The sequence below is a fragment of the Ferroplasma acidiphilum genome, assembly GCF_002078355.1.
Classification (GTDB): domain Archaea; phylum Thermoplasmatota; class Thermoplasmata; order Thermoplasmatales; family Thermoplasmataceae; genus Ferroplasma; species Ferroplasma acidiphilum.
On record NZ_CP015363.1, the window covers coordinates 114982 to 172652 of the forward strand.

The window sequence follows — 57671 nt, forward strand, 5'->3', positions numbered from 1 at the left end:
CTTATTTTTACATTATCCGGTGTTCCGGAAATAGTAATAGAATATGATCTGTCCATACCGGCTATGCTTCTTAGCAACCCTTCCTTTGTTGCCTGGATAAGGGTTCCATTTGGATGTTTTCCTAGCTGGGTTTTAAACTTCTCATTCTGAAAATACTGCTCTACAACATTTGATAATTTATCCAGGTCTATGTTCTTTCCGTTAAATTCTCTGTCCTTTGTCTTCATAGTCCCTGATTGGAATATTTATATATAATCTTTTTTGAAAAAGATACGATATTGGATAACTAGAAACCGGATTTTAAACAATTTTATATTATGCGGGTCCGAAGGGATTTGAACCCTTGACCGATGGATTAAGAGTCCATCGCTCTACCTAGCTGAGCTACGGACCCAGTTAGTTAAATAAGGTTATAACAAAATACTATTTTAACTTTTTAAATATTTAGTTGACAATTTAAAAGTCCCTTAATCTAAATTTGTTGTTCAGCAGAATACCAGCAATTGCTACTATAATACCGATCAATATGAGGAATGTGGAAAAATCTGCAACATACCCGATATAAACCAGATATCCAGTCGGCCCGTATGTTATGGAAGTAGCCGGATGTGATCCTGTAAATTCTATGAAAGCATAACTTCCTTCAGTCATGTTCCTATACTCTTTTATGTTCCCGAAACTTGTATAGGTAGGGAGGCTTAAAGCGGATAAATCCGTGGTATTAGTAACATTTCCTATATCTTTAGATGGAACAAGTCCCGAACTGGTTACGGGGTTGGTAATAGATATTATAAAATGTTTGGAATCAACTGATATGTTCTTTGATATGTACTCATTTCCCTTAACTGTAAAATTATTTTCGCTAATTTTTGGTTTTTCCATGCCACTGTATACGTACATAGAAACACCAACTATCAACATCACCACGCCAAGTACAAGAATCCATTTTTTCATAAATATTTCTAATAGGGCTTTATAACTTAAATTTCATATTGGTTAATATATTCTACAAAATAGCTTAAATAATATATCTATTCCACATTGTTGCTCAAATATATCTCCCTGAATTGCGTAATAAAGTAAAGCAGTACTATGCTAAATACGAATAGTGTAAAGATAATAATCATTATAGGTATATCATGATTGACCTTGATTATAAGCAATCCACCTACAACTGCACCGAAGAACACACCAGCATGTTGCATTGAGGTATAAAATCCAAGGTTCCCACCGTAGCTGTTTTTCGGAGCCAATCTGGTTATAAGTGTTGGAAAAACTGTTTCACTAATTATATACCCGGAATAGAAGCCTGCAACACTTAAAGCGAAGTATGTAACATCAGTTACGTGCGTATTAAGGAAGAACAACGGCACGCTTATCAGTAACACAATGAGCGATACAAGTGAAAATAGCACTGTTTTATTTTTATCTGCCGGCCTTGCTATAGCAAGCCCTATTATACCAGCAATGAAAACTACAGGAATAAGGAATTCATAGAATCTACTAACAGGGAAATACTTCAATGAAAATACTGGAAGATAAAGATAAAACACAATCATATAAAAATAAATGAAAAAACTGATTATTGATATAACTGCCAATTTTGAATCTATGTGCGCCTTTATTTTAAACATTTTTTCCTTCTTTGTTTCTTTAACTTTCCATAGAGGGATAAAAGATATGGCACCTATGATAGCCGCTATAACAAAAATTGAAGAATAATTGAAAATAGTTGCAAGCAAAGGCCCTACTATAACCCCAAGCATAAATGATAACCCGATTGCAACTCCTATAATTGCATCTGATATGTTCCGCCTGTTTACAGGAACGCTTTCATGTACAAGGGCAATTCCTGCAGAACTTACTGCTCCTGCCCCCTCTACAAGCCTTCCCAGTATGAGGCCATAAATATTGATCGGATCAGCACATATAAGATTGCCTATAATAAATGTCGCAATTCCTATAGAGATAATTAACTTCCTGCCATACCTATCAGAAAGCCGCCCAAGGGAAGTCTGGAATAAAGCCATTGTGATGCCGTAAGCTCCTAGTGCTGTTCCAATTAATAAGTATGATCCTGTGAATTTTTCTCCATATAATGTAAATATAGGCAATACCATAAATAATCCCAGTGTTCTCAACCCAATTGTAACTGAAACGAGTGAAAGGATTCTAAATTGATTCTTATCAAAAGCGCGCATCATGTATCCACAAATAGCGCCATTTATTATATTATTTTGCATGCTATATTGTACTATATCATTAATTAAGTGCTATTTTTTGACAAAATATGACTATAATAATTTTATAAAAACTGTTTCATATTTGTTATCTAACAAATGGTAAGAAAAAATGAAAATCTTTAATAATTAGGTGGTTATGTTTGTTCGATGTTGCATGCAAATATTATACTCATTTAAATACGAAAATTGTTTTGCTTCAAAACTTATAAATGACTTTAAGATCAGAATCAAAATAGTTGAGCAGGAATTTCGCGACAAATATATCTATGAAACATTATCATTATATTCAGAATCTGAAGATATTCTCAAAAAAACAATTGATTACCTTGAAAACTATAAACATTCAGAAGATGTGACTATCGTAGAGAAAGGCGCCAATTTTGTAACGCTTAACGTTGTTGCTAAAAGCTGCCCGCTTGTCGAAGTTATGAAGAAAAAGTTAATGAATTCAGATAGTAAAATTAAACTTGAACGGATAGACTACTCCGGCAACCTATTCTGGGAATTAAATGTTAGCAATTACAATAAAATCAGGCATATTGACGATACCTTAAGGGAAATATACGATATAAAAGATAGTAATATAAAGACCTTCAATGGTAGGCGTATAAGCATTAAATCGGAGTATATTTTAAAAGAAGCATTCGAAAGGGGATATTTTGATGTTCCGAAAAAGATAGGATTAAAAGAGTTGTCATCTACGCTTGATATCCCACCAACTACGCTTGATTTATTATTAAGAAGGCAGTTAAGGCAGGTTATACAACAAACAATAAAATAAATTTATTTAAAAATACTTAGCTGGAATACTATTGAAAGAACAATCAATATTGTAAAAAACTGATGCATAGGAATTATAAATCCCGGCCTCGATGCTGATTTGTTTACCGATATGAAAACAATTATTCCCACTATAATCTGTACTCCTATTATTATTAAAGCAACGTTGTAAGTGAAGAAGAATAATATCAGGGTAAATAGGAATAACAATACCGCCAGCCCGTGTATAGTCCATATCCATTGTGCCCTTGTTTTAGGTATTTTGAAATACCCGATTGCTTTTTGATATCCACGCTCGCCTGTTGTCATTCCCCCCATGTAAATTACTGCAAAGAAAAAGTATAATGGAATGTTATGGATCACAAGATCCAGCACATTTCCAGCTACAGGATATATTATCAACAGGTAAGTTAATGCTGTTGAGTAGGCCAGTATGTCATGAAGGCCCTGAACAACTGATGGTGCTTTGCCAGCAAGGGTATACAATGTTGCCATCCCCAGGAGCGCTGTTAATACTACAAGAATTAGCCCTGTAATTTCCAGTGCCCCATGTATAAGCACAACCATAATCACAGCGTCAACCCCGAGCAATGTGGCCAGTATCCTATGCCATACTTCAGGGTCACCTGCCTTCGCTTTCAGAGGCATATCTTTGGTATATGGCCACTTTGTCCCGAGTGATAATCCATACCCATATCCCTCTACAGTTCCGCCAACTATAACTATTCCAAATGCAAGAATTACCTGAAATACAAAATAATAGTATAAAATCACATTCATTAAATTCACCTTTATTTTTTAAACCCCGAATTTTTCTTTACCATTACGATATCACTACTATAATCTTTATTTTTTCTCCCTGTTCCTAATCTCTCTCTAAGAAAATTTCTGACATCATAAAAGTATATATTGTCGTATGGGCATGCTCTCTTGCAATCTCCAGCTCCAACACATTTAACACTTTTAAACGACCCTTTCTCTATAAACTGGCCAGGCAAAGTAGATATTCCAACCTCACAGGAAGTGGCACATGCCTTTGTTTCACAGGTTCTGCAAACATTTTTGTCCTTTACTTTAAGTTTGAAGAAACCCAGTACACTGAAGAAACCAACCAGCGTACCTGTGGAGCACCACCCATACTTTCTGCATGGGCTCATACCCACAAACGGGATGGAAAAGAAGAATACATACCACAGAATATTCCATATAAAATAGGAATAAAACACGGATGGATCTATTCCATAAATGCTAAAACTAAGGCTCCCAGTTGCCGTATACATATATGAGAATAGGGATGCCAGGATAGCCCATATCCATGCCCCACTGGCTATAAACAGTATTGAATCGGTAAAATGGCTTGATCTCATTTTGCGGCTGGGTTTTGCTTCCCAGTTATACCTCCCCATTGCCTGCCCGAGTGTTCCACCATACATTACTGCTGATGGGCATAAGGTTGAACAATAGGACCTCCTGCCGAAAAGGAGGGCAAGGAATGCATATAATGCATATGAACCCAGAAGTGGTATAACAAGGTAAGGGTATAGTGCAGCCTGTGCTCCAGTATTGGCCCAGAATGGGAGTTTATTATAATATAGGGGGTTTAAAAAATTAGGCCCCACTGTCGTATAGAGAATATATGCTGTTATGGCAAAGGCCAGATTTATTTTCTTTCCTCTATCCTTTAAAACTCTCATCCGGGCTATAACAAGAGCTATCATTTCCGTTCCCATAATTATAAGAAATGTTGGTGAATCCGTTATGTAACCTATTATGTAAAGAATTTCAATAAATGTGGATACCGGTGTAAATTTATAAACACCACCCACCATTCCATAAAACATCAAAAAATTATAAGTCCCGGTAGATGCAGGCACAAATGGTGAAACAAACTCTCTTAAAACATCATGCGCATAAAAGCCCGCCACAGATACTCCATGAAATGATGGCAATGTGTCTATTGCCCTGAAAAATGGGAGGTAATTGTACGTTGCAAAATCCATTGAACCCGCCATAAACAATTCTGATACAAAGGATGCAACAAGCACAAAAAATATTAATCTGGCTGGTTTATTAATTATCTTTTTCCTTTTAATTACGACATTATTCTCTGTTTTTGTCACGTTAATAGATGGCGTTTTCACAGAAAACATACTGCTAAAGTAATACCACATGCCAAACAGTATTGCCACTGCAAAGAATATCCAGGCAAACCCGAAAGGTTTCAAGATTATAGTTCCGATGAAGGTGCCGATACCCATTAAGAGATAATCAATGAATATCATCTTAATATGATACGCATCATCTTTGGGTAAAATGAGTTTGTGTTTTGCTATGAACTCAAAAAATATAATCATAAATATTATCATGATAGCCGTTTCCCCAACACCTCCTATAAAGACGAATTTATCATTACCCAGAAGCGTTGGTGCGAAAAGATCCATGGTGAATATAGATATTGCAGCATATCTGTGCATACCCTTTGGCTTGTATACAAGGAAAAGGGCAAACATTTCTATACTCATTGGAACAATGAAATATATCGTGTTTATTCCATTGCTAAGTGCGCTTACAAAATCAAATGAATAGATAGCATGATAATAATCGAAATGTATTATAGTGGGGTTAAACAGGTAAAACAAGAACAGCCCCATCGAAACTTCATTCCATATAATTAAGCCAGTAAACGCTGTTGCATTTGCCTTTGTAAGGCCCTTTCTATCCAAACCTCCATGCATTACACCTACAAAAACTGCAACTATGGGCTGTGACATTAATATCATGCCAAACGTAAATGCCAGCCCCGTGTCCAGAAAATTGTGGACTGTGGTTATATAAAGCAGGAACGCATCCAGCATACTTGCCATCATGGCTGTGAAAATTCCTATTGCTGCGATTCTAAGAAACGATATATCATTCTTATGCTTGAGTATATATGAAAAGACAAAAATAATGTAAGTTACCATAAAAATAATTGTCATAATTCCAATCAAAAATATCGTATCAAACATGTGGCTGTGCATTAAGTGATTTTATTATTAATTAATTGTAGATATTATTCTATAATTAAACTTATCTTTATCAAGAAATATTCAAAGGATAAAATGAAGCGAGAAATAGTTGAAAGTCTAATAATTTCGGTTTTTACACTTTATCTGTTTATATACTCCGCGATTACGGGGGTATTTGTAGTTTATAATACAAGATTATATCCATCAATATACCAATTTCTTGCTTTTCTATTGCCTTATGTTGTACTTCCTCTTCTGGTTTTCTTCAGAAAAAACTCGGTGATTAACAGGATATATCTATATTTCTTATTTATAGGGCTATTTTCATTTATTGTACTCTTATTCACATACATAGTTTACCCGTTGATGGAGATAATGGTATTGCTTACAATAGCATTTTACACAGATATTATAGACAATTTATATTATAAGGAAAATAAGCCACTATTTTACCGTGGTGCAACATTTGTGCTTATCCTATTTGTAATGTTGCTGGTGTCCAGGTTCTTTGTCATATCTGTACCGGTTGAACCAACGAAAATAGTTGTTGATTCTATATACGCCGATTTCTCACATTCACAGGTGCCATTCCTATTCTATTATGGCATTATAATGAGGGTAAATTATATTGACTTTACAATGGGAATCCAATCAATTATTCTCTATTTGATATTAGCAGCGCTGTTAACCGAGAACTACTTCCTTATATTCAGTATAGTAAATATTAACGGCGGGATTTCGAGAAAAAAATCAAATGGAAGAAGAGGGGCAAGTGCAATGGTAACACCTGCAATAAGTGGTGCTGTATCTGCACTGAGTTGCCAGTGTGAAGGACTGACGGCAATATTGCCGACTATTGCTGCCGTTGTTGCCTCGGCCATTTCCACGGCATTGCTGTCAGAAAGTATATTATTGCTATTAATCAGCAACTTTATGCTTACGGTGTTTTTCAACCGGCGGGCAAGAGTTAAACTCATATCACACATTAAAGATCTTAGAAATAGTAATTATTTCCCTCTCCTTGCAATATTTTTTGTTATGTTAATTCCAATCATGGAGGTAATAGGAATATTCTATCACCTTCAATTAACTTCGTTAACATTCTTTTATGGAGTTAACATACTGATGTTTGTATCAGGTATATTTTTGATGTATGCTATTACAAAGATCGGGATGAAGCCATTTATCAAGACCGTTAAGATAAAGGCAATACTTGCGGCTATTGCCTCTATTTTGATGTTTATCTGGTTTATACCCCCGATAGCATATTTTGCATATACAAATTATTATTACTATTTTCTCATGAATATAATGGGTGTAATTTCAGGGCTTTTAACCTATCTGGTGTACTTTAACATAGCTAAATTTAAGGCCGCTTATATAGAGTTTAACTCTATGATGTTCAGTATGACTGCTCTTGTACTTTTCTACATATCCATAATATCACTTGATGATCTTTTCCCATTTTATGGTATAAAGCAACAGTTGTATTTTTCCGCTATCCTATGGGGAATAACACTTCCATTTATGTGGTTGAGTACAATTGAAACAATGTACAGGCATTCTATAGTTGATACACCAATATTGCAAAAAGCCCACCACCAGGGAAAAGCAATACATGCCGGTAAATAATTGTAATATTTTTAAAATTAACTAATTTTTATAAAATCATAATATTCCAAGAGATAATCAAAAAGATTTAAAAAGAGTTATTAAAATATAAAGGTAACTTGAATTTATTTCCTTAAAATAAATTCTTTTACGAAAATAGTCGCACCTATCGTAATCGCAGCACACATTCCCATTATAACCTCTAAAAAGAAAGTCTCGGTATTGGGATTATAAGCTGCCGGATGAAGAGTAATCATCGCTGTTAATATATCTGGTATCATAGTAATTTATTACATATACATATAAAATACTTATTAATGAATATATTCAACTATTCACTTCCAAACATGTCTCACCACATATGATAAGTTCCACAAATTATAAGGCTGGTGATTAGGTTAGGCACCTGTATTAAACTTGAAAATAATATCCTGGAAAAAAGATACGGAATATAATAGTCTCTTTATGCAATATAGTTTTGAAGTCTCTTATCATGTTCTATTCTGTATTCCCCGGAAAGGATGCAGTATTAATTTGGCAGTGTTTTATGTATTTTCAACCGAAATTATTTTCTATTGGCAAATATTTCTATGTTCATTGGAATACAAAAGGAAGATAAACTGGGCCAAAAAATTATCGCAAAAACTGGAATAAAAATCTCAATAATAACACTATAGTAATCTTATCTACCAATATTGACGCAAACTTTCACTATACTTATGATGGCTAGAATAAAAATCAACTTATGGTAATTAAGTATTCTACCGCTGTCTCATTTCAATTAAACCGGAACACCTGAGAAAATCATATTTGCCGTCTCTAATGTGATAATATATATCAAAACAGTACCTCACTAACTAAATTCTATAATAAATATTAAATATAATTAGTTTATACTTATACGGTGATAGACATAAAAATAGGTGGAGTTAAACTATTAGCTACAGGTATGGGGCTGTTACTAGGCGGATTCGGAACTGCTATACTTTCTATATATTCCCTTTTGCCATTCGCAGCTTATACTGCAATATTGGGTGTGGCAGTTTTTATCATAGGACTAGGAATTACAGCATTGGCATCAACTAAAATTTCTCTGAATGCCGGAAATGATAATAAAATAGATTAGATATTCATTCATTAATGATATATTTAAATTATAAATATATTTTACAATTACTTTTAAGTATAATACAAAATTATAGAAATACATGACAGTAAAATTAGAAAATCTTAATAAAAAATTATTCTCAATGCCCCTATTGGGAATGTTTGCGTTGTTGCTTGCATTCAATCCAGATTCAACGGGTTCCATTGTGTCCGGATTTTATGCTGATGGGTATGCAGTGGATTTATTCATGCTGGCTGTTGCTATTGCCTTTATTGCAGCTCTGATTATCTTGAAATTCAAGGGCAAGTTTAAATCCTAATTTGATGCACGGGACCATATAAAATTATGCCATGTATTTTATCGAACCAATATCTATTTTTGCCATATGTATCACTTTTATTGAAGTATTATAATCAAAGCATATAGTTATAGTTAACTTATATGTCTTATAACCTTTGCAAGTGAATTGTTCCATATTATATTTTAGAAGACCCCTATAACTTTTCCTTTTTAATTTTTCACTTTTTTGCTACCTTCTTTTCTGCCCTCACAACTTTTAGATTTTCTCATAAAATTAAACATTCCATATACCATCTGTGTTTATTGCATTGAACTCCACCTATCCTCTGTCTACATGCTTTGCATGTTCTATTGTGCAGTGGAATTCAACCATTGGAAGCATCATTTTAAATTCTTCGACTAGGAGCATAGCGTTTTCTCTCTACTAGTGGCGAATCTCTGTACTTTCCAGTTGTCTAGCCACCTGATTATTATGTATGGTATCTTAGCAGCACAATTAATAAGTCGTTTCTTTATATGATGATAATGTTATGATCCACTTCCAGGATACAAACAGTCTTATACTCGGCCTTCTGTTAGTTTGCCTGGATATGTATCGCGGTCCCTTTTACTTTCCAGGATACTAGCTTAACTTTCTTAAAAAAATTAACAGGTTAGGATTTGAACGTTATATCAACTCAATTTTAAGTTGCTTGTCGTTGTCAATATACATAATATAAATTGTCATAAAATCAAGTTATAATGTAACGGGATATTTGATAATAAAGAGTTTAATAGAAACAAAAATTTTTGCACAATCACCTGACATCTTTGATAGTTGCTTCCAAACCTTCCATGCCCGTATTTATTCCATAATCATGAATATTCTGATTTACATCTTGTAGTACTTTTTCTGGTGTGGCATTCCCATAATCAGGCTTAACTATATATCCATTCAAAAGGTATGCTCCGGATGGTCCAGTAATAAGGGTAACTGAGTTTATATGTGGTATACTGCTGATATTATCACTAGGCATACATGGCCCATTAACTATTGCCTCTGTAGTATATCCTTTTATTACGCTGTATACAGATGGAGGAACATCTGCCTTTAAAGCTTTTAAGCCAGCTTCAGGTGTAGTATTCTTTGATAAATTTTCTCCATAAAGATATACTGGAACTATGATGGTGTTTCTATGATCATATGTAACGCTATACGTATAGCTGGTATTAAAGATAAGCCCGGGAGTATTATTGTACTGGTAACCACTCATGGATTGAGTTTCAATGAATTTCCCAGTCATATTAAACCCGGTACTATTAAGGAAATCATACACGGCCCATGAACCTGCGTCCCCTGTAGGGCTTCCATCCCAGGTAATATAGTAAACAAACGTGCTGGTATTATCTTTAATCAGGTCGCTGTCTGAAACTTTACAATATTGTTCTAGTTCTATAGTTTCGTCATGAGCATCATAATGTTCCGCCCCATAAATAGCAAGAAATGCTATTACAACAAAAAATACGATAAAAAATGCCAGTAATTTTCTGTTATTTTTTCTCTCTTCGGTCATTTTGGATAATAAGTTTAATAAGATATTTAGATATTTTTATAGAACTGATGTGCGACAATATGAGTAACAAGAGAAGGGCGTACCTATTAACCAGACATGATTTCGCCACATTTTAAGGTGTGTTAGCGACCTCACACACCAAACCCTTTTAACAAATAAAGTTTCATCACGTTTATTCATTTAGAGCACCTTTATTTATGGGCAGGTATATAAAAAAGTACACAATTTAACATGTAATATATGTTAACCGATATTTGTATGCAAAAATAAAAATTTTTGAGTTTCACGGTGTGGTAATTTTTGAATTAAATAATTTACAGGATAACAATATGGAAAAACGCAATAAAGAAGTTCTGCAAATCGTAAGCAATCAAAATATACGCATAAATTATCCACGAAAATATTCTATAATTAGTCTTATATTGAACAGTGAAATAGTAAAGCCATGGAAGCTGAAAGTAACGACCAGATTTATGAAAGAAATAACAAAATATACAATTCAGTCAGAGGCTGGATTTTTACTACGAATCATAAACAAGTTGGACTGCTGTATATACTTACATCTTTGGTTTTCTTTATAGGTGGTGGAGTGCTGGCTCTTTTAATGAGGGTTCAGCTCGCTATACCCAGATATGATCTTGTGCACTATGGATTATTTTCAGGAAGATTCTTGGATGCGTTGCAGTATAACCAGCTTGTAACTATACATGGTTTGACGATGTTAATATGGTTTTTGGGGCCACTTGGATTCGGTTTTGGTATATATCTGGTCCCACTGGCTCTTGGCTCAAGGGATATGATATTCCCGAGGATTAATGCCCTTGGCTACTGGCTTTATCTGTTTAGCGGTATTCTCCTCTGGATAGGTTTCTTCCTGCCAGGAGGAAACCTTGATACCGGATGGACAGTGTATCAGCCATTATCATCTTTTAAATTCACACCGTACTTAGGGGCAGATACTGCAGCAGCCGCTGTGGTTGTAAGGAGCCTTGGGACAATAATTGCGTCGTCGGAGGTAATTGCCACGGTTTTCAAGGCAAGGGCCCGTGGCTTCAGATTAATGAATATGCCCCTATTTGTATGGGCAGTTCTATGGGTATCCATGATATCATGGTATGTGTTCCCTGAAATCGGCGCAATGTTCTTTACCCTCGTTGTATCTAATGTTCTTGGACTTAGTGGCTTCATATCCACTTATGGCGGTGCTTTGATGTGGGAAAACCTGTTCTGGTATTTCGGGCACCCGGAAGTGTATTTACTATTATTGCCAGGTACCGGAGCAATGTTCGATTATCTATCTAATCTTGGTCATAGGGCACCCTACCTGAAGAAATGGATGATAGCTGCCATGGGTGCAATTTCTGTCGATAGCGTAATGGTGTTCCTACACCACACATTCATGACTGGAATAGTATTTGCATGGTTAATGGCAACTAGTGTATTTACAGAGACAATCTCAATACCAACTGGAATGCTTATAGTGGGATTAATAGCAACGCTATTGGGAGCTAAGCATAAATTCCAGACACCCATACTATTTGCACTTGCGGCTTCAACATCCTTTATGATCGGCGGAATTACCGGTGTAACGCAATCTTCACTTGCAATTGACACAATTGTGCATGGAGATTACTACGTTGTAGCACATTTCCATTACTTCATGGTAGGAGTTGCTGTGATGGGATTAATGGGAAACCTGTATTATTACTTCCCTAAGTTCACTGGAAAAATGTATAGTGAAACATGGGGAAGAATACACTGGGCTATTGCATATATTGGAGTTAATGTACTCTATTTCCCGATGTTCTTCCTTTACGATTTGCCAAGGAGGGTATACACATATCCGGCTGGCTACGGATATACTATATTTAGCGAAATATCAACGGCGGGGGCATTTATTTTCGGTTTATCATTCCTGATAATGTTCGCGAATTTCGCCTATTCTATGAAAAAACATGCACCACTTACAGATCAGAATTCATATAAGGCTACAGCTGGATTTGTATGGTTCACATCAAATCCACCGAAATACTACAATTTCGATTACGAGCCATATGTCGGTGGAGAGGATCACAGAGATCTTCTACTGGATAAAAATAATCCGATAAAACCACCAAAGGTGGAACTTTCTACGAGGCCATTATTAATTGGAGTGGGAGTAGTTCTAGCATTCATCGGTGCAGCTGTTACTCTTATGGGATACAAGCCATACGCCTTTGGTCCTGCATATGCTTACCTTGGATATGGAATAATAGCATTTGCAGCAGCTATATTCCTGTGGGGCACCATAGGATGGATGTATGATGACTTCAAACTGAGATCACCGAATGTACCTCCTATGTACAAGAAAGAGCCTGTAATGAAAGGATTTAACAATACAAGGCTAGGTATGCTTATGTTTCTTGCAGGCAACATGATATGGATGGCGACTTTCTATGGGATGGTTGAATGGCTTAAATTGCAGTCCGCATCACCATATGTGGATGGCAATGATCCTACTACCTGGTTCTTCCCGACCATGGCAACAGTATACATAGTAATTTCCATAGTTGCAATAGGAATAGCAGCTTTGCTAGCATGGGGTTCTACATATGGAGCAATAAGAAAGGAACGCAATAAAAGCGCCAATTATATGACTGCAGGTGTTGTATTAGCAGTGATATCACTGATAACATCATTGCTTTCCCTAATAGTAATTAATTCGTATCCGGCATTAAGGTATGGTGCTGCAACGGCGAATAATCCTATAGCATCAATGTACTGGCTAATTTCCCTTATGGACCTGCTATTCTCTATAGGTGTGATAGCCGTGATGATAAATTACGTAGTACATCTAAAGAGGGGAAAGAAGATACTTTGGGGAAGAACCGCAACAAGGGCGGATGTCGTGATGTGGTTTGTTGCGTTTGTGTTCCTAACAGGTATCTTTACTACTATAGCTTTTGTGGTATGAGGTGAGAAAATATGGATAATTTAAATAAAGAACAAACAGAAAATGTAAATGTCAATAAAGCGCCATTGAAATATGGATATGAGGATATTGACATGGAAATAGGCGATGACGACCTTGAATATAACCAGGTAGGGATATTGAAAAATCCATATGCAGTGGCTATTATAGTAATAGCCATATGGTTTTCCCTCTGGCTGTTCCTACAGGTGTTCCTGGGGAGGTGGTTTAGTTGAAACCGATTCTGAAGGCGGCATTTGCTGTGTTGGCAATAGCTATAGTACTAATAGCTGCTATAGGTATTGTGACGGCTGAGTATCATCCGATGAACACAATAATGTCTGATCAGGGAGCAGTTTCGCACCGGGATATACCATATTACAACACAACAATCAATGGTACACATGTTGAAGTTGTGAACCTGTCACTTGCCGCATGGGGTCAGGGGAATGGGTATCCTAACGCCTACCCGTTTAACTTTAATGGGACTTCATACGGTGCGATGACCATTTATCTGCCTGCGAATGCCGATATTCATGCTAACATGACAAATTATGAGGTAAAACCACATACTTTGAAGTTTGAATTACCGTATAGTTCACAGTGGTCGACAGGTCCTATATGGGCACATACCAGTGTGCACGTCAAAAAAGTAATAGCCAGTACAGGAACAATAGATCCTATATGGTATGGTAATGTCGCACATTACAGATCAATATGGTGGAACGATACAGCGTCTGGCCATTACTGGGTAGTCTGTGGTTTAACTACCCACGCTGAAGCAGGCATGTATGCGTTTGTGATAGTTAGCAGTAGCGTTACTACTCCATACTATACTATAAAATGAGGTGGATAAGATGTTTGAAATATATAATATAATTCCAAGTGTGTATCATTTGATACCCAGGGGTTCCATTACGGGGGCCGAAATAACATCTATATTTCTGGCTTATGTATTACCAGGCATATTGATAGGAGGGGGTTTTGCCCTCTGGTATGTATATGTCTTTTTAAAAAGCTATAAGCCTAAAAATGCAGATGAATTTGAGAAGGAGAAATACAACAAAGATATGGATATGAGGCCGGGCAGGATTGAAAACCTTGAACGTGGCAATAAAACAATATTTAAAATATTCGTTTTATTTGTTGTGTTAATATTGCTGTCTTTACTGGTTTATGACCTACCGCCTGCATATGGTATCAGGGTCGCTGGCGCTGCACCATCCGCACCTACAGATAGCCACCATTATATGGATATCAATGTTGTAGGTTACCAGTGGCAGTGGGTGTTCATATACCCCAACGGAGCATCAAGCAGGCATTTCCTTGTACTTCCAGCTGATACGCCTATACAGTTTAATGTAACTAGTGTGGATGTGATGCATTCGTTTTACCTGATTAACGTAACTAAAGTGGATGCTTTCCCGGGTCATTACAACTATGTATGGTCTAATATTACATTGACCGGAGAATACCAATTTGAGTGTGTCGAACTCTGCGGTCTTGGACACGCTCATATGAGAGGACAGGCTTTCGTCCTTCCTAAAGCACAGTATGAAAGCTGGTTAAACACAACCAGGGGAGGCGAAATGGTAGAACAATTCCATGTCGGTACTTACTCTGAAAACTACGGACCCAACAACTATGATAATGGAACTGTAATAACTCCACCTTCAGCCGGTGCATAAATAAAATAAATTTATCTTTTAAAATTTTTAATAAACATTATTTATGGTGACTAATTATGAGCAAAATTACAAATTTCATGAAAATTACAAAGTTAGAAATTACGATTCTAATTGACTTAGTTGCCATTACAGCATTTATTCTGGTACCAGGCAGTTTTTCCCATCCTCTTATATTGTTTTTATTGATTTTGAGTGGGACTCTGGCATCGATGTCAGCCAGCATGTTCAATAATATTTATGATATGGATATAGATACCAAAATGAAGAGAACAAGGTCCCGGTCATCTACACTTAATCCCGGCACAAGAGGGCTTATCTTCAGTATAGCTGCTGCAATGATAGTTGTTTCTTTTGTTTTAAGCTCAGTATTTATTAACTTACTCACAGCGTTATTCATTTTTGGGGGTTTCCTTAGCTATGTTTTCCTGTATACAATATTTCTCAAGAGAAGAACTACATGGAACATAGTCATTGGCGGTATAGCGGGAGGTTTCCCAGCTCTGGCTGGATGGGCAGCGTTAACCAACTCTGTATCCTTTACATCTCTATTTCTTGCTTTCCTTGTATTTATGTGGACACCAACTCATTTCTGGAATCTATCAATTAACAATGTGGACGATTACAAAGCCAGCCACGTGCCAATGCTTCCAGCAATAGTTGGAATAAAGAAAACAGAATTCTGGATCGTTATAAATACCGTGATTCTAATATTTTATTCATTAATACCTCTACTTGTCCCATCAATAAAACTTGGCCTGCCATATATACCAATTGCTATCATAATGGATATAATTCTGTTATACTATGTTCTAAAGCCAGCTTTCAGGTTGTATGACAAAAAATATTTCAGAAAAGCTTTCGGTTTTTCCAATATGTATCTTATGATACTATTGCTGGTAATCATAATATATCCATTTATATAATTTAAATTAATAGCATTCTGGGGGTAATAATATTTGTCTAAAATTAATTTTGATTTTCCTGAAGGAATTATGATCATACCAAATACGGTTGTAAATGTATACGTTATAAAATACATGGGAACAGTTATACAGATAGATGCTGGAATTAAATCTGACGCTAATAAAGTCATCAATTTTTATAAGGATTCCGGCTTGAACCCCGACTACATTCTGATTACCGCGGTAGATTACATCCATGTAGGCGCACTAAGGGATATTTACGACGTATACAATCCGAAAATATACGTTCCAAAGAGGGAAATGGGGAGTATGAAAAATGGTCCTACGCTCAGGGGTATTCTTGAAGTAGAAGGCAAAGGGCTACAATTTGAAGGAATACAGCACGTTTATTCATATAACAAAATGGATATTGATTTTCTGGAAGTTATTGGAACTCCTGGTTATACCATGGATAATGTTTCAATTTATTTTCGTGATAAAAATTCACTATTTGTTGGGGACTCTATTATAATTAAAAGGAACAAAATAAAAATTGATAGCATGTTTACACAAAATATGCAGATGGCTAGATCGTCTCTTGATAAAATTAAAGAATTTTGCCCGGCAACCTTATTCCCATCACACGGGAATCCATACAGGTGTGAATAACCATCATTAAATATATTTTTATATTCAGTCTACCATAAGATATCTTTTCTATAATCCACTAAATCCATAGTGAACGTATAAATTAAATAACAAACTTAATAAATATTAATCTAATAACCTTTAGAATTTAACCATACACATTGGGCAATGCTAAATGCAACCCGTAATATTGCAATTTATTGGCAATATAGCAAGTGTAACGGTTGGTGATATAAAATGGCAACACCGCATCATTCCCGAAGGGGATCAATGGCGTACTATCCCAGAGTACGTGCTAAAAAAATTGGGGCTGAAATTCGTTCATGGCCAGAGATAGAGGGCAAATCGAAGATTCAGGCATTCGCTGGATATAAAGTAGGTATGACACACATACAGGTTACTGACTATAGAAAAACCAGTGTAACTGCTGGAAAAACAATTATGGTTCCTGTAACTGTGGTGGAAGTTCCTCCGATCAATGTCATAGCTATAAGATACTATGAAGATGGAGACAACGGGCTTCAGGTTTTCGCTGAGAAAAGAGCTGAACAAATAGAGAAAGAGGTATTCAAAAGGATTCCTGAAATTAAAAATAAAGAACCAAAAAATATTGAAATAAAGGACGTCGCTGATGTCCGCTTACTTGTGAATACAAATCCTCAACTTGTTACTGGAATTCCAACTAAAACCCCTGAGATATTTGAAGTTAGAATATCAGGTTCTACCATAGCAGACAGAATCAAACTGGCAGAAGAAAAATTAGGCAAAGAACTTCACTTTGATGATTTCAACTCTACCGGTTCTTTTGTCGACGTCATATCAGTTACAAAGGGAAAAGGTTTTCAGGGAGTAGTAAAAAGATTTGGAGTTAAACTTTTACCAAGGAGCAACAGAAAACACAGAAGGATGATCGGAACCCTTGGTCCATGGCATCCCGATTGGGTAAGAAACACTGTCCCACAAGCCGGGCAGGTTGGGTTACACCAAAGAACAATACATAATATCAGGATAATGAAAACTGCAACGAAAGAACAGGTAGACGAAATTAACGTCAAAGGTGGGTTCTTGAAGTACGGGCTTGTCAGAAATGATTACATACTTCTTTACGGCTCCATATCCGGGCCATCAAAACGGCTTATTAAAATGAGAGACCCCGCAAGGCAGGCTGTTCCAAATACGGACAAAGTCGATATTACATACATATCCAGAGAATCTAAGCAGGGTGATTAAAAATGAAAACTAACGTTTATTCTATTGAGGGAGAAGTTACAAAGGAAATAGAACTTCCACAGGTATTCGAGATAGAAACCAGGGAAGATTTGATACACAAGGCATTCAGGGCAATTTCGCTGTCTATGAGGCAACCTTACGGGTCTAGCCCATTGGCAGGAACAAGAAGAGTGGGCCACAATCTTGGACCTAACCATGGTATCTCAAGGATTCCAAGACTTGCAAGCGGGTCGAGGGGAGTTCTTCTGGCCAGCATGGTAGGTGGAAGAAGTGCCCTATCACCACGCAGTGATAAGGTTTTATATAAAAAGATCAACAAAAAGGAACGCAGGCTTGCTAAATTAAGTGCGATCGCCTTTACTGCAAATAAGGAACGCATACTGCAGAGAGGGCATAGAATTTCAGAGGAATCTATTGAAAAGTTAACGTTTCCTGTCGTAGTAGAAGATGATATTGAAAGTATTACAAAGGTTAAGGACGCAGTTCAGGTGTTATCAAATCTTGGTGTTTATGACGATGTATTAAGATCTAAGGACGGGAAGAAAATAAGGGCCGGACGTGGAAAAATGAGAAACAGAACATATAAGCAACCTAAAAGTTTACTTATTGTTGGTTCTTCTGTGGAGAGCTTAAGGGCTTTTGCTTCACTGCCAGGCGTTGATCTTGCTTCACTTAATAGCCTTAGCATAACCAAACTCGCACCTGGAGGAAATCCAGGGAGATTGACAATTTATACTGCATCCACAATTGAAAACCTTAGGGAGGTGAATTAAATGGATTATGTTATATCTCCGGTGGTTACAGAAAAGACCACATTGATGATGGAAAAAGAGAACAAACTCACTTTCATAGTTGACCGCAGAGGCAGAAAAAAAGATATAAAGAAGGAAATAGAAGAAAGATTTGACGTAAAAGTAATTGGATTAAATATCCTGATAACCAAAAAGGGTAAAAAGGCAATAGCTAAATTATCCGATGATTACTCCGCAGAGGAAATAGGCGGCAGAATAGGAATATTCTAAGGTGAATATAATGGGAAAACATATAGTAGCACAGAGGAGAGGACACGGTTCATTAACATACAGGAGCCCGAGTCACAGGCATCTTGCTGAAATTAAGCATCTTTCCAATGGAAATTACAGTATAGATGATATAATTCAGGCACCGGGTAGAAATGCACCGTTACTGTCACTTAAAAATGAACAGAATGAGATCAGTTATATGATAGCTTTCAACGGAGCTTTCAAGGGCCAGAAATTGTATGCAGGGGAGGTCGGCAATTCAAACAACGGCACTACCACAACACTATCAAAAATAGAAGATGGAACATATGTATACAATATAGAAAACCATCCCGGTGATGGCGGGAAGTTCTGCAGAACTGCAGGGTCTTCCGGACTGATAATAAGCCATGGCAATTCAGTTTCAATAAAATTACCATCTGGTAAAACCAGGGAGCTTAATCCAAATTGCAAGGCAACTGTCGGCGTGGTAGCTGGATCAGGAGCCAGGGATATACCAATATTAAAAGCTGGAAAGCATATAAAATATCTTCAAAGCAAGGCCAAAAGGCCGTATACCGTCAGGGGTGTAGCAATGAATGCAGTAAATCACCCACATGGTGGTGGAAATCACCAGCATGTTGGAGGTCCAAGCACTGTAGCAAGAGGATCACCACCAGGAGCAAAGGTTGGTAGATTATCACCAAAAAGGAGGGATAAGAAATGGTAGTTAGAAGACAGGTATCTGTAAAATCGATAAAGAGAAGATCACGAAAGGCTCAAAAAGCCATTACGGGAAGAGCTAGAGAGTTCTCCTACCGTGGAAAAACTATAGAAGAACTTGAGCAGATGGAACTTCCGGAGCTTCTGGAGTTGTTCCCTGCCCGTGTAAGAAGATCCTACAATAGGGAAATGAATCACGAGCAGCAGAAACTGTTTGATGATCTTCTCGGGGATAAGGAAACATTGAAAACACATGTGAGGGATGTAATAATCCTGCCACAATTTGTGGGAAAGAAAATAGAGCTATATAATGGCACATCCTATTTGAAATTTGAAATCAAGCCGGAAATGATAGGCCATTATCTAGGTGAGTTTGCGCCAACAAGAAAAGAGGTAAAGCATTCCGGTCCAGGAGTCGGAGCTACAAGGTCATCAAAATTCCTGCCACTGAAGTGATATTATGAAAGGATACAGTATTGATAAAATGCCGGAAAAGCATGCTAGAGCACAGGTTAAAGAGACCGATATATCTCTGAAGGATGCAGTTAACGTAGCCCATTTCATCAGAAATATGGATCTTGAGGCAGCAAAAAATGCCCTTAACCTTGTTGTTGAGAAGAAAATGGCTGTGCCCTATTTCAGGTACCTTGATTCCGTGTCACACAGGAAAGGCATAGGTCCTGGAAGATATCCTGTAAAGGCGGTCAAATCATTCCAGAAATTGCTTGATGATGTATCAGCAAATGCCGAATTTAAAGGCTTAACAGATGATTTAAAAATATTCCATATCTCCGCATCTAAGGGAAGGATGATTAAGAAATTCACTCCCAAAGCATACGGCAGGGCAGGTGCGAATTTCAAAGATCTGATCAATCTTGATATAGTCGTAATAGAAAATGAAAAGGAGTGATATGATGAAGGAGAAAAAATTTGTAAGTGACAATATTAAAAAACTGCTGGTTACTGAATACCTGCAATCAGAGAACGATAGTGCCGGTTTCGGTGGTATGGATATGAAGCGTACCCCTTTCGGAACCAATATAACGCTCTATGTTAACAGGCCAGGGCTTGTTATCGGCAGGCACGGATCTAAAATCAAGGCAATGACCAGCATTCTGGAGACCAAATATGGTTTAGAATCTCCCCAGATCGAGGTAAAGGAGGTAGAGAACGCTGATCTTAACCCGCAGGTTATTTCTAAAAAAATAGCACTTTCCCTTGAAAAGGGGTGGAATTACAGAAAAGCAGGAAATACCACATTGAGGAGAATAATTGATCAACACGCAAGGGGAGTATTAATCAGGATCGGTGGAAAGATATCTGGAGAGAGAGCAAGAACCCAGAAGTTTATGTATGGAGAAATTAAATATTCGGGTGAACCTGCAAGGGCTGGTGTCATAACCGGGTACTCAGTTGCAATGCTTAAAACCGGTGCCATAGGAATTTACGTAAGGCTGCTAAGGCAGGATTACCATTTACCGGATGAGATATCAATAAACACAGAAAGAAAAATACCAGTACCCGATAAAAAATCGATGCCAGAAGAAAGTAAAGAGGTAGAGGAAGATGGAACTAAAAGCTAAGGAATTAAGGGCAATGTCCGATGAGGAAATAAATGAGAAACTTAAGGCCTTAAAGGAATCCCTTTTGAAAGAGAGATCAGCTATAGCTATGGGTGGTGCTCCAGCAAGCCCGGGCACAATGCACTCTATAAAAAAGCAGATTGCAAGGATACTTACTGTTATGGAGGAAAAAAGAGAATGAAAGATAAAGATTTCACAGGAATGCCAAAAGAACTGCAACCATGGGAAGGATTTAACCGTGACAGTAAGCTTATTAAAATAAGTGTAGATAAAAGAAGGTATGGAAAGCTTGTAACTGTTATAGATGGTATTGATCCGAAAACAGAGAACATAAACGACATCGCAAAAACATTAAAAAAGAAAGCTGCCTCAGGCGGAACGGTCAAAGATGGTAGGAGTATTGAATTGCAGGGGGACCATCGCGATGTTATGAAAAAGGAACTGGAAAGCATGGGATTCAAGGTGCAGATGGCATGAATGCAAATGAAGTCTATTTAATGGAATTTATCGGCAAAAATATAACGGTAAAAAATTCACATAACATTAAAAATGTAGGCATTAAAGGCAAATTAATTGACGAAACAAAAAACATGATGTATATATGGAATGGGTCTAAAATATGCAGCATACAGAAATCAGGCACCATATTTGGAATCGAATTCAATGAAGGTGCACATTACGATATTAATGGAGATGCCATATTAATAAAGCCTGAAGATAGAACAAAGGAGAAAAGAAAAATATATAAAAAATTAAGGGGGTACGAATCAAGATGAATAATATAGGAATAGATGTGAAACCACCTGAAAAGGAATGCAATGATATTAATTGCCCATTTCACGGTGAACTTCCTGTCCATGGTCAAATACTGGAGGGCAAGGTTGTTTCAGTCAAAATGAAGCGTAGTGTTGTAATACGGAGGGAAGCCAAGGTATATGTTAAAAAATATGAGAGGTATATAACAAAATTTACCAAATACCATGCTCATCTTCCAGACTGTATAGACGTAAAAGTTGGTGACAGCGTTAAGGCTGCTGAATGCAGGAAACTGGCAAAAACCATAGATTTTGTGGTTATAGAAAGGGTGAACTAAATGAAGGGTATTTCAGGAAATGAATCAAGGGGGCTGCCTCTCGGGGCTGTTATTCCATGTGCTGATAATACAGGGGCTAAAATGATTAGCCTCATAGGGGTTAAAGATTTGCATACTGTGGCTAGAAGAATACCAGCTGCTGGTGTCGGTACCCTATTTATTGCCAGTGTTAGAAAAGGAACACCGGAAATGAGGGCAAAGGTCGTCTATGCAGTTGTTGTGAGGCAGAGAAGGCCATATAGAAGGGCAGATGGCAATATTATCGAGTTTGAAGATAATGCTGCTGTGCTTGTAACCCCGGAAGGGGAAGTAAGGGGATCAGAAATTAAAGGCCCTGTTGCCAGGGAAGCCGCAGAGAGATGGCCAAGAATTGCCGCAATTGCGTCAACTATAGTGTGAGGTATTATAATGTTAAATACAAAAATAAATGTGTCTCTGAATCGCGATCTGAAGAAGAAATATGGCATCCGCCGTTTCCCGGTCGTTAAAGGAGATATAGTAAAGATAGTATCAGGTTCAAGGAAAGGCGAGGGTGGCAAGGTTATAGGTGTCAGCCATAAAACTAAGAAGATAGCAATAGAGGGCATAACAATTGCCAAGGCCGATGGAAAACAGGTTGAGTATTATATTGACCACAGCAATCTTGTGGTCACCAAACTGGATCTTTCAATAGAAGGCAGATTTAACAAGATTAAAGAAATAACAGCCAGGAGAAACCTTCCAACGCCTGAACCAGAAAAACCGGCGGAGTCGGAAGCAACACCGGTAGAATCTGAGCCAGTTGATGTAGGAGAAAGCAGTGGCGAAACTATTGACCTTCCAGAAGATAACGGGGACGAACTTGAGGAAGATAATAGTGACACTGAAGAAACAGACGATATAAAAGAGGATGATGATAATGAAAACTAAAATAATGATGGCTTCGAGAAAACTGAAAATTCCAAGAAAAACAAATTTCTGGTCAGTTACTCCGACTCCAGCCACCCATAGCAAGGAGGATTCCATTCCGATGCTTATTGCTTTAAGGGATTACCTTAAACTCGGGGATAAGGAACGTGAAATTACCAGGATACTGAATAACAATATGGTAAAAGTCGATGGCAGGATAGTTAAAGATAGAAGATTTCCTGTTGGATTCATGGATGTTCTTTCAATAGATACACTGGAAAATGACTATATAATTGTTTATGACAGGAAGGGCAAACTTGTAATTCGCCAGAATGCCCCTGGCAACAAAGGATTGAAATTATTTAAAGTTGTTAAAAAAACTATTATAGGTACAGGGAAAATACAGCTTGGTTTCCATGATGGAAAAACAATAGTTACCGATAGAAAAGACATAAACACTTCCGATGTCCTATTAATGAAGATACCTGACCTTGAAATAGAAAATGTGCTGAAAATAGCTGAAGGAGATAAAGTGTTTATCACCGGTGGTTCACACGTTGGCGAACTTGCCACTATAAAATCTATCGAGGTAAAAAAATCATCAGTTAAGAATATGGTATATCTTAACGAGGGCTTTTCAACAATAAAAGATTATATGTTTGTCGTAGGCACGCCCAAGTATACCTTTAAAACACCGGAAATAGAGGTGATATCAAATGATGAGTAAAACAGATAACCCGATGAGGAAAATCGCCATAGACAAAGTAGTAATAAATATTGGTGTTGGTGCAGCCGGCGAGAGGCTTACAAAAGCAACCAAGGTTATAGAATTATTGACGGGCCATAAACCCGTGATTACAAGTGCTAAGAAAACAATAAGGGATTTCAACATAAGGAAAGGGCTCAACATAGGCGCAAAGGTCACCCTCAGGAAAGATGATGCTTATAAATTCCTGAAAGAAGCATTTTATGCGAAGGACTATAAAATTCCTGTGTACTCCTTTGATAAGCAGGGAAATGCCTATTTCGGGATAACAGATTATACAGATTTCAAAGGCATGAAATATGATCCGGATATAGGAATATTCGGAATGGATATCGCTATAATACTTAAACGGGCAGGCGGATACAGATTGCCACGCAGAAGGATTGCACCCAAGAGTATACCAAGAAGCATAGGAATATCAAAGGAAGAAACAATACAGTTTCTTGAGGAGAACTTCAACGCTCAGATTGTGAGGTAATATCAATGCAGGTAAAATTACAACCAAAAAAGAATTTCGGGCATTCTCAGGGATGCGTCAGATGTGGAAGGAAAAGAGGTCTGGTAAGAAGATATGGTATCAGAATGTGCAGGCAATGTTTCAGGGAAACGGCTGAGAAGATCGGTTTCCGTAAATACAGTTGAGGTGATATTAATGAAAAGTGATCCGTTAAATGATGTAATAAATACCATAAAGATGGCCTCGAGAATAGGTGAAAACGAGATAACCATAAGCCCCGCTTCGAGAATCATAGGGCGTGTCCTTAAAGTGATGCAGGATTACAACTACATAAAGAGCTTTGAGGTAATAGAAGAAGAAAGAGGTGGCAAATTCAGTGTTGTCCTTAGCGATACAATAAATAACTGTGGTGTAATAAAGCCAAGGCTATCTGTTACAAGATCTAGCATAGGAAGATATGAATCAAGATATCTACCCGCACAGGATTTCGGCATAATAATACTTACTACCACTAAGGGTGTTATGAGCCACCTTGAAGCCAGGAAATTTGGGATAGGTGGAAAATTGCTGGCCTATGTTTACTGAGAGGTGGAATGAATGGTAAATTGGAAAGATAAAATGGAATTAAAAATACCTGAAGGAATAAGTTTAGACATTGATGGCACTGTCATTAATGTTAAGGGAAAACTTGGGGAAGCCTCAAGGAATTTCAGGGATAAATACGTAAAGGTATACAAAAAGGAAAATTCAATAATAATAGCGGTTAGCAAGGAAAACAAGTTCACAAACGGAATCATAGGAACATGGTATTCCGAACTAAAACTTGTTTTTCACGGTGTGTCCAATGGGTTCAAATATGAAATGAAAATAGATTTCACCCATTTCCCTATGAGGGTTTCAGTACGTGGAAATGAACTGCACGTTGAAAACTTCCTGGGCGGGAAAGCCCCGAGAATTGCAAAGATCAAAAATTGCAAGGTATCGGTAAAGGGGGACCGTGTAATTATTGAAGGCATTGACAAGAGGGACATGGGGGATACAGCTGCTAATATAGAAAGAGCAACTTATATAAAACATTTCGATGCCCGTGTGTTCCAGGATGGAATATATCTGCTTAAGGGGGTGAATCCGGATGAGTTATAAGCCCTTATTAACTAAGGAACAGAAAGTACTATTAAAGAAAAAAAATGAAGTAAATAGAAGAAGAGTAGAATTCCACAGGCAGGAATGGTTCAGGTATAAGAAATTTGATGATTCATGGAGAAGACCGAGAGGAAAGCATTCAAAGCTCAGAACACATCTAGGGTACAGGTCTCCTGTAGTCGGCCCCGGGTATAGAACCCCGAGAGCTGTAAGGGGCCTTCATCCATCAGGATTCAGGGAAGTTCTTGTACACAATGTAAATGAACTGTCTAAAATAAATCCTGATCTGGAAGGTGCAAGAATTGCATCTTCTGTTGGATACAGAAAAAGAATAGATATAGAATCTGAAGCTGATAATCTCGGCATACACATATTTAATAGGGTGGTCAAATGAAAATGTCCAGCGTTAAGGAAATATCAGCAGATGAGCTTAAGGTTGGCATATCCAGAGTCTGGATAGATACAAATAATCTTGATAGGGTACTGGATGCAACATCCCGTGAGGATATAAAGAAACTGATAGGCCTTAATATAATACAGAGAAGGGATAAGAAGAACCATTCAAATCAGAGACTGAAGAAAAGAATAAACCAGCTAACCAAAGGCAGAAGAAGGGGTCCGGGTTCTGTCAGAGGAACAAAATATGCGAGATATCCAAGAAAGAGAAGATGGATAACAACCATAAGGGCTTTAAGAGATGAACTGAAAACCTTAAAAGAGAAAGAATCAATCGATAAAACAACATACCGCAAATATTACAGAACCATAAAGAGCGGGTCTTTCTCTTCAAGGGCACAGCTTGTTTCTCACCTTAAAACGGAATCATTGATAAAGGAGGATAAACATGAAAACGACACCAGTACTTAAAAGAAGAAATCTGGGCATAACAGACTACCAGAAACGATACAGATTATTAAAGTCAAACGTGACACGTGCAGTTGTAAGGCCAACAAATAAAGGACTCATGATTGAATTTGTTGATTACAGCCCTTCTGGAGACCTGGTAAAGGTTACTGTTACAGACAAGACACTGCAAAAGGAATACGGAGTATATGGCAATAACATTCAGGCTATGTACCTTGCCGGCTACCTTGCAGGCAAAAAGGCAGCAGAAAAGGGAATAGAATCAGCAATATTTGATACAGGAAGGTATAAATTTATACACGGAGGCCGATTAGCTGCAGCATTGAAGGGAATAGTTGATTCCGGGATAGAAATACCTGCCAGCGAGGATGTATTCCCTGACGAATCCAGGATAAATGGTGAACATCTCAAAAATAAGGTGGATATTTCAAAATACGTTAAAAAAGGTGAATAATTATGGATGAAGAATGGATTCCGAAGACGGAACTTGGAAGGCTGGTTGCAAATAACGAAATTCAGAGTATAGGAGATGCTTTACATACAAAGCTTCCACTTCAGGAATATCAAATAGTTGATTATCTAATTCCTGATCTGCAGGATGAGGTAATTAACATAGAGAGAGCCCAGAGGATGACTGACTCCGGGAGAAGAATGAATTACTCAATTACTGCAGTAGTAGGCAACGGAAATGGATATGTTGGTATCGGAAGGGGCAAGGCAAAGGAAGCTGCTCCAGCAATAAGAAAAGCAATTAACAATGCAAAAACAAATATCATAGAAATTAAAAGAGGGTGTGGATCATGGGAATGCGGATGTGGAAGGCCACATTCACTCCCATTTGAAATCATTGGAAAATCAGGTTCAGTTGTGGTTAAATTAAAGTCAGCCCCCCAGGGAGTCGGGCTTGCTGTCGGTGATGTAGTGAAAATTATACTTAAGATGGCAGGAATAGAAGATGCATGGGGATTCGCATCAGGCCACACAAAAACAACAGTAAATTATGCACTTGCAACATTTGATGCACTTAAGAAAACTGTATCGATGAAGATGAATTCGCAGATTAATCTAACAACGCCCATATACGTAGGAGGAATAGAACATGATAGCAATAATAAGAATTAGAGGAAGCACTGGCATAAAGCCATTTGCAGGGAAAACGGCTGAACTGCTGAACCTTAACAGGATTAACCATATGGTTCTGTTTCAAGAATCTGAAAGTTTAAACGGTATGTTGAACAGGGTCAAAGATTATGTAACATGGGGGGAGGTTGACACTGAAACCCTTGAGTTGCTTCTTAAGGAAAGGGTACTCCTTAATGGAAGGAAAAAATTGACGGAAGATTATCTAAAATCATCCGGTTACTCTTCTATAGAAGAGCTGGCAAAGGCTTTGTCAGAAAACAAAGTAAAGATAAAAGACCTTCCTGATGTAAAACCTGTAATAAGGCTCAATCCGCCAAAGGGCGGTTATGAAGCAATACAGAAGCCATTCCATCAGAATGGTTCTGCAGGTTACAGGGGCAGCAAGATTAATAACCTTATTAGGCGCATGATTGTTCCAGGGGTAGATTTAAATGGTAAGGACAAAAACTAAAAAATTAAGAGGAGGCCATTATGGCAGAGGCATGAAATCCGGAAGAGGAAAAGGAAAGCGTGGAGGAAGCGGTATGGCCGGGCTTGGCGGGCATAAGAAAATATGGCTGATCATTCACGACAAGAACCATTACGGTGTCCATGGATTTACAAGCCATTCAACTACATATGAAAATCCTATAACACTCAGACAGCTGAATGATAGGTATGAAGTGCTCAAAGCCAGCGGATATGTAGAAAATGACGTTATAGACCTGGAAAGTGCTGGATACACAAAATTACTAGCAAGCGGAAATTTTGAGATCAAATGCAAAATCAAAATTCCCAAGGCTACCGAAAAATCTATTAATAAGCTTTCCAATCATGGTATCACGATAGAACATGACTGAAATCCGTAGAAATAAGGGAGCGGCTATCCCAGTAATATTCATATTCGCTCTTTTTATTGTTGTATTTTATTATTTTTCTCATTATACAGGACTAAAGCTGTTCATACTGGGCTTGTTATCATCCCCATTATTTATTATTGCATACCTGTTATTGAGTTATAAAGGACCGAAGAAGAGCAGGCTATATGGGCTGGAAAATCTTACCGCAAAGTTGCCTGCAATTAAGAAGGCTAAGGGACACGTACCGTTTAAATATAAATTGATGTGGACTGCTGTAGTAGTGCTGATATATTTTGCACTAACGAATATCTACATATATGGATTAAACACATCGAAAACAGTGGATGTTTTTGCTTCATTCAGGGCAATATTCGCCGGTGCATCAGGTTCATTAATGGATCTTGGCATAGGCCCAATAGTCACAGCCAGTATAGTAATGCAGCTTTTCGCCGGAGCAAAAATATTTAACCTGGATCTGAGTGATTCCAGTGATAAGGCTATTTATCAGGGTTTCCAGAAACTTCTGGTAATAATAATGATATTTGTTGAAGCTATACCCCAGGCCTTTGGATTTCTGGTACCTGATGCAGGGCTTGTCTCAAACATAGCCCATGTTGTTCCTGGATACGGTGAGTTTCTGGCACAATCAATAATTATATTGCAGCTATTCTTTGGATCATACCTTGTATTTCTGATGGATGAAGTAGTATCAAAATACGGTATAGGTTCTGGAATTTCGCTCTTTATAGCAGCAGGTGTGTCACAGCAGTTGTTTACCGGCACATTTAACTGGATTCCATCAACTATAACTTCTCCATTATCATTATCTAATCCTCCTGCCGGAGCAATACCAAAGGCACTTTACCTGTTTATCAATGCTCCCGGTTCATATCTAACAAATACAGGAATGGAGCAGATTCTTTTCGCACAGCCAAATCCTATGATTGCACTGGTTGGAACCCTGCTTATATTCTTTGTGGTTGCATTCTTCCAGAGTAGCAAGATAGAATTGCCTATAGCGCATGAACGGGTGCGGGGAGCACGGGGACGGTATCCTTTGCAGCTTTTATATGCATCTAACATACCGGTAATACTTGCGACTGCCCTGCTGGCAAATATCTCAATGTGGACACTTCTGTTCTGGGATAGTCCGGTCTTGAGTAAAATTCCTATACTGGGGCATAGCCATCTCTTAGGTTCGTATGCAAGTGCTGCGCAGATCTCTACGTTGGGAATATCCAGCACAACTCCCACCGGAGGTCTCGCGTATTATCTGTATACGCCTAACGGCTTATCGGACTGGTTGTTCCCCATATTGCAACCATCTGTATCTCAAAGCGTGTTATTGGGTCACACGCCTGTGGAGGAATTAATACATATTGTGGTATTTATGGTGTTCCTGGTCGGATTCAGTATACTCTTCGCAAAATTCTGGATTGAAACAACCAACATGGGTCCAGATGCAGTTGCGAAACAGATACGGTCCAGTGGCATGCAGATACCGGGTTTCAGAAGAGACCCCCGTATAATGGCAAAGGTGCTTAGCAAATATATACCAGCCATAACCATATTCAGTGGTGCTATAGTTGGTATCCTTGCGGGGGCTGCAGACCTTATCGGGACGGTAGGTGATACCAGTGGAACCGGCTTGCTTCTGGCCGTGGGAATAGTAATCCAGTTCTATGAAGCAATGGGAAGGGAACAGCTTATGGAAATGCATCCTCTGATAAGACAGTTCTTCAATGGTGGATAAAAATGAGAGTAGTTATTTCAGGAATACCGGGTGTAGGAAAATCTACAATACTTGATATGGTTTCAAAGAAGTCTATGTACGAAATTATCAATTTCGGGTCACTTATGTTTGACATGGCCAGAGACCTTGATCTGGTCAAATCCAGAGATGATATAAGAAGGCTCGATGTGGATACTCAGAGAAATCTTCAGAAAAAAACATCCAACCAGCTGGGAAAGATGGATAATATCATTATCGACACACACATGTCAATAAAATCTCCTGCAGGTTACCTTCCGGGGTTGCCAGCATGGGTTCTTAATGAACTGATGGTGTCGTCATACTTTCTCATTGAATCAACTCCTGCAGAAATTAAGCGGCGCCGTGACAATGATTCCACAAGAAGCAGGGATGAAGATACTATCAATGACATAGAAGAACACCAGCAGGTTAACAGGTATTATGCCGCAGCATATTCTGTATACTCTGGGGCCACAATAAAGTATATATACAATCCAGACAATCATCCAGAGATAGCAGCAGAGGCTATTTTGAGAGGTTTATAATATGCAACAGGGAAATAATAGGCCAGCACAGAATCCGCAGATGACTAAGTTCATGATGATAGAGTTTGTTTTCATGTTCGCAGGTCTCGGGTTAATATTCATTATCAGTGATCCATCAATAAGAAATCCTCTGGGGCACTACCTTAATTATGTTTTTATGCCATTATTAGGTTTTAATTACGAACTGCCGATTTTGACTTTAATGCTTACCGGAATAGTTCTGGGTCTTATATCTTCAATACCAAGGTATTTCTTCACTGATTGGCTGAAAATGGGAAAAACACAGATGATTAGTAAGGCATACCAGAAAGCTATGAGGGAAGCGTACAGGTCTGGAGATCGTGCAAGGCAGCAGAAATTACAGAAATTGTCAATGCAGAGGCAGATGGACCAGGCTGCACTTTCAATGAATACAATGAAACCACTTATGGTCACAGAAATATTCTTTTTCCTGATATTTATATGGCTATACGTCTTTATGCTTACAATACACTACCAGTATGTTTCAATGCCCTGGGATTTAAATCTTAACATAGTTACATCAAAAATATATATTATGCCACTGTGGATGGCACTATACACACTTGGAAACCTTGCTGTAGGATACTTCGTTACCAGTATTATGAAATTTGTGGACTTTACATACAAACTAAGAAAATTGGATGATGACTCAGCGCGTTCACTATGATAATAACAATTAGCGGGGAATCAGGGTCAGGCAAAACTACAGTTGGCAAATTGCTGGCTTCCAGTTTAAATTATAAATTTTTTTCTGGCGGTTATTTTTTCAGGAAGAAAGCTGAAGAATATAACATGGATCTAATTGACTTTAGCAATTATGCGGAGCATCATCCTGAAATTGATAAAGAAGAAGATAGGATGATTGTTGAATTCATGCAGCATAATGACAATATTATACTTGAATCAAGATTATCGGGATATATGGCATATAAGAATAATATAAATGCTATTAAAATTTATTTGAACACAGATATTGCCACCAGAGTTGATCGATTAGCCAGCAGAGACAAAGGAGTAGATAGGGCTGGAATAATGACGCGGGCAAGGTCAGAGTTTTTAAGATATATGATTTTCTATGGAATAGATTACCGGGTTTTTACAAACTATGACTATATAATAGACACAGACCATATATCTCCTGAGAATATTGTTAACGATATAGTAGACTTTTACAATAAATTCGAACCTGATAAAAACAAAGGTTAAAATCAGGTTTATAATAAACTATAATCTATGTATGCTTCAAATTCAACCCCGGAAGAAATAAACGGTTTTATCGTGATAGACAAGCCGAAGGGCCCGACCAGCCACCAGATCGATGCATGGGTCAGGGAAATCACAGGTGAAAAAAGAGTGGGCCATATAGGTACACTGGACCCGAATGTATCCGGTGTCCTTGTAATGGCACTTGGAAAGGCCACAAAACTGATAGATATAGTACACGAAAGGCCAAAAGAATATATATCTGTTATGAGGCTTTACTCCACTGCTGATACAGATAATATAATGAAGGTGTTTAAAGAATTCACCGGGAAGATTTACCAGTTGCCCCCTGTGAGGTCAGCAGTTTCAAGGCAAGTCAGGGAAAGGACAATATATAATATGGATGTACTGGAAATTCAGGAAAAATTAATACTTTTCAGGGTTAAATGTGAGTCAGGTACATATATACGGACATTATGTACGGATATGGGCTATGTAATTGGTACAGGGGCCCAGATGGCAGATTTGAGAAGGCTTTCAACAGGGCAGTTTAATGAATCGCATATACACACCCTGCAGGAACTCAGCGATTCAGTAGTTTTAAAAAAACAGGGAGACACATCATTGTTTGACAATATGGTAATCCCTATGGATTTCGTTTTCGCCGATTCTCCAAAGGTTGTCGTGAAAAATACGGCAATAAAAAATATTATGCACGGTTCGGATATATACCCTTCCGGAATAAAAGCCCTGATAGGGGATATACACAAGGGAAGCCGTGTTGCTATATACTCTGGTGATAATGAGCTGCTTGCCTTTGGCACAATGCTCGTGGACAGTTTAAATGACCTTAAGGCAGTGGACCTTGATGGAATATTGAGTGATAAATATGGAGAAAATAATGTGGTACGGAAAAATAATAGACAAAAAAATATACCTGTACAGAAACCTGCAAAAAGATTACATGAACATATTAGAAAGCCTGAGGCAAGGGATAATCCCGGAAACGGAAGAGACATGTTCAGAAAAAATCCCGGATTTAAGGGAAATCCTTCTAAAATTCGAAAAAGAAAGAATAAATTCTGAATTTTCCCACGATCAGTACATCATAAAAGTTTATTCTGTTAAAAAGGAATTAGAGGAAATAATTAACCTGTATCTGGAAAAGCTTGTTTCAATATACACTTTGCTTGATATAAAATATAACAATGATCCCTGCCTTTATTTCTCAAAATTAAAAAATGCAGGATTGCAGGATGTGGATAATGCGGCCGCTGAGATGGGAATCAATATGTGTAGCTTCAGGTCTTATCTGGACAATTATCTGGGCAATGAAATAGAAAAATACATGCCACATACAGTATCATTGATAGGGAAAACACTTGCACTTGACTTTCTTCTTAAATCTGGCAGCCTGGAAAATCTTGTGAAATACCCGGCTGGAACCCTGCAAATACTTGGTGCAGAAAAAGCTTTTTTCAACCATATGAGGAAGGGCACACCACCACCTAAACATGGAATTATTTTTAACTATCCCGGGCTGTCTGCATTGCCACCAAACCAGCGTGGAAAGGTTGCCAGGGCAATAGCAAATAAGATGGCAATAACATTGAAAATGGATTTTTTTAAAACAGATGGAGATACTGAAGGAATGGTAAATGAAATTAAAAAGAAAATGAATATTCAGGTGTAATTTGGCTTTGCTCCTTCCGGTATGTCATCAGGGTATATTCCGGTAAGGCATCCCAGGCATAACTCATTCATCCCTATGCTCTCTTTTAACCCTTCTATTGATATGTAGGCGAGGGAGTCAGCACCTATTTCCTTTCTAATATCTTCTATTGAATTGTTGTTTGCAATGAAATCATCCTTGGTTTTCATATCAACACCAAAATAACATGGGGCTATTATCGGTGGTGAACCCACACGGACATGGACTTCGGTAGCTCCGTCTTTTCTCAGAATTCCTATGATATGCCTCATTGTGTTGCCCCGCACAATGCTGTCATCTACCAGAACAACCCTTTTTCCGTTTATCACGGATTTAATGGTATTAAGTTTGATTTTAATTGCATTATACCTTGATTCCTGGTCAGGAAGTATAAAAGTCCTGTCAGAGTATCTATTCTTGATTAACCCTTCACTGTAAGGTATTTTAGAATATACAGAATATCCAAGTGCCTGTGATCTACCGGAGTCGGGCACCGGAACAACCACGTCTGCGTTTACAGGGTTTTCAGTTGCAAGCCTTACACCTATGTTATACCTGACATCAAAAACTTCCCTTCCGTCAATTATGCTATCGGGCCTGGCAAAATATACATATTCAAACATACAGTGTGATTTCTTATGTTCTATGGTAAAGATGCTCCTGTAGCCTGTTTCCCTGATCTCTATTAATTCCCCGGGTTTTACATCCCGGATAACCTTCCCGGAAACCGTGTCAATTGCTGCACTCTCAGAAGCCACTATATATCCATCATTATTCTTTCCAAGTATAAGTGGCCTGAATCCGAAAGGATCTCTCAGAGCATATAATGTATCATTGATAAGAATGGCCAGCGCATAGGCGCCCTTAATTTTCAGCATAGCTTTTTTAATTCCATCCCTGATGCCGTATTTATTGATCTCACTCACAATTTCTGTGAGCATAACCTCTGTATCGCTGGAGCTATAAAATATGTAACCCTTTTCTTTCAGTTTTTCCCGCAGGTCATGTGCATTGGTAACCTCCCCATTATGGGATATGCCTATATACCCCATGGAGGAAGATATTACAAATGGCCCTGCATTCTCAACACCCTTGGATCCTGCAGTTGAATACCTGTTATGGCCTATTCCTATTCTCCCCTCTAAAAATTCATCCCTGAAAACTTCGGATACAAAACCCATACCCTTTTTTATATGTATTTTCCCATCAAAAGTAGCTATGCCTGAACTCTCCTGCCCCCTATGCTGCAGGGCCCTCAGTGCAAAAATTATATTGGTATATGCATTGTTGCCTATATATCCGACAACAGCACATTCTTCACTTGGCTTTTGCCCAGTTGTAATGTCTAATTCTGGGGGATGGAAATCCACAGTAAGAACACCTTTTTTCCCTGACATTGTAGCTGTTATGACCGCATCTCCTGCATCTTATGTGAATCTTTTTAGTATTTGCCTTCCCCATTGATGCTGTTCCATTGCTCATCTTATTCACCTCCCGGTGGGGACACGAAAATTATGTTATCCCCGCGCAATAGCATCATGCTGAAAGTTCCCTTGTTTTCATTGTTTATAGTCTCTGTAGCGTTCTTCAGCACAAGATTCATGTATATATCGTATCCTTCCAGTATACCCGAGTACATTCTGTTGCCCTTAACATCTATCATGATGTTCTTTTCAAGTGAGTTTTTTAATGTTTCCATTGGTTTGGGAACATATCCTGACCTATTATTGTTAACCATTTATTATCACCAATTTAATGGATGTATCATTATCCTAAATGGTGATTAGAAAATAATATAATAACTTTTATGATTTACAGCCCTGAATATTTCATAATTCATTTTTTCCTGCTCCGGATATTACAAGCAGATACCTGGAGGCTACCAGTGCAAATATAAGTATTGAAAATCCTATGATTTCGTAGACATTTACAATCCTGAAAATATGTACGGTAAAGACAGTCACTATTATTTCCCTGGCAGTGAATGATATGGCACCATTAATAATGTAAAGGATAGTATCACCTTCCCCATGGAAAAATTCCACAACACTTTCATATATTTCAAATATTACAACTGCAAGAAGGGAATCCTCTACTATAATATCAATAAAAGAATATATATAAGTTTCAATGGAAGATGGTGAATTTACTGCTCCCACCACCGAATAGTAAATTCCTATAAACATATGGAGAATAACCGCAACGAAGGCTATCAACAGCAAAGACCGTAATAATAGTGAAACAATGTTTATGAATTTCTTATCGAATTGCTTTTCCATTTATTTGTATAAGATAAATGCATATTAATGTTTATTTATAGTATCCGGCTCACCTTAAATATAGCATTCATGTGTTGATAATGTGGCCCTACAGATTTCACCTTTGTATTTTCAATGCATTCAATAACATAACCCAATTTCCTTGCAATATCTACAATAACATCCTGCGTGCTATTCATACTCTCAGTTGGGGTGAGGTAATGCATTGAAATCTGTGTTCCGATCCTCGAACGCAGAAGTGCAGCTACTATAAAATTAATAGAATTAAAATTGCCCATAATTATGTAATCTGCCTGCATGACTGGCAATACTGACCGTGAATCGCCTGTGTATACATCCACCTTTGATTTAATCCTGTTTACCTGTAGATTCTTTTTTAGATAATGTATGGAATCAGGATTAATATCGCACATTACCATTCTGGCAGGCCTGCTATTTTTTAAAATTTGCAGTGAGAAGTACCCTATCCCACAGAACATATCAAGTATAACCATGCCTGTAAAATCTATAAATTTCATTTTGCTTCTGGTATTTATATTTCCCGGCGAAAACATAACTTTTTGCAAATCCATAATATAGGAAACTCCAGACTCCCTTACAATTGTTTCCCCACCACTTCCGTAAATTAATTTGAGTGATGGTTCTCTTTTAATTCCCCGAATTTTGCCTGTCTCCACATATATATTGTCAACTTTTAACCGTGATGCATATTTATATACAATCCTCCGGCTTATGCTGGATTTGAATATGATTGAATTGCCAAGCCTGATATATGGAGCTCCTGTATTTTTTAATCCCCTGCGTTCAGAATCTTTTTCTATCCCTGTAAATACATCTTCACGGGGCTTGAAGTCATGATTAATAGAACCGCCAATATGCCTGATGAGAGGAATGTATACATAATTTTCATCCTGTTCAATATGGTAAGCAGTATCAAGCAATCCCAGTGCCCTGAACTTTTTTATGGCATCATCTGCAGAAATTTTGCTGGACCTGATGCAACTTCTTTCCATTGCAGGTAGATTAAATCATACAATTTAAGATTTATAAATTGCGGCAAGATTTAATTAAAAATAAATATTTTTCAGTAATACCTATATATGCCTTTACAGTCAGAACTCGTTGATATTAAAAGCAAAGTTTTGAGAAACAATGCACTTGGAGACCCTGATGAACGAAAAATCCTTGTATTCCATCCAGAAGAGCTTGATCCCGGGGCACCATTGCTAATAGAGCTTGCCGGGCTGAACGGAACGCCAAAGTTGAATAACCGTTTTTCGCAGGTACTGAATAAGTTATACAAAAGGAATATGCTGGGCAATGCAGTGATAATTAACCCGGATTTTTCTACAAAATATCATGTTAACCAGTATATGAACTCTCCAGCAGCAGGCAACTATGAGGATTTTATAATTAAAGAGATTATTCCATTTATTTCAGAAAGGTATAAAACCGGGAAAACTGCCCTTTTTGGAAAATCTTCCGGGGGATTCGGAGCTTATACACTGGCTGCAAGAAATCCAGAAATTATCAATGGATTTGCAGACCATTTCGGTGATAGTGGATTCGAATATGTATACATTCCGGATATACCTGTTACATACAGGGAACTCGGAGATAAAGACATAAATGAGTATGTTCATGAAAAATCCCTTAAAGAAGACCTCAACGACAATGAAATAAGGGCACTTAATATACTTGGCATGTCAGCCTTTTATTCATATAATAATTCTGAATCCGGATTCGACCTCCCATTCGATAGAAAAACAGGCATGTTCCGTGACGATATATGGAGCCGCTGGTCAAGTTTTGACCCTGCCAGAAATGTAGATAATAATATTGAGAACCTGAAAAAACTGGATGCAATTTATCTTGACGTCGGGCTTAAGGATGAATATAACCTGTATATGGGGATGAGGTCTCTGCATAGAAAGATGGAAAATTTCAATATAAGCCACAGGTATAACGAGTTTGATGGCGGCCATTTTTACAACACTCCAAGGTATGAGGAATCACTTCCGTTTCTTGTTGAAAAATTGAGTTAAAATTAATAATATTTTTAATATCCCCTGCAAAGGGTGCCGTAACACTTCAAGCGTTTAAGCAGAAATAAAATTAAAATAAATTAATAAATTTTAAAATAATATTATTTGAACGTACCAAGCTGGCTGTTTATTTTTTTAATCCTGTCCTTTTCCGTGTCATTCAATTTGCTGGAGTTGTCAATAATGAACTGTGCATAATCTTCCATTCTTTCCAGAATGGTATCTATGCTGTTTATTTCCTCCTTGCGCTGGTTCCACGGAAATATTGTATCTTTTACTACCTCTTTTCCCTTTTCTGTTGCCTTGTAGTATTTTTTATTGTTGTCTTCCCTCATTTCAAGATAGCCTTCTTCATACAATTTTCTCAGTGCAGGATATATGACTCCGGGCGATGGCACCCATCGTCCTTCTGTTCTCCGGTCTACTCTGTCTATTACATCCACACCTGTTATCTCCTCACTGGAAGCCATATTAAGTATGAGATATTTCAACCCAAATCCATGCATTCCACGCCTGTTTTCTCCTGAACCCATTCTGTGGTGTCCCATATTTCCCATACGATGCCCCATCTCACCATTCATTCCATTGCAATCCTTTTCATCTTTTTCACTGTATCTTTTTCCATACATATATATCACCAGATATCTTTTATAGATATCTAAATTAGATATCGATAATAGATATTTAAACATTGTGGTTTTTCAGCCAGGCTGCGTAAAAAAATAAATCCTTAATAAGAATGTAGATACATGAGATCATCGGAATTATTTAAGGAAGCGCTGGAACTGTTCCCTCTGGGCGTAAATTCACCTGTTAGATATTATTCACCTGAACCTGTAATGTTTGCCCAGGGGCATGGTTCGAAAATTTTAGATGTAAATGGAAAAGAATACATAGACTATTCCCTAGGATTCGGCCCTATGATACTGGGGCATGCAAACCCTGATGTTTCCAATCACATAAAATCACAGGTTGATAAAGGAATCTTATTTGGCTCTATAAGTGAGAATGAAATAAAACTTGGCAAAACCATAAAGAATGCTGTGGGTTCCATTGAAAGGCTAAGATTTACAAATTCCGGGACTGAAGCCACAATGCATGCCATAAGGCTGGCAAGAGGATTCACGGGGAAAAAGTACATTGTAAAAATGGAAGGCGGATACCACGGTGCACATGACTATGCCCTGATAAAATCCGGCAGTGGCACCATGACATTCGGAGTTCCATCTTCTGCAGGTGTACCGAAGGAAGTTTCCCGTACAGTGCTTGTTGGGAGATACAATGACGCTGAAAGCATTGAAAAGCTGTTCAAAGAACACAGGAATGAAATTGCTGCGGTAATTACAGAACCGGTTCTTGGAAATATCGGTGTTATAAATCCGGAGAATGATTTTTTGAACTCTCTACGGGAAATAACTGAGAAATATTCATCCCTGCTCATATTTGATGAAGTAATAACTGGCTTTAGATTCGGATTTAAGGGATATCAGGACATTGCAGGAATAAAACCTGATCTTACCACTATGGGAAAAATTATCGGGGGAGGCGCTCCTGTAGGCATGTTTGGCGGGCGCGAAGATATTATGGCGCATGTAGCCCCCCAGGGCGATGTATACGAAGCGGGAACGTTTTCGGGGAATCCTTTGACCATGGCTGCAGGAATTGCAACTCTTGACCAGTTAAAGAGCAAGGATTATTCAGCCATAACTAACTATGCAGCCAGGCTTGAAGAAAAACTTAACTCATTGATATCTGAGTACAATATTGATGCGACTATCAATAGATGCCACTCCATGTTCCAGATATTTTTCAATAAGAATAAGGTGACCGATTACAAGGGAGCAACAGCATCAGATACAGAAAAATTCAATAAAATGTTCCATATGTTACTGGAGAAGGGCATATTTTTCCCTCCAAGCCAGTTTGAAACCGAGTTTGTAAGTTTTGCCCACTCAGAAACTGATCTGGAATCTACCGTGGATGCCTTTTCATCGGTGTTGAAATGCCTGTAACAATTGGCACAAGAAATAGCAAACTTGCACTGATACAGGCAAACAGTGTGAAAGATGCCCTGGAATCCAGAGGTTATGAAGTTAACATAAAGAGCTACACATCTGCAGGTGACTCAAATAAAAATATTCCATTGTATCGCATGAGTTCTACCGGTGTTTTTGTGGATGAATTGAATGAACGGGTACTGAAAGGTGAGATTGACCTTGCAGTGCACAGCGCAAAAGACATTCCATCAAATATACAGAAAGGGCTTGAAATCACAGCAGTAACGGGAAGAGATGATTTCAGGGACGTTTTAATCTCACGGACACCATTGGAAGAAATGACAGCAGGTTCGGTAATAGGCACATCCAGCATGCGGCGGATCAGGCAAGCCATGACAGTGAATCCAGAAATAACTGTATCAGATATCAGGGGAAATATTGATACCAGGATATCAAAGTATACGGAAAAAAAATACACTGGCATCATCATTGCCATGGCTGCTTATAAACGGATGAAACTGGATATTGAACATTTTATCCTCTCTGAAGAACAATTCCTGCCAGCGCCGAACCAGGGTATAATTGCTATAGTTGGAAAAAGCAATTCCACTGCCTCCATTATATCTGGAGAAATCAATGACAGAGAAACATATAGAGACATGAAGAACGAACGGTTTATCGCTACATCATTAAATCTAGGGTGTTCCATGCCCGTTGGAATACTTTCAAAAGATGGAAAAATAAAAACAAGGTTCTATTCACTGGATTCTGATGAACACAGGGATATGGTGTTCAGTGCGGAAAACCTGGATTCTGTTGTAGAACATATAAAAGAGGGGATAAGTGACTATGGATACTTCTAAATACATAATTACTACACGGCCTGGAATTAAATTCAAGCCTGTAAAAACTCAATGCATAGATATATTGAATATACCTCTCACTTCCATCCAGGCACGCAATTTTGATGAAAATATAGGTAAGGAATTAATTCAGGCAAAGCCAGGGGTAATAGTGCTTACAAGTTCATTTGGAGCCATGGAATTTTTTAAAAATTATTATAAATTTACAGTAAATCCGGATTTTGTAGCAATAGGGGAAAAAACTGCGGGCATAATAAGAAAATATGCCGGAAATGTAAAGGTTCCAACAGTAAAAGATTCATACGGGGTACTGGACCTGCTTTCAGGGTATGAAAATACAGATATTGCCTTATTCAGAAGCAATGAATCCAATAATATTATCAGGGAATCTTTAACCAGAAGGGGTGTAAAATACCATGAATATCATGTATACGATGTAATACAGCTGGAAAATACAGGATTAAAGGACTCATTTCTTTCATCCAGTTGCAATGGAATATTAGTTACATCATCTATGGAGGCGAGGATATTTAGAGAAACTATTGGAACCTATACCGGTGGCAAAAAAATTTATTCAATTGGGAAAATAACCACTTCCACACTGGAATCACTTGGATATAAGGTATCATTAACAGGAAATTCTGATTTCGAAGCCATGATAGAAAAAATAGACAAGGAAAACTGCAATAGCGGGGAATGGATTTGAACCATTGATCTACGGGTTATGAGCCCGTCGGGATCTCCTGACTACCCTACCCCGCTGTAATTATGTATTGCAAGAAAGAATATAAACTTTAACGATTTCAACTCCCGCCGAAGCTTTCTTCCATCTTCCTGAACTTTAATTCTCCGACATTTTTTTCAAGATAAGAGTATACGGTTTTGTGCTTTCTTCCCTGCAAAATCATGTTTACCGCTTCCCTTGCATATTGAATTGATATAAAATCACCAAGTATTGAAACAGTATTTCCACTTATAGAAATATATGTTCCTGTTAATTCTTCAATTATCTCCCTCGTATGCCCCTCTTTTCCTATTAACCTCCCACGTATTTCTTTTATCCTTTTGGCATCTTTGTTTACAAATTCCTTAATGGATATTACTATGAGTTGAACACTGTCATCAAATAAGAGCATGGCTTTTTCCGGATTGAAACCCCTTGCTATAGCCTGAACAACGTTTAATGCCATCAGGGCCTTCAATGGATCATTTTTCTGGTATACGGTAACTATTGCATTTTCTGAATCAATATCCAGTTTGGCTTTGCCTTCTTCTTCTATTTTAGCTTTTACTGTCCCTTCCTTTCCTATAAGCACCCCTATTCTGGCAAAGGGGACTTTAATATTTCCTATTTCAAGCATGTGTATCACCTTTAACATAACTATAGAGTTCTATAGGGTCACATTTAACCCCTTTTTTAATAAAAAATGTTGATATATTTTTTATATCCCTTTTCAGGAACTCCAGTGCCATAGGATGTTTTGTGGACACCGATTGCCCAACATCTATGATATATGGGTTATTTCTGTAATATAATATATTATATTCGCTGAGATCAGCATGGACTATGCCGGCTTTATTATACATCTTCCATATAGCCTCCCTCAATTTAACATAAATTTCATCAAAACCTCCATTGAGATCTTTAATTTGCAATGCTGGCCCTTTAGAACTCCCAAGATAGGACATTAGAAGTATATTTTTATAGAATCCATAGGGCTTAGGTGCATGGACTCCAGAATCCCTGAGGCTTTGAAGATTTGTAAACTCCTTTTGTGCCCACACAAATACAAGATTTGACCGGTTAATTTTTTCCTTATCAAACCGGTAATCACCTTTTATATATTCCATGGTATTGGAAAATTTTAATGTAGACATTTTATAAATTTTAAGCGCCCTGGTAATCCCATTTCTTAACTTAACATTGAAGATCAGTGATTCCTTGCCGCTGGAAATTGGAAAATCAATGTAATCTATATCATATTTTTTAATAACTTCATAAATAGCATTTAACGTTCTCCTGTCAAATACAAGGCCGTATGTTTTCCTATCAAGATTGAGCCTGTTGGAAAATTCATCCGATTCAATTAATTGCTTCAGTGCACTTTTATCGTTCATTGAATACATCTATAATCTCTGGCAACATCCTGTTACGGCTAAGGTATAATGCCTGGGTCCTTGTGTACCTGTAAATTATATCTCCCTTTTCATCCTGGAAATCCCATGGTTTCACAATAACAAGGTCGCCTTCCCTTATCCACATCCTTTTTTTCATTTTGCCAGGTATTCTGCAATTTCTTGTTGAGCCATCCTCACACATAACGGTAAGGCGTGATGCACCGGATAATTTTTCAACTATTCCGTATATTTCTCCCTTTCTTTTATTGGGTGTAATAACCCTCGTAATATTTTCTCCATTATCTTCTATTTTATGATCCATATATATAATACATAATCATATGCAGGGATATAAATATAATCCAATTGCATGCACTTTATCTTACCGGAGTATAGGCAAATAGGCCGCACATGCCGTGGGATTAATTTTGGCAATATCCTCCATTACATTGAAATTTCGGTATTTTAAAGCACATAATAATTTCTAAGCTTTTATATTAGCATTCTCTAGATTAAATATAAAATTACCGGTGGATATGCAAGAAACAATGTATTCTTCCATGAATATTTCGGAAATTTGCTTGCTAAATTCCGTGTCATCCTATGTATATGTTCGAAATTTATTAAGAAATATTTATATATAACTGCTAAATATTCTCACATGGCTGATTCAATATCAGAAAAAACTGTTATCGCCAATAGTAAACTGCAGGATAAGAGGTTAAAGAAGGCATTAAACACATGGGACCTTTACTTCCTAAGCCTTGGTGGCATAATTGGCTCAGGATGGCTTTTCGCTGCTGCAGCATCTGCAGGAACTACTGGACCTGCCGCTATTCTATCATGGATTATTGGCGGTGTCATAGTATTGTTTATCGCTCTTGTTTATGCTGAGCTTGGAAGCATGATACCCAGGACCGGAGCAATTAGCAGGTATGGTCACTATTCGCACGGTGGAGTAGCTGGATTGTTTTTCGGGTGGACCTATTTCCTCTCGGCTGTATCAGTGCCAGCTATAGAAGCTGAGGCTGTAATTACATATGCGAGTTCATATATTAAAGGGCTATCATATAGCGCTCCGAATCCCATAAATCCATCAGCGACTGTGGCCCTTTTAACCGGACTTGGAATATTGCTTGCCGCTATACTCATAGTTGCTTTCTTTGCATTAAACTACGCTGGTGTAAGGATAATGGGGAAAACAAATACAGGTATGACATGGTGGAAATTAATAATACCTTCAATAACTATAGTAATGCTTGCATTCCTTGTTTTTCACACCTCAAACTTCACCTCACCAGCACTCGGTGGATTCCTTCCAGGAAACAACAGCGCAACAATATTTGAAGCTGTTTCAACGGATGGGATAGTATTTTCGTTCCTGGGATTCAGGCAGGCACTTGATTATGGAGGAGAGGCAAAAACGCCGCAGAGGTCTATTCCAAGAGCCACAATTTTCTCTGTGCTGACAGGTATTGTTGTATATGTCCTGCTGCAGGTTGTTTTTATAGGGGCTATAGACCCAACTAAACTTGCAGCAGCCGGAGGATGGTTCGGGCTTGTATCATCAACCCCCACCACATATGCAGCCAGTGTTGTAGCAGCGCCATTTGCATTCCTTGCAAAAAGCTCTGGAATATTTGCACTTGTTGTCCTGACTTATGTATTATACGCAGACGCATACGTATCTCCAGCCGGTACACTTAATGTATACGCCGGAACTTCAACAAGAACCCTGTTCGGGTTAGCTGAAATCGGATATTTCCCGAAACAGCTTTCAGTTGTAAGCAAAAAGACCCATGTTCCTGTTCTGCCGATAATACTATCTGTGATCATCGGTATTATATTCCTTGCTCCATTCCCGAGCTGGTATGCCCTTGTAGGATTAATAACCGGAGCCACGGCATTCACATACATAGTGGGAGGATCAGCATTGATGGTGTTGAGAAGAGAAGCGGATGCACTGAAAAGGCCATTTAAACTCCCATTTGCCAAAATACTTGCCCCTATAGCTTTCATCGGTGCCACACTTATAGTATACTGGTCAGGATGGCCTACAATACCGTACCTAGCAATAGGAATATTCCTGGGCATTGTGGTTTACCTGATCATACTGGCAACACACAAAGTGGAGAACGTATTCACGAAAGAAAATATCAAAGCTGGATGGTGGGTACCTGGATTTATACTGGTCTTAACGCTTTTATCATACCTTGGAGAAGGAGACTATGGGGGAACAAATACTCTTCCATACCCATATGACTTTGTTGTGGTAATAATAGTAGCCATTATATTCTATCTGATATCCATAAGGTCTGGCTACAGGACAGAGGAAATAAGCGATATAATAGAATCAGGAACACAGTATATCCAGGAAGAGGATGTTACCACTACCGCAGGGCAAAAATAATTTTTTTTTAATAATTACAATTTAATATATTTTACTTTTTTTACGTTTAAATTTCTATGATATTTTATACTGGCATTGAACGGCACTCAAAATTTATATAAATTAATTAAGAAACTTATTTCAGGATATTATAAATTAAAACTTTAAAAAATTTATCTCTGCTTTATTATTACATTTTTTATTTTAAAGTACCTGGAAATAGCATCCCTCATTAATTTTATGTTTCTGCTATCTTTGCCGATAGCTTTACCTATATTTTCCGGAGCTATTCCTACAAAAATGTTTGTTATATTGTCCTTCCATATGAGATTAATCTCATTTACCCCATACCTGTAAAATAAATTCTTTGTAAATGTTAGAAGGTCAGGGGAAAACTCTGCCATGACTATCCTTTTGTTGATCTTTGCTTTTAAATCTGCAATTATATTTTCATGTTTTTTAAAAATATCTGCCAGTTTGTGCTCACCTACAACAAAGAGGACCATCTCTTCGTTTTCAAGGCATTCAAATACGTTAGTTCTAGTATAGCTTTCAAATAATTTTATAAATCCTATTGTCTGATTATCCAGTGTTATTTCATTCATGGTATCCCTTTATTTTTTATTTCCCCTGTAGACAAGGTCTATAGCACCGGTCCCCAGTGTTATAGGCTGTCCTACTATAATATTCTCAGCAACGCCTGCCAGAGGATCTATTTCACCGAGAAGCCCTGCTTTAAGAAGGTGCTTTGACGTAATTTCGAAGGCTGCCCTTGCAAGGACACTGCTCTTCCGTCCTGAAATTCCCTGCCTTCCCACAGCCCTTACCGCACCTGAGAAGGTCATCATATCAGCTACAAGCATTAAATGCCTTTTATCAACATTCAACCCCTGCTCGCTAAGTGTGTTCTCTGCCTCACGATATATAGCATTTCTAGCAGCTTCAATACCAAAGACGTTTTCTATTTCTATTATGTCATTTGTAGTTGTCCTGTTTGAGTCTACGCCTTCAATATTCAGTACTTCCCGCAGGTTTGACCCCTGTGTATAAATTACCCATGCATCTTCCTTCGGGTCTATCCTTGCTATGGCCCTGCTTATTTTATTAACTCCCTTTATGGGGGTTGACTTTAGCTGTTCCTGGACCTGGTATAGTGACTTAAACGATTCCTGTTGAAGCTTAATGGAAATATTGCTATCATCAACCTGAGCGAAAATTATTCCCTTTCTCTTCTCAAGGGCAGAGAGTATATCACCTATAGACACAAGCCTGTCACGGCTCTTATTGCTGTCCATCCTGATCGTTAGCTCCATATTGCCCACATCAGTTACAATTTCGGCAACGTCTATTATAGTGGTATTTTCCAGATTCTTGATTAATTCCCTGACTTTATTCTCATCCTTTCTGTATTTTTCTGTCAGGTATATAGTCATTGATGGAGTACTGGGTATTCTCCTCGCATCCACGATCTCAATAAGCCTTGGAAGCCCTAGGGTAACGTTCATTTCTACCACTCCTGCAAAGTGGAACGTTCTCATTGTCATCTGTGTACCGGGCTCACCTATGCTCTGCGCAGCAATAATTCCAACAGCCTCGAATGGGTCTATTTCCCTTTTTCTTAATTCTTTGTCAACCCTTTCAAGAAGTTTCTCATATTTGCTGTCAGGAAAAGCTTTTCTGTATTTTACAAGTTTATTTGCTATTGAAACAGGAATTTTATATCCCCGTGATTCTGCATCTTCCATAATACTTGTTGCTTCAGTGGAAAGGTGGAATGCCTCTTTTTCCTTGTAATCCACCTGGAATTTTTCCCCCATGGCAAATGAGGCAAGTTCCTTAAAACCTTTTTCCATATCAAATTCACTGATAGGTACCCTGTCAATTTTTCTTATGCTATCTATTTTCAGTATAGCTTTAAGGCCTGTTTTCCTTTTGAAAATAAGGTCATCGGCAGGTTCATATTTTGAAATACCTGATATTTTTACCTCATAATCAACATTCACTTTGTCAGTGGAAATATAAGCGGTGTCAAATTTTCCTTCAGGCATATAGTCTATTGCATAGCCACACGGTGCATTCTGTGCGATCTGTTCAACATTCTTCTTTGTATCTCTCCATACCAGTGACATCATTGTTCATCACCAAATTCATCATATGCTGCATAATCTACGTCAACCGTCTGGCCCTCATCACTTCTGGTCGGGTCTATGCCGTCTTCTCCATATTTAAACTGGACAACTGAACCTATTGTGTCTTCAACTCTTCTAGTTTCATTTACCTTGAGGTCCTCGAAAGCGTTGATAAGCCTTCTCTGCATGTAGCCGCTCCTTGATGTCCTTACTGCTATATCCACCAGTCCTTCTCTGCCTCCGATACTGTGGAAGAAATATTCTGTGGGATTTAAACCTGCCCTGTATGAGGATTTAATAAATCCCCTTGCATATGCTCCAAGATCATTTTCCTTGAAATGTGAAAGTGTCCTGTTCGCATATCCTCTGTTGAGCCTGCCTCCCCTGACTGATTGTTGCCCTACCATTCCGGCTACTTCTGCTATATTAAGCATTTTTGCCCTTGCACCGGATCTTGCCATGATAACGGACGGATCATTTAACCCCAGATACTGTGATGCAATTTTACCTGATTCATCCCTGACACCACCCGTGCTGCTAAGTATTTCAACTTCAAGGGTATCCTCTACGGATCTCCCGGGCAACGGCTGTAACTGTCCTGACCTGAAAGCATCCACCAGTTTTTCTATTTTTTCAAGTGTTTCATTGGATATTTCCTGAATTCTGGAAATAGCATCCTTCGGTATATCATAGTCTTTGATACCTGTGGAGAAGCCCCTGTGGCTCAAAAACCCAACAGCAAGCCTTGTTACACTATCAATAAATTTTGCAGCTGCCTGTGGTCCTATATTTCTGAATATTTTATCAACTATAACACCGGAAAATGGCCCAACTGCTTCATCATCAATTGTTCCATGAACCAGTTTTCCATCTGTGATAACAACATACGTATCTGCAGGATCATCCTCATATTCACATTTATCCTTGGCACCTGCGCATAGATGGCTTTTGAATTTAACATTTAATCCTTCAGGCAATATAAGCGAAAAAATATCCCTGCCATGGTAATACTTCTTGCCGTCTTTTATAACCGGTTCCGGAAGCCTGTCAAACTCAATATATGAAACTGTATGCAGTGTATCATCCTCACTGATCAGAGGATTATTGTGCGTAAGGAGGAAAAGTGATGTTATGTGGTCATGTATGGCTCCTATAATAGGCCCACCAAACCTGGGTGACATGATCTGTTCCTGTACTTTCATGATTATCCTGGCTTCTGCCCTTGATTCCTCACTCTGTATAACGTGCAAATTCATCTCATCCCCATCAAAATCAGCATTATATGGGGTGCAATCTGATAAATTAAACCTGAATGTCATTCCAGGGAGAACCCTTACTGCATGTGCCATCATGGACATTCTATGAAGTGAAGGCTGCCTGTTGAACAGTACAATATCTCCTTCCGTCATCTGGCGCTCTACTGTCCATCCTATATCAATACGGTCACTGTTTATTTCAGCATTCTGGTCTGTAAGCTTTATTCTTCTGCCATCAGGCCTTATAAGGTAATTTATGCCTGCTAAATATTTCCCATCAGGAGTTCTGGGCGCAGTACCCCTTTTTATCCATTCCTTCATTTTATCTATATTAAAGGAGTTTATAAGGACTGGAACTGTAAGTTCTCTGGCTGCTACTTCAGGTATTCCTACCTCATTCATGGAAAGGAACGGTTCCGGTGAGATAACGCTTCTGGATGAGAAATTTACCCTCTTACCGGATAAGTTTGCCCTGAACCTGCCTTCTTTTCCCTTAAGCCTCTGTACAAGTGTCTTTAAAGCACGCCCGGATCTGTGTCTGGCGGGGGGTATCCCTGCAGTCTGGTTATCAAAATATGTAGTAATATGGTACTGTAATAAATCCCATAAATCTTCAATAATTAACTGTGGAGAACCATTATCCCTGCTTTCCCTCAGTCTCTGTGATATTCTAATTATATCTACAAGTTTATGTGTAAGGTCATCCTCGCTTCTCTCTCCAGTTTCCAGTGTAATTGAAGGCCTGACATCAATAGGTGGCACAGGAAGTACTGTAAGTATCATCCATTCTGGCCTTGCTGCCGTGCTGTTGATCCCGAAAAATAAGAGGTCGTTGTCGGGAATTCTTTCAAGCCTTTCCCTTATTTCCTTTGGCGTTATTTTTATTCCACCCTCACGGAATGTTGTGGGCTTATCCAGTATAACCTTCGGACTCTCTGAACTGCAATGCGGGCATATGTTTCTCTGTATTGCCACATCAAGAATTTTCTTTAGCGTCATATCTATAATTTCAGGGTCGGTGGTTTCAAAATCTACAGAACTTATCTGTGTACGGTAATTATTTATTTCATCATCTGTTAATTTAATCCTGCCGCATTCCTTGCATGAGGCATCCAGCATGGTTTTGATTTCCTTAATAAAACCTATGTGGACCACAGGCATTGCCAGTTCTATATGCCCGAAATGCCCCGGGCATTCATCCACTTTTCCACCGCAGGTAGCACATTTAAGCCCTGGCTCTATTACACCCATATGAAGATCCATTAATCCCCTCTCTATGGGATAACCATCATCGTCATATGTATCCGGAGTTATAACCCTGATCTGTGACATTTTCCTGATTTCATCAGGAGACAAAAGGGCAAATTTAATTTTTTCTATTCTTTTTGAAACATTATTAAAATTCATTTCATATCACCCAGCTCCAATCTCATTACAATTCCCATTGAACTTAATTCATCCCTCATCAATTTAAATGCATAACTTGTTTCTATGGGATAAATATTGCCTGTATTGCCACATGCAGGACACCGCAATGTCCCTTTCCTGAAATCATAAATAGCTATATGCCCGCAGGTAGGGTTTCCACAAACATAGAGTATTGTACCATCACTCTGATCCAGCAAACGGTCTTTTATAACCATAGACGCACCATGGGCTATCAGAGTATCCCTTTCCATTTCACCAAATCTCAGACCTCCCTGCCTTGATCTGCCTTCTGTTGGCTGCCTGGTAAGTATCTGTACAGGGCCTCTAGACCTTGCATGGAACTTGCTGGCTACCATATGGTGGAGTTTCTGGTAATAAATTACGCCCATAAATATATCCACTTCAAATTTCTTTCCGGTAATTCCATCATACATGACTTCGTTTCCGGATTCACGGAACCCATATTTCTTTAACTGTTCCCTGAGGCTTCTCTCAGGTTCCCCATCAAATATTGTGGAATCTATATTCTCACCGCTCATTGTAGAAACCTTTGCACCCATCATTTCAAGCACATGTCCCAGAGTCATCCTCGAAGGAACTGAATGTGGATTGAAAAGCAGGTCGGGTATAATTCCATCCTCTGTGAATGGCATGTCTTCCTGGGCGGCTACATAACCTATAACTCCTTTCTGCCCATGCCTTGAAGCAAATTTGTCACCTGGCTGGGGTATCCTGTCGCTTCTTACTTTAACTTTAATTATCCTGCTGTTGCTTTCAGAAACTGTAAGGAAAACATTGTCAACATATCCGGATTCAGTAGGCCTTACTGTAACAGAAGATTCCCTCCTTCTCAGTGGGCCAAGTTTGTCGGCATTTTCTTCCTCCAGAAATCTCGGTGGTGATGTTTTTCCAACAAGCACATCTGAACCTTCTACTTTAGATTCGGGGAATATTATTCCATTTTCATCAAGATTTTTATAATATTCTTCAGCTCTGGCCCCAAGCACATCGTGGCTTGGAATTTCAAATTTATCTTCCTGCCCTCCTGGATATCTTCTTTCCTCTGCTGTATATGTCCTGAAGAATGAACTCCTGCCCAGCCCTCTTTCTATAGATGCTTTGTTCATTATAATTGCATCCTGCATGTTGTACCCATGGTAGGATACTATTGCTACAACAAAATTCTGGCCTGCAGGCTTCCTCCTGTATTTAATGAAATCCATAACCTTGGTTGTAACAAGTGGAATCTGCGGGTAGTGCAATAAATGCCCCCTGGTATCTGTCCTTATCCTGTAATTTGCCTGTGGCAACCCTATGGACTGCTTAATCATTGCAGAAGCTATTGTTATTCTTGGTGAGGAGTTATGTTCCGGATATGGAATAAGGGAAGCAACAACTCCAAGGATCATTGAAGCATCTATTTCACAGTGTGTATGGTCCATGGATAGGTTATTTGTACCCTTAAAGTGTGCATGGCATTCATCGCACTCAAGAGTAACATCACTATTTCCTGGATTTATCCATGTGACATTATCCCTGTAAAGAACTTTGCCACAATCCGGGCAATTATCGGGAAATTCGAATGGAAATACTGATATATATGCGTTTTCCTCTTCTTCAGCATCAAGCCATTCTATGGCTCCACTGGAAATAAGGTCATTTACTGTATATTCGCCCATTCTCAATTTCTCGAGCATTTCCTCATTCATTACTGTTTTTCCTTCATTTACGACAAATAATGGCCTTCTTAGCCTTCCGCGGTCGCAGTTAATAATAACCTCATTTGTGTTGGAATCGTATTTAACATTTACCTCGTTTGATAATTTTCCCGACCTTCTTAAATTTCTTATTGTGTCGGTGAGTATTGCCGGGTCATTATGGTACCCTATGAAATCCCCATTCAGGTAAATACGCCCGGAAGCTTCTTCCTTTGTTACTTCGTGTATGTCCATGTTTTGCAATTCTTCCATTACAATATCAGGATCTATTCCCTGGGTTACATTAATTATAAGTGATGCATTTTTAACCAGGCCACAGTTCTGACCTTCCGGGGTCTCGTTAGGGCAAATTCTCCCCCACTGTGTCGGGTGGAGATCTCTGGCCTCAAAATGCGGCTGCGATCTTGTCAGTGGAGAAATAATCCTTCTCAGATGGCTCAATGTGGACATATTGGATGTCCTGTCCAGCAGCTGGGACACGCCTGTCCTTCCACCTATCCAGTTTCCTGTTGCCATGGAATGCAGTACTTTCTGTGTGAGCAGATCCTGCCTGACTGCAGGCCTCAGCCTGATACCTCTTTTTTTATTGTAAGTTTTTTCCAGCTGGTATTTCAGATCTTTCATAACTGACTGGAATGCATTTCTGAAAAGTTCATCCAGAAGGTCGCCGGAAAGTTTGATTCTCTTATTTGCATAATGGTCTTTATCGTCAACATGACGCATTCCTAAATTAAGCTCAAGAAGTGATCTTGCCATTCTTCCAAGGTAAATAGCCTTCTTTAACCTGTCTGAAACATCATCTCCAAGGTGTGGAAGCAAAGCACGATCCAGCATCTGTGTGATCTTCTTATCCCTGAACTCTTTGGCCTGCCCTGCAGCAAACCTCTTTTTCAGGTAAGACAGTGCATCTTCATTATTGTTAATTCCATTGGGTGGCAGAATTTTAAGATTTCTTGAATCCTCTATATTGGCATAGATTAATGGATCCATTCTCGGATCGGTATAAATTGCTTCATGGATATCAACATCCTTGTCGATTCCCAGCGCCTTCATCAGTATTACAAGAGGTATTGTTCCAGCTACAGTGGGTATAGAAACGTTAATTATACCATCGCTTCCTTTTTCCATAGATATCAATGCCCTGAATCCGCTCTTCTGGGAGAAAATCTTTGCAACTTCTACCCTTGAATCATATTTTTCTTCGTACTCAACAAGTATCTTATTTGGCGCAAGGTCTTCCAGTGAAACTATTACCCTCTCTGATCCGCCAATGATAAAATATCCTCCAGGGTCTGTGGGATCCTCGTCTACATATCTCAGTTTGTTCTCCCTTGTTTCATCTATAGGGCCATTGTTTTTTTCAATGTAAAGGTCCAGATTCTGTTCTGACAATGTACATATTTTTGATCTTACCATTACCGGTATTTCCCCTATTTTAATGGTATTTGCATCTCTTTCTATCCCATCTTCCACTATACGCAGCCGCAACATTATGGGTGCCATATAGTTAAGGTCCCTGAGCCTGGCTTCCTGTGGTGTTATCTGGTTTGTAGCACCGGAAGCTTCCTTGATTTCAGGTTTGTCTACCCATATCGTTGGATCTCCCGTAGCCTTGCCATTCTGCCTTTCCCTGCCAAAATAAATTTTTATGTCCTTGCCCTTTGTTTTTGAAGGGTCAAGATCTATTACTCCAGGTGTTGCATCATCGGATATCTTGGTCTCATCCACTATCTGTTGCATTATATTATCTGGATTGTTCTTTGAAGCATAAAAATAATTCATGGAATCAATCTGATAATTAACTACACTCTCTGATTTGAAAAACGCATCTAAAATAGGATTCATCTTATATCACACTCTTAACAATAACTCTATAATACTCATAATAACCTGCAGTGGGGCTTTTGCGAATAATTTTAACTACCCGGCCCGGCTCAAGTGTTCCGTGAATTTCCTCCAGTGCCTTAATTGTAGGGTCATTAATGCTAATTTTCGGCAGGTTCTCTTTTGTCACATTAAGCTTTGTTAAAACGCTTTCCTCATCTTCCACAGGCACCAGATGGTGTTCTGGCACTATTTCGTGCTCAAGCACATTGAACTTACTCATATTTTCACCTAAACGGGTCCGAAGGGGTTTGAACCCTTGACCGCCTGGTTAAAAGCCAGACGCTCTACCTAGCTGAGCTACGGACCCACAATATGTAGTCAGCTATATACATTTGAATGATATAACTTTTTTTGTATAATGATATTACTAAATAGTATTTTAACGTTTTACTTTTTTTGCATTTTAGTACGGAAAATTTCATGAAAAATTTAATATCTCTGCCTATTATATTCTATAATGAAAGTTAACATAAACGGCGTGTCAAAGGCAATTCTTGCAGTATGGTTTGAAGATAACCAGGTAAAACTGATAGATCAGAGAAAAATTCCGGAAACAATTGAGATATATTCTGCAAAAAATAGTGATGATATTTACTATGCAATTAAAAATATGGTCGTCCGCGGGGCACCAGCAATAGGTGTTACTGCAGCATATGGGTTGGCTATGGCTTCTAAAAATAAGGAAAATATGGAGGAAGCTGTTAAGGTCATATCATCATCAAGGCCCACAGCTTATGATCTCTTCAAGGCAATTGATTTTATGAAGGCAAATAATTTTTCAGAATCAGCAGCAAAGAGGTACGCCCTTGAAATAACAGAAAGATCCAGAAAGATAGGGGAATATGGAAATACGCTTATACAGGCTAATGACCATATACTCACACATTGCAATGCAGGGGCACTTGCGGTGGTTGACTGGGGAACTGCCCTAGCACCTATGAGGATGGCGCATGATGCTGGCAAAAAATTTTTTGTCTATGTTGATGAAACCAGGCCCAGATTGCAGGGTGCGAAACTTACTGCATGGGAACTCCAGCAGGAAGGCATAGATTATTCAATAATAGCAGATAATGCTGCAGGGCATTTCATGAAGAATAAAGACATAAACCTTGCAATAGTAGGTGCTGACAGGATAGCGGCGAATGGTGATTTTGCCAACAAGATTGGAACCTATGAAAAGGCAGTTCTTGCAAAGGTGAACAATATACCCTTTTACGTTGCTGCACCCGGAAGCACCTTTGATTTTTCCCTGAAAAACGGTGATGGTATACCCATAGAGGAAAGGGATGAAAGCGAAGTATTGACTGTCAACAATTCAAGGATCGGGCCGGTTGAAGGGCATGCCAGGAATCCTGCATTTGATGTTACACCAAATGAATATGTAACCGCATTCATAACGGAATATGGCATATTCAAGCCTGGGGAACTTAAAAAATTGTATAGTTTAATTCACGAAGATCTCTTTATGAGGTAATCATCCAGCTTTCCAAGTGATTCATCCTTTTTTTCTGCAAGTGTTTTTAACATTCCTGATATATTTTCAGCAGCTTCTATTTTGCACGGCCCGCACATTCTTACGCCGCCCTTGCATTCTTCATAGACCCTGGTTACATACTTATCGTTGCTGTTATGGTATTTATAAAGTTCAAAAACAGGGCATATATCCGGATTTCCCCCATATTTTTTCTGCTCTTCAATGGTCTGTTTGCCGCCTGTTACTGCATGCTTTATCTTTCTGGTTGCTTCTTCTCCAGTATCATTAAGGCTTATAAGTGAATCAGGAACAGAAGAGGACATTTTGCCTCCTTTTAATCCAGTTTCCAGTTTCTGGAACGTTGCCGACGGCTCAATAAACGCATAATCGTTTATCCGGCTTTCTTCAATGGCAAGCATCATATCTATTTTTATCTTATCCTCGCCTGTGGAATTTTTAACATATATGGCACGGTATTCATAATTTGGCATGCATTCATATCCACTGTTCCCCAGCACACTTATGGCTGAATTGATTTTATCTGCAGGGTCATCGCTGCCCTTTATGTAGATAGAAATTTTATTATCTTCAATTTTCACATTGTAAACCCTTAACCTTTTAGCAATGTCACGCATAAGCCTTATATGAGGGTCCTGGTCAATTCCAACAGGCACAATGGTTGCCCTGGGCCCACCCAGATGGCCCAGCTGTGTATGCAGAACATCTGCAGCCTGTATTATAGGTGCATTTACATGCAATATAGAAGATGAATCTGTCAATCCATATATTGATTTTAACTCGCTCATATTTGTTTCGTTGGATAGGACAAATGATAAACTCTGCGTATCGTAATTTTCAGACTGGAAATATATCCTGCATGGCTTAAGCCCCATGGATATATAATTGGCTATGTATTCATTTATTGCTATATTGCGGGCCTTGTCAAAGCTTATTCCCCTTGTCGCATACGATTCCAGGTCTGCCACAGCAATGTAGACATCCGCTCCCAGTGACTGGAAATATATTATCTGGTCTATGGTGAGTTTGTTGCCCAGGTGCATTTTGCCCGAAGGCATTAATCCTGTCATAGCATTGAATTTAATTTTGTTTTTAATTGAATATTCCAGATAATCTATCCCCCTTTGCCCGAATATCAGGTGGCGCCTGAACATAAAATAGTCAAAATAGTTATCGGGCCTTTGAATTCCGAATTCTTTAATTAATTTCTCGTAGTCAAAATACTGTGCCGAACTCCACGGATTTATCATAACTCCTGATTGAGTGTGCATTAATTAATTTTCCTTACAATGTACAAAACAATTAATTAAAAATTTGATAATAAAAACGACAGCGAAACATAGTTCCCGTCCCCTCGCGGAAGATAGTACAGTATGCAACACATCGGACTTAACCGTCGGGTTCGGAATGAGACCTGGTATTTCCCCGATGTTATGACCGTCGTCAACACTTAATCACTAACAGATATATAAATATTTTTTTTATGAGGTAGTGAATAATAATTCTTAATTACTTAATATTAGGTATATACTCAATATTTATATATCCAATTGCAATAACCGGTTGAAATGAACAGTTATAAAACAATTTCAGATGCACCATCAACACCATTTGTCCGGAAGATTACAGTGCTATCATCCATGGGAGTTATGATGGATGGCTACACGCTCACTGTTTTCTCATATGCATTGCTATACCTGATCAATGTAATGTCGCTGAAAAGTTATGAGATCTCAATTATGGGAATATCATCAATAGGGGGCGTCCTGATCGGGAGTCTCATTTCCGGTTATATAGCAGATATTTACGGGAGACGTTTCATATACATATATGATCTATTCCTGGTTTCTATATTTATTTTCCTTACAGGATTTGCCACAAATTACATAAATTTTTCAATACTTGAATTAATTGTTGGAATAGGCATAGGTGCTGATTACCCTGTGAGCTCTTCAATCCAGGCAGAATTTTCGCCTACAAAATCCCGTGGCAAATTTATGTTTTTTAATATATTCTCATTTTCAATAGGTTCACTGATATTTCTCGGGCTTGCAGTGCCGCTTGTATTGTTTACAGGGGTGAACGCATGGCGGTATATGTATATGATTGGCGCAGTGTTCCCAATTCTTGTCCTGTTTTCACGGAAGAAGATACCGGAAAGCCCGTACTGGGTACAGCATAAATATGGAAAGGAGGCAGGTGAAGGGGCGAAGAAGCAATTTGAAGCTTCAACAGGATACACCATAGAAGGTTTGCCTGATGTTAGCAGGGAAAAAACAAGATTCAGGGACATATTTAAGGGCAAATATGCCGCCT

Annotated in this window: 69 protein-coding genes, 3 tRNA genes and 1 rRNA gene (2 of these 73 only partly in view); 47 read left to right on the forward strand and 26 right to left on the reverse strand. The window is 38.4% G+C overall.

The annotated features are described in order from the left end of the window. The 4 genes from fad_RS00690 to fad_RS00705 form a co-directional block, all read right to left on the reverse strand. A protein-coding gene (locus tag fad_RS00690; protein ID WP_009887146.1) for a hypothetical protein crosses the window boundary here: on the reverse strand, window positions 1–227 show its 5' portion. 169 nt of this gene lie to the left of the window's left edge; 227 of the gene's 396 nt are visible here — the first part of the coding sequence; it begins with the start codon at window positions 225–227; its stop codon lies off the left edge, out of view. Between the two features lie 93 nt (window positions 228–320). Further along, window positions 321–394 (reverse strand) — tRNA-Lys (locus fad_RS00695). Window positions 395–456: 62 nt separating this feature from the next. Next, window positions 457–954 (reverse strand): hypothetical protein, encoded by a 498-nt coding sequence (locus tag fad_RS00700; RefSeq protein ID WP_081141370.1) that lies wholly within the window; start codon window positions 952–954, stop codon window positions 457–459. Between the two features lie 77 nt (window positions 955–1031). Beyond that, window positions 1032–2243: an MFS transporter gene (locus tag fad_RS00705; RefSeq protein ID WP_019841591.1), complete on the reverse strand. Its 1212-nt coding sequence runs from the start codon at window positions 2241–2243 to the stop codon at window positions 1032–1034. A 136-nt stretch (window positions 2244–2379) separates the two neighbouring features. On the opposite strand from fad_RS00705, the gene fad_RS00710 reads away from it, so the two are divergent. After that, complete coding sequence (locus fad_RS00710; protein WP_019841592.1) at window positions 2380–3024, forward strand: helix-turn-helix domain-containing protein; 645 nt, start codon at window positions 2380–2382, stop codon at window positions 3022–3024. Window positions 3025–3026: 2 nt separating this feature from the next. Here the strand turns inward: fad_RS00710 and fad_RS00715 are convergent, their stop codons facing one another. Next, entirely contained in the window at window positions 3027–3803 is a 777-nt protein-coding gene (locus fad_RS00715) for a cytochrome C oxidase assembly protein (protein WP_081141371.1), read from the reverse strand. An 11-nt stretch (window positions 3804–3814) separates the two neighbouring features. Next, window positions 3815–5986, reverse strand: a complete 2172-nt coding sequence (locus fad_RS00720) for a 4Fe-4S binding protein (RefSeq protein ID WP_236940580.1) — start codon at window positions 5984–5986, stop codon at window positions 3815–3817. A gap of 276 nt (window positions 5987–6262) precedes the next feature. Here fad_RS00720 and fad_RS00725 point away from each other — a divergent pair, with 276 nt between their 5' ends. Further along, entirely contained in the window at window positions 6263–7663 is a 1401-nt protein-coding gene (locus fad_RS00725; protein WP_236940581.1) for a hypothetical protein, read from the forward strand. Between the two features lie 104 nt (window positions 7664–7767). On the opposite strand, the gene fad_RS09205 is transcribed toward fad_RS00725, so the two are convergent. Next, entirely contained in the window at window positions 7768–7923 is a 156-nt protein-coding gene (locus fad_RS09205; RefSeq protein WP_009887153.1) for a hypothetical protein, read from the reverse strand. A 623-nt stretch (window positions 7924–8546) separates the two neighbouring features. On the opposite strand from fad_RS09205, the gene fad_RS00730 reads away from it, so the two are divergent. Next, a complete protein-coding gene (locus fad_RS00730; protein ID WP_081141376.1) occupies window positions 8547–8768 on the forward strand; it encodes a hypothetical protein in 222 nt (73 codons plus the stop codon). A gap of 82 nt (window positions 8769–8850) precedes the next feature. Beyond that, window positions 8851–9069 carry a hypothetical protein gene (locus tag fad_RS00735; protein WP_009887155.1) on the forward strand — a complete coding sequence of 73 codons (219 nt, stop codon included), beginning with the start codon at window positions 8851–8853 and terminating at the stop codon, window positions 9067–9069. Window positions 9070–9847: 778 nt separating this feature from the next. Here the strand turns inward: fad_RS00735 and fad_RS00740 are convergent. Beyond that, window positions 9848–10603 (reverse strand): DUF929 family protein, encoded by a 756-nt coding sequence (locus fad_RS00740; RefSeq protein ID WP_081141377.1) that lies wholly within the window; start codon window positions 10601–10603, stop codon window positions 9848–9850. Between the two features lie 445 nt (window positions 10604–11048). Between fad_RS00740 and fad_RS00745 the strand changes: the two genes are divergently transcribed. The 36 genes from fad_RS00745 (at window position 11049) to fad_RS09440 (ending at window position 33736) form a co-directional block, all read left to right on the forward strand. Continuing rightward, the gene (locus fad_RS00745) at window positions 11049–13556 is read left to right on the forward strand and encodes a cytochrome c oxidase subunit I (RefSeq protein WP_081141379.1); all 2508 of its coding nucleotides are present in this window, start codon (window positions 11049–11051) and stop codon (window positions 13554–13556) included. Window positions 13557–13567: 11 nt separating this feature from the next. After that, on the forward strand, window positions 13568–13789 hold the full coding sequence (locus fad_RS00750) for a hypothetical protein (protein ID WP_081141380.1): 222 nt from the start codon (window positions 13568–13570) through the stop codon (window positions 13787–13789). Continuing rightward, the gene (locus fad_RS00755; protein ID WP_009887159.1) at window positions 13786–14400 is read left to right on the forward strand and encodes a sulfocyanin; all 615 of its coding nucleotides are present in this window, start codon (window positions 13786–13788) and stop codon (window positions 14398–14400) included. Before fad_RS00750 ends, fad_RS00755 begins: the two co-directional genes overlap by 4 nt. 10 nt (window positions 14401–14410) lie before the next feature. Then, on the forward strand, window positions 14411–15241 hold the full coding sequence (locus fad_RS00760) for a cytochrome c oxidase subunit II (protein ID WP_081141382.1): 831 nt from the start codon (window positions 14411–14413) through the stop codon (window positions 15239–15241). A gap of 56 nt (window positions 15242–15297) precedes the next feature. After that, on the forward strand, window positions 15298–16164 hold the full coding sequence (gene cyoE / locus fad_RS00765; RefSeq protein WP_081141383.1) for a heme o synthase: 867 nt from the start codon (window positions 15298–15300) through the stop codon (window positions 16162–16164). 33 nt (window positions 16165–16197) lie between these two features. Next, on the forward strand, window positions 16198–16812 hold the full coding sequence (locus fad_RS00770; protein ID WP_009887162.1) for an MBL fold metallo-hydrolase: 615 nt from the start codon (window positions 16198–16200) through the stop codon (window positions 16810–16812). A gap of 216 nt (window positions 16813–17028) precedes the next feature. Further along, window positions 17029–18021, forward strand: coding sequence for a 50S ribosomal protein L3 (gene rpl3p / locus fad_RS00775; RefSeq protein ID WP_019841599.1), 993 nt, complete (start codon window positions 17029–17031; stop codon window positions 18019–18021). Between the two features lie 2 nt (window positions 18022–18023). Beyond that, window positions 18024–18794 (forward strand): 50S ribosomal protein L4, encoded by a 771-nt coding sequence (gene rpl4p, locus fad_RS00780; protein ID WP_009887164.1) that lies wholly within the window; start codon window positions 18024–18026, stop codon window positions 18792–18794. Further along, window positions 18795–19043, forward strand: coding sequence for a 50S ribosomal protein L23 (locus fad_RS00785; protein WP_009887165.1), 249 nt, complete (start codon window positions 18795–18797; stop codon window positions 19041–19043). A 10-nt stretch (window positions 19044–19053) separates the two neighbouring features. Continuing rightward, window positions 19054–19752 (forward strand): 50S ribosomal protein L2, encoded by a 699-nt coding sequence (locus fad_RS00790; RefSeq protein ID WP_009887166.1) that lies wholly within the window; start codon window positions 19054–19056, stop codon window positions 19750–19752. Continuing rightward, window positions 19746–20201 (forward strand): 30S ribosomal protein S19, encoded by a 456-nt coding sequence (locus tag fad_RS00795; RefSeq protein WP_009887167.1) that lies wholly within the window; start codon window positions 19746–19748, stop codon window positions 20199–20201. Before fad_RS00790 ends, fad_RS00795 begins: the two co-directional genes overlap by 7 nt. Window positions 20202–20205: 4 nt before the next feature. Then, window positions 20206–20655: a 50S ribosomal protein L22 gene (locus fad_RS00800; RefSeq protein WP_009887168.1), complete on the forward strand. Its 450-nt coding sequence runs from the start codon at window positions 20206–20208 to the stop codon at window positions 20653–20655. Then, window positions 20642–21328, forward strand: a complete 687-nt coding sequence (locus tag fad_RS00805; RefSeq protein ID WP_009887169.1) for a 30S ribosomal protein S3 — start codon at window positions 20642–20644, stop codon at window positions 21326–21328. The genes fad_RS00800 and fad_RS00805 overlap by 14 nt, the downstream gene beginning before the upstream one ends. Continuing rightward, the gene (gene rpmC, locus fad_RS00810; protein ID WP_009887170.1) at window positions 21312–21509 is read left to right on the forward strand and encodes a 50S ribosomal protein L29; all 198 of its coding nucleotides are present in this window, start codon (window positions 21312–21314) and stop codon (window positions 21507–21509) included. The genes fad_RS00805 and rpmC overlap by 17 nt, the downstream gene beginning before the upstream one ends. Continuing rightward, window positions 21506–21805, forward strand: coding sequence for a translation initiation factor (gene yciH, locus fad_RS00815; RefSeq protein WP_081141385.1), 300 nt, complete (start codon window positions 21506–21508; stop codon window positions 21803–21805). The genes rpmC and yciH overlap by 4 nt, the downstream gene beginning before the upstream one ends. Further along, window positions 21802–22104, forward strand: a complete 303-nt coding sequence (locus fad_RS00820) for a ribonuclease P protein component 1 (RefSeq protein WP_009887172.1) — start codon at window positions 21802–21804, stop codon at window positions 22102–22104. The genes yciH and fad_RS00820 overlap by 4 nt, the downstream gene beginning before the upstream one ends. Further along, entirely contained in the window at window positions 22101–22421 is a 321-nt protein-coding gene (locus fad_RS00825; RefSeq protein ID WP_009887173.1) for a 30S ribosomal protein S17, read from the forward strand. The genes fad_RS00820 and fad_RS00825 overlap by 4 nt, the downstream gene beginning before the upstream one ends. After that, complete coding sequence (gene rpl14p, locus fad_RS00830; RefSeq protein WP_009887174.1) at window positions 22422–22820, forward strand: 50S ribosomal protein L14; 399 nt, start codon at window positions 22422–22424, stop codon at window positions 22818–22820. 9 nt (window positions 22821–22829) lie between these two features. Beyond that, complete coding sequence (rplX, locus tag fad_RS00835; protein ID WP_081141386.1) at window positions 22830–23330, forward strand: 50S ribosomal protein L24; 501 nt, start codon at window positions 22830–22832, stop codon at window positions 23328–23330. Continuing rightward, a complete protein-coding gene (locus tag fad_RS00840) occupies window positions 23320–24036 on the forward strand; it encodes a 30S ribosomal protein S4e (protein WP_019841601.1) in 717 nt (238 codons plus the stop codon). Before rplX ends, fad_RS00840 begins: the two co-directional genes overlap by 11 nt. After that, window positions 24026–24553, forward strand: a complete 528-nt coding sequence (locus fad_RS00845; protein WP_009887177.1) for a 50S ribosomal protein L5 — start codon at window positions 24026–24028, stop codon at window positions 24551–24553. Before fad_RS00840 ends, fad_RS00845 begins: the two co-directional genes overlap by 11 nt. 5 nt (window positions 24554–24558) lie before the next feature. Next, complete coding sequence (locus tag fad_RS00850) at window positions 24559–24717, forward strand: 30S ribosomal protein S14 (protein ID WP_009887178.1); 159 nt, start codon at window positions 24559–24561, stop codon at window positions 24715–24717. A 10-nt stretch (window positions 24718–24727) separates the two neighbouring features. Beyond that, the gene (locus fad_RS00855) at window positions 24728–25117 is read left to right on the forward strand and encodes a 30S ribosomal protein S8 (protein ID WP_048074184.1); all 390 of its coding nucleotides are present in this window, start codon (window positions 24728–24730) and stop codon (window positions 25115–25117) included. Window positions 25118–25129: 12 nt separating this feature from the next. Next, on the forward strand, window positions 25130–25675 hold the full coding sequence (locus tag fad_RS00860) for a 50S ribosomal protein L6 (RefSeq protein ID WP_009887180.1): 546 nt from the start codon (window positions 25130–25132) through the stop codon (window positions 25673–25675). Continuing rightward, complete coding sequence (locus fad_RS00865; protein WP_009887181.1) at window positions 25665–26069, forward strand: 50S ribosomal protein L32e; 405 nt, start codon at window positions 25665–25667, stop codon at window positions 26067–26069. The genes fad_RS00860 and fad_RS00865 overlap by 11 nt, the downstream gene beginning before the upstream one ends. Then, complete coding sequence (locus fad_RS00870) at window positions 26066–26542, forward strand: 50S ribosomal protein L19e (RefSeq protein WP_009887182.1); 477 nt, start codon at window positions 26066–26068, stop codon at window positions 26540–26542. Before fad_RS00865 ends, fad_RS00870 begins: the two co-directional genes overlap by 4 nt. Then, window positions 26520–26993 (forward strand): 50S ribosomal protein L18, encoded by a 474-nt coding sequence (locus tag fad_RS00875; protein WP_009887183.1) that lies wholly within the window; start codon window positions 26520–26522, stop codon window positions 26991–26993. The genes fad_RS00870 and fad_RS00875 overlap by 23 nt, the downstream gene beginning before the upstream one ends. Before the next feature lie 2 nt (window positions 26994–26995). Next, window positions 26996–27661 (forward strand): 30S ribosomal protein S5, encoded by a 666-nt coding sequence (locus fad_RS00880; RefSeq protein ID WP_009887184.1) that lies wholly within the window; start codon window positions 26996–26998, stop codon window positions 27659–27661. Next, the gene (locus fad_RS00885) at window positions 27639–28133 is read left to right on the forward strand and encodes a 50S ribosomal protein L30 (protein ID WP_009887185.1); all 495 of its coding nucleotides are present in this window, start codon (window positions 27639–27641) and stop codon (window positions 28131–28133) included. Before fad_RS00880 ends, fad_RS00885 begins: the two co-directional genes overlap by 23 nt. Beyond that, complete coding sequence (locus fad_RS00890; protein ID WP_009887186.1) at window positions 28114–28521, forward strand: uL15 family ribosomal protein; 408 nt, start codon at window positions 28114–28116, stop codon at window positions 28519–28521. The genes fad_RS00885 and fad_RS00890 overlap by 20 nt, the downstream gene beginning before the upstream one ends. Then, window positions 28514–30274: a preprotein translocase subunit SecY gene (secY, locus tag fad_RS00895; RefSeq protein ID WP_081141387.1), complete on the forward strand. Its 1761-nt coding sequence runs from the start codon at window positions 28514–28516 to the stop codon at window positions 30272–30274. The genes fad_RS00890 and secY overlap by 8 nt, the downstream gene beginning before the upstream one ends. Before the next feature lie 2 nt (window positions 30275–30276). Further along, window positions 30277–30819, forward strand: a complete 543-nt coding sequence (locus fad_RS00900) for an adenylate kinase (RefSeq protein WP_009887188.1) — start codon at window positions 30277–30279, stop codon at window positions 30817–30819. A gap of 1 nt (window position 30820) precedes the next feature. After that, the gene (locus fad_RS00905; protein WP_009887189.1) at window positions 30821–31507 is read left to right on the forward strand and encodes a DUF106 domain-containing protein; all 687 of its coding nucleotides are present in this window, start codon (window positions 30821–30823) and stop codon (window positions 31505–31507) included. Beyond that, entirely contained in the window at window positions 31504–32046 is a 543-nt protein-coding gene (gene cmk, locus fad_RS00910; RefSeq protein ID WP_081141389.1) for a (d)CMP kinase, read from the forward strand. The genes fad_RS00905 and cmk overlap by 4 nt, the downstream gene beginning before the upstream one ends. Before the next feature lie 27 nt (window positions 32047–32073). Continuing rightward, on the forward strand, window positions 32074–33129 hold the full coding sequence (locus fad_RS00915; RefSeq protein ID WP_009887191.1) for an RNA-guided pseudouridylation complex pseudouridine synthase subunit Cbf5: 1056 nt from the start codon (window positions 32074–32076) through the stop codon (window positions 33127–33129). Next, a complete protein-coding gene (locus fad_RS09440) occupies window positions 33014–33736 on the forward strand; it encodes an NOP5/NOP56 family protein (RefSeq protein WP_236940637.1) in 723 nt (240 codons plus the stop codon). Before fad_RS00915 ends, fad_RS09440 begins: the two co-directional genes overlap by 116 nt. On the opposite strand, the gene purF is transcribed toward fad_RS09440, so the two are convergent. The 5 genes from purF to fad_RS00945 form a co-directional block, all read right to left on the reverse strand. After that, entirely contained in the window at window positions 33727–35151 is a 1425-nt protein-coding gene (gene purF, locus fad_RS00925) for an amidophosphoribosyltransferase (protein ID WP_081141390.1), read from the reverse strand. The two genes, fad_RS09440 and purF, sit on opposite strands and share 10 nt — an antisense overlap. After that, window positions 35072–35236 (reverse strand): 50S ribosomal protein L37e, encoded by a 165-nt coding sequence (locus fad_RS00930; RefSeq protein WP_009887194.1) that lies wholly within the window; start codon window positions 35234–35236, stop codon window positions 35072–35074. The genes purF and fad_RS00930 overlap by 80 nt, the downstream gene beginning before the upstream one ends. 1 nt (window position 35237) lies before the next feature. After that, window positions 35238–35492, reverse strand: a complete 255-nt coding sequence (locus fad_RS00935; RefSeq protein ID WP_009887195.1) for an LSM domain-containing protein — start codon at window positions 35490–35492, stop codon at window positions 35238–35240. 91 nt (window positions 35493–35583) lie between these two features. Beyond that, window positions 35584–36033, reverse strand: a complete 450-nt coding sequence (locus fad_RS00940; RefSeq protein ID WP_081141392.1) for a phosphate-starvation-inducible PsiE family protein — start codon at window positions 36031–36033, stop codon at window positions 35584–35586. A 35-nt stretch (window positions 36034–36068) separates the two neighbouring features. Then, window positions 36069–37046, reverse strand: coding sequence for a class I SAM-dependent methyltransferase (locus tag fad_RS00945; RefSeq protein ID WP_081141393.1), 978 nt, complete (start codon window positions 37044–37046; stop codon window positions 36069–36071). Window positions 37047–37133: 87 nt separating this feature from the next. Here fad_RS00945 and fad_RS00950 point away from each other — a divergent pair, with 87 nt between their 5' ends. Further along, window positions 37134–38078: an alpha/beta hydrolase-fold protein gene (locus fad_RS00950; protein WP_081141395.1), complete on the forward strand. Its 945-nt coding sequence runs from the start codon at window positions 37134–37136 to the stop codon at window positions 38076–38078. Between the two features lie 101 nt (window positions 38079–38179). Here fad_RS00950 and fad_RS00955 read toward each other — a convergent pair whose 3' ends face one another. Continuing rightward, window positions 38180–38707 carry a PadR family transcriptional regulator gene (locus fad_RS00955; protein ID WP_019841607.1) on the reverse strand — a complete coding sequence of 176 codons (528 nt, stop codon included), beginning with the start codon at window positions 38705–38707 and terminating at the stop codon, window positions 38180–38182. 120 nt (window positions 38708–38827) lie between these two features. On the opposite strand from fad_RS00955, the gene hemL reads away from it, so the two are divergent. The 3 genes from hemL to fad_RS00970 are packed head-to-tail and all read left to right on the forward strand — an operon-like array spanning window position 38828 to window position 41644. Then, on the forward strand, window positions 38828–40090 hold the full coding sequence (hemL, locus tag fad_RS00960; protein ID WP_081141397.1) for a glutamate-1-semialdehyde 2,1-aminomutase: 1263 nt from the start codon (window positions 38828–38830) through the stop codon (window positions 40088–40090). Continuing rightward, window positions 40081–40938: a hydroxymethylbilane synthase gene (gene hemC / locus fad_RS00965; protein ID WP_081141398.1), complete on the forward strand. Its 858-nt coding sequence runs from the start codon at window positions 40081–40083 to the stop codon at window positions 40936–40938. The genes hemL and hemC overlap by 10 nt, the downstream gene beginning before the upstream one ends. Further along, entirely contained in the window at window positions 40925–41644 is a 720-nt protein-coding gene (locus fad_RS00970; protein ID WP_009887202.1) for a uroporphyrinogen-III synthase, read from the forward strand. Before hemC ends, fad_RS00970 begins: the two co-directional genes overlap by 14 nt. Here fad_RS00970 and fad_RS00975 read toward each other — a convergent pair. The 4 genes from fad_RS00975 to eif1A form a co-directional block, all read right to left on the reverse strand. Further along, a tRNA-Met gene (locus tag fad_RS00975) sits at window positions 41626–41700 on the reverse strand. The two genes, fad_RS00970 and fad_RS00975, sit on opposite strands and share 19 nt — an antisense overlap. A 41-nt stretch (window positions 41701–41741) precedes the next feature. Continuing rightward, window positions 41742–42299: a KH domain-containing protein gene (locus tag fad_RS00980; RefSeq protein ID WP_009887203.1), complete on the reverse strand. Its 558-nt coding sequence runs from the start codon at window positions 42297–42299 to the stop codon at window positions 41742–41744. Then, entirely contained in the window at window positions 42292–43056 is a 765-nt protein-coding gene (locus tag fad_RS00985) for a serine protein kinase RIO (RefSeq protein ID WP_009887204.1), read from the reverse strand. The genes fad_RS00980 and fad_RS00985 overlap by 8 nt, the downstream gene beginning before the upstream one ends. Next, the gene (gene eif1A / locus fad_RS00990) at window positions 43046–43378 is read right to left on the reverse strand and encodes a translation initiation factor eIF-1A (protein WP_009887205.1); all 333 of its coding nucleotides are present in this window, start codon (window positions 43376–43378) and stop codon (window positions 43046–43048) included. Before eif1A ends, fad_RS00985 begins: the two co-directional genes overlap by 11 nt. Window positions 43379–43717: 339 nt before the next feature. Between eif1A and fad_RS00995 the strand changes: the two genes are divergently transcribed. Next, window positions 43718–45466: an APC family permease gene (locus fad_RS00995; protein ID WP_081141400.1), complete on the forward strand. Its 1749-nt coding sequence runs from the start codon at window positions 43718–43720 to the stop codon at window positions 45464–45466. Window positions 45467–45618: 152 nt separating this feature from the next. Here fad_RS00995 and fad_RS01000 read toward each other — a convergent pair whose 3' ends face one another. From fad_RS01000 to fad_RS01025, 6 genes are all read right to left on the reverse strand, one after another. Beyond that, window positions 45619–46050, reverse strand: coding sequence for a NusA-like transcription termination signal-binding factor (locus fad_RS01000; protein WP_009887207.1), 432 nt, complete (start codon window positions 46048–46050; stop codon window positions 45619–45621). A 9-nt stretch (window positions 46051–46059) separates the two neighbouring features. Beyond that, a complete protein-coding gene (gene rpoA2 / locus fad_RS01005; protein WP_081141401.1) occupies window positions 46060–47577 on the reverse strand; it encodes a DNA-directed RNA polymerase subunit A'' in 1518 nt (505 codons plus the stop codon). Further along, a complete protein-coding gene (gene rpoA1 / locus fad_RS01010) occupies window positions 47574–50237 on the reverse strand; it encodes a DNA-directed RNA polymerase subunit A' (protein ID WP_009887209.1) in 2664 nt (887 codons plus the stop codon). The genes rpoA2 and rpoA1 overlap by 4 nt, the downstream gene beginning before the upstream one ends. Continuing rightward, window positions 50234–53821 carry a DNA-directed RNA polymerase subunit B gene (locus tag fad_RS01015; protein WP_081141403.1) on the reverse strand — a complete coding sequence of 1196 codons (3588 nt, stop codon included), beginning with the start codon at window positions 53819–53821 and terminating at the stop codon, window positions 50234–50236. Before fad_RS01015 ends, rpoA1 begins: the two co-directional genes overlap by 4 nt. 1 nt (window position 53822) lies before the next feature. After that, a complete protein-coding gene (locus fad_RS01020; protein ID WP_081141404.1) occupies window positions 53823–54083 on the reverse strand; it encodes a DNA-directed RNA polymerase subunit H in 261 nt (86 codons plus the stop codon). Window positions 54084–54096: 13 nt separating this feature from the next. Then, a tRNA-Lys gene (locus tag fad_RS01025) sits at window positions 54097–54170 on the reverse strand. A gap of 150 nt (window positions 54171–54320) precedes the next feature. Between fad_RS01025 and mtnA the strand changes: the two genes are divergently transcribed. Further along, window positions 54321–55337 carry an S-methyl-5-thioribose-1-phosphate isomerase gene (gene mtnA, locus fad_RS01030; protein WP_081141406.1) on the forward strand — a complete coding sequence of 339 codons (1017 nt, stop codon included), beginning with the start codon at window positions 54321–54323 and terminating at the stop codon, window positions 55335–55337. On the opposite strand, the gene fad_RS01035 is transcribed toward mtnA, so the two are convergent. Both fad_RS01035 and rrf read right to left on the reverse strand, forming a co-directional pair. Continuing rightward, window positions 55313–56605, reverse strand: a complete 1293-nt coding sequence (locus fad_RS01035; protein ID WP_081141407.1) for a tryptophan--tRNA ligase — start codon at window positions 56603–56605, stop codon at window positions 55313–55315. The two genes, mtnA and fad_RS01035, sit on opposite strands and share 25 nt — an antisense overlap. Window positions 56606–56679: 74 nt before the next feature. After that, window positions 56680–56800 (reverse strand): 5S ribosomal RNA (rrf, locus tag fad_RS01040). A gap of 123 nt (window positions 56801–56923) precedes the next feature. Between rrf and fad_RS01045 the strand changes: the two genes are divergently transcribed. Further along, window positions 56924–57671, forward strand: the 5' portion of a protein-coding gene (locus fad_RS01045) for an MFS transporter (RefSeq protein WP_081141409.1). It continues 581 nt past the right edge of the window; 748 of the gene's 1329 nt are visible here — the first part of the coding sequence; its start codon is at window positions 56924–56926; the stop codon falls past the right edge of the window.

Coding starts and splice junctions, on each gene's coding strand:
- fad_RS00855 (WP_048074184.1), top strand. CDS start 24,728: ATGAAAAGTGATCCGTTAAATGATGTAATAAATACCATAAAGATGGCC.
- fad_RS00790 (WP_009887166.1), top strand. CDS start 19,054: ATGGGAAAACATATAGTAGCACAGAGGAGAGGACACGGTTCATTAACA.
- rpoA2 (WP_081141401.1), bottom strand. CDS start 47,577: ATGATGTCACTGGTATGGAGAGATACAAAGAAGAATGTTGAACAGATC.
- rpl4p (WP_009887164.1), top strand. CDS start 18,024: ATGAAAACTAACGTTTATTCTATTGAGGGAGAAGTTACAAAGGAAATA.
- fad_RS00995 (WP_081141400.1), top strand. CDS start 43,718: ATGGCTGATTCAATATCAGAAAAAACTGTTATCGCCAATAGTAAACTG.
- fad_RS00930 (WP_009887194.1), bottom strand. CDS start 35,236: ATGAGCAATGGAACAGCATCAATGGGGAAGGCAAATACTAAAAAGATT.
- yciH (WP_081141385.1), top strand. CDS start 21,506: ATGAAAGATAAAGATTTCACAGGAATGCCAAAAGAACTGCAACCATGG.
- rpl3p (WP_019841599.1), top strand. CDS start 17,029: ATGGCAACACCGCATCATTCCCGAAGGGGATCAATGGCGTACTATCCC.
- rpmC (WP_009887170.1), top strand. CDS start 21,312: ATGGAACTAAAAGCTAAGGAATTAAGGGCAATGTCCGATGAGGAAATA.
- fad_RS00760 (WP_081141382.1), top strand. CDS start 14,411: ATGTTTGAAATATATAATATAATTCCAAGTGTGTATCATTTGATACCC.
- fad_RS00890 (WP_009887186.1), top strand. CDS start 28,114: ATGGTAAGGACAAAAACTAAAAAATTAAGAGGAGGCCATTATGGCAGA.
- fad_RS00955 (WP_019841607.1), bottom strand. CDS start 38,707: ATGTATGGAAAAAGATACAGTGAAAAAGATGAAAAGGATTGCAATGGA.
- fad_RS00900 (WP_009887188.1), top strand. CDS start 30,277: ATGAGAGTAGTTATTTCAGGAATACCGGGTGTAGGAAAATCTACAATA.
- fad_RS00985 (WP_009887204.1), bottom strand. CDS start 43,056: ATGAACGATAAAAGTGCACTGAAGCAATTAATTGAATCGGATGAATTT.
- fad_RS00715 (WP_081141371.1), bottom strand. CDS start 3,803: ATGAATGTGATTTTATACTATTATTTTGTATTTCAGGTAATTCTTGCA.
- fad_RS00875 (WP_009887183.1), top strand. CDS start 26,520: ATGAAAACGACACCAGTACTTAAAAGAAGAAATCTGGGCATAACAGAC.
- fad_RS09205 (WP_009887153.1), bottom strand. CDS start 7,923: ATGATACCAGATATATTAACAGCGATGATTACTCTTCATCCGGCAGCT.
- fad_RS00700 (WP_081141370.1), bottom strand. CDS start 954: ATGAAAAAATGGATTCTTGTACTTGGCGTGGTGATGTTGATAGTTGGT.
- fad_RS00825 (WP_009887173.1), top strand. CDS start 22,101: ATGAATAATATAGGAATAGATGTGAAACCACCTGAAAAGGAATGCAAT.
- secY (WP_081141387.1), top strand. CDS start 28,514: ATGACTGAAATCCGTAGAAATAAGGGAGCGGCTATCCCAGTAATATTC.
- fad_RS00970 (WP_009887202.1), top strand. CDS start 40,925: ATGGATACTTCTAAATACATAATTACTACACGGCCTGGAATTAAATTC.
- fad_RS00915 (WP_009887191.1), top strand. CDS start 32,074: ATGTATGCTTCAAATTCAACCCCGGAAGAAATAAACGGTTTTATCGTG.
- fad_RS01035 (WP_081141407.1), bottom strand. CDS start 56,605: ATGATAAATCCGTGGAGTTCGGCACAGTATTTTGACTACGAGAAATTA.
- fad_RS00840 (WP_019841601.1), top strand. CDS start 23,320: ATGAAAACTAAAATAATGATGGCTTCGAGAAAACTGAAAATTCCAAGA.
- fad_RS00885 (WP_009887185.1), top strand. CDS start 27,639: ATGATAGCAATAATAAGAATTAGAGGAAGCACTGGCATAAAGCCATTT.
- fad_RS00980 (WP_009887203.1), bottom strand. CDS start 42,299: ATGCTTGAAATAGGAAATATTAAAGTCCCCTTTGCCAGAATAGGGGTG.
- fad_RS00905 (WP_009887189.1), top strand. CDS start 30,821: ATGCAACAGGGAAATAATAGGCCAGCACAGAATCCGCAGATGACTAAG.
- fad_RS00785 (WP_009887165.1), top strand. CDS start 18,795: ATGGATTATGTTATATCTCCGGTGGTTACAGAAAAGACCACATTGATG.
- fad_RS00720 (WP_236940580.1), bottom strand. CDS start 5,986: ATGGTAACTTACATTATTTTTGTCTTTTCATATATACTCAAGCATAAG.
- purF (WP_081141390.1), bottom strand. CDS start 35,151: ATGTCAGGGAAAAAAGGTGTTCTTACTGTGGATTTCCATCCCCCAGAA.
- fad_RS00935 (WP_009887195.1), bottom strand. CDS start 35,492: ATGGTTAACAATAATAGGTCAGGATATGTTCCCAAACCAATGGAAACA.
- fad_RS00860 (WP_009887180.1), top strand. CDS start 25,130: ATGGTAAATTGGAAAGATAAAATGGAATTAAAAATACCTGAAGGAATA.
- fad_RS00795 (WP_009887167.1), top strand. CDS start 19,746: ATGGTAGTTAGAAGACAGGTATCTGTAAAATCGATAAAGAGAAGATCA.
- cmk (WP_081141389.1), top strand. CDS start 31,504: ATGATAATAACAATTAGCGGGGAATCAGGGTCAGGCAAAACTACAGTT.
- rplX (WP_081141386.1), top strand. CDS start 22,830: ATGTTAAATACAAAAATAAATGTGTCTCTGAATCGCGATCTGAAGAAG.
- fad_RS01020 (WP_081141404.1), bottom strand. CDS start 54,083: ATGAGTAAGTTCAATGTGCTTGAGCACGAAATAGTGCCAGAACACCAT.
- fad_RS00940 (WP_081141392.1), bottom strand. CDS start 36,033: ATGGAAAAGCAATTCGATAAGAAATTCATAAACATTGTTTCACTATTA.
- fad_RS00805 (WP_009887169.1), top strand. CDS start 20,642: ATGAAAAGGAGTGATATGATGAAGGAGAAAAAATTTGTAAGTGACAAT.
- eif1A (WP_009887205.1), bottom strand. CDS start 43,378: ATGGATCATAAAATAGAAGATAATGGAGAAAATATTACGAGGGTTATT.
- fad_RS00850 (WP_009887178.1), top strand. CDS start 24,559: ATGCAGGTAAAATTACAACCAAAAAAGAATTTCGGGCATTCTCAGGGA.
- fad_RS00735 (WP_009887155.1), top strand. CDS start 8,851: ATGACAGTAAAATTAGAAAATCTTAATAAAAAATTATTCTCAATGCCC.
- fad_RS01015 (WP_081141403.1), bottom strand. CDS start 53,821: ATGAATCCTATTTTAGATGCGTTTTTCAAATCAGAGAGTGTAGTTAAT.
- fad_RS00880 (WP_009887184.1), top strand. CDS start 26,996: ATGGATGAAGAATGGATTCCGAAGACGGAACTTGGAAGGCTGGTTGCA.
- fad_RS00705 (WP_019841591.1), bottom strand. CDS start 2,243: ATGCAAAATAATATAATAAATGGCGCTATTTGTGGATACATGATGCGC.
- rpl14p (WP_009887174.1), top strand. CDS start 22,422: ATGAAGGGTATTTCAGGAAATGAATCAAGGGGGCTGCCTCTCGGGGCT.
- fad_RS00865 (WP_009887181.1), top strand. CDS start 25,665: ATGAGTTATAAGCCCTTATTAACTAAGGAACAGAAAGTACTATTAAAG.
- fad_RS00945 (WP_081141393.1), bottom strand. CDS start 37,046: ATGGAAAGAAGTTGCATCAGGTCCAGCAAAATTTCTGCAGATGATGCC.
- fad_RS00820 (WP_009887172.1), top strand. CDS start 21,802: ATGAATGCAAATGAAGTCTATTTAATGGAATTTATCGGCAAAAATATA.
- fad_RS00845 (WP_009887177.1), top strand. CDS start 24,026: ATGATGAGTAAAACAGATAACCCGATGAGGAAAATCGCCATAGACAAA.
- mtnA (WP_081141406.1), top strand. CDS start 54,321: ATGAAAGTTAACATAAACGGCGTGTCAAAGGCAATTCTTGCAGTATGG.
- hemL (WP_081141397.1), top strand. CDS start 38,828: ATGAGATCATCGGAATTATTTAAGGAAGCGCTGGAACTGTTCCCTCTG.
- cyoE (WP_081141383.1), top strand. CDS start 15,298: ATGAGCAAAATTACAAATTTCATGAAAATTACAAAGTTAGAAATTACG.
- fad_RS00800 (WP_009887168.1), top strand. CDS start 20,206: ATGAAAGGATACAGTATTGATAAAATGCCGGAAAAGCATGCTAGAGCA.
- fad_RS00750 (WP_081141380.1), top strand. CDS start 13,568: ATGGATAATTTAAATAAAGAACAAACAGAAAATGTAAATGTCAATAAA.
- fad_RS00740 (WP_081141377.1), bottom strand. CDS start 10,603: ATGACCGAAGAGAGAAAAAATAACAGAAAATTACTGGCATTTTTTATC.
- fad_RS00710 (WP_019841592.1), top strand. CDS start 2,380: ATGTTTGTTCGATGTTGCATGCAAATATTATACTCATTTAAATACGAA.
- hemC (WP_081141398.1), top strand. CDS start 40,081: ATGCCTGTAACAATTGGCACAAGAAATAGCAAACTTGCACTGATACAG.
- fad_RS01000 (WP_009887207.1), bottom strand. CDS start 46,050: ATGAATGAAATAACACTGGATAATCAGACAATAGGATTTATAAAATTA.
- fad_RS00745 (WP_081141379.1), top strand. CDS start 11,049: ATGGAAGCTGAAAGTAACGACCAGATTTATGAAAGAAATAACAAAATA.
- fad_RS00950 (WP_081141395.1), top strand. CDS start 37,134: ATGCCTTTACAGTCAGAACTCGTTGATATTAAAAGCAAAGTTTTGAGA.
- rpoA1 (WP_009887209.1), bottom strand. CDS start 50,237: ATGAATTTTAATAATGTTTCAAAAAGAATAGAAAAAATTAAATTTGCC.
- fad_RS00870 (WP_009887182.1), top strand. CDS start 26,066: ATGAAAATGTCCAGCGTTAAGGAAATATCAGCAGATGAGCTTAAGGTT.